Genomic DNA, 56,243 nt, shown 5'->3' with positions numbered 1-56,243 from the left:
GACACCGCCCTCGGGAAAGCTCATCGCTGCGGCCGGATGGCCGCGGCCGCGGCTGCGGCCGGTCAGGGATGTCGGCCGGCCAGCAGTTCCGTCGAGTGCCGGCCACCGGTCCCACCGAGGTCAGGCCGACCAAGGTCAGGCACACCGGGGCCAGGCCCACCAAGGTCAGGCACACCGGGGCCAGGCCCGCCGACGAAGGCCGCGCCGGTGTAGGTGGTGCCCGGACGGACCGCCAGGTCGACTCCGGCGGCCACTGGACGGGTCTCCGGACGGGCTGGTTCCGGCAGCACCGACGCGATCGCGGCCCCGGTCTCCCGGCGCCGCCGGGTCCACGCCCCGCGGTCACCGTCGAAGTACCCCTGCCGGTAGCCGAACCGGTAGCCGATCCGGTAGCTGAGCTGGCCGTGCAGCCGGCCGGCGGCGTAACTGGCCGAGGCCAGCAGCAACACCAGGAAGACCGCGAAGAACGGGCTCATCCGGTCGCCCCGATCTCTGGGATCATGTCTCCTCCGACTCGAACGACGTCGGGCCGTCGGTGAGCAGCCGATCGATGTCGTCGGTCCTCACCTCTTCGACCAGTTCGACGCTGATCCGGCAACCGCCCAGCACCACCTCGGCCACCGAGGCCCGCCGGATCTCCCCTCCGGCGTCGTAGACCCGCACACTCAACTCCGGACAGCCGAGGTGTGCCCGCCACGCGTTCCACTCGGACCGGTCCCCCACGTTGAGCGACAGGTGACGACACCCCCGGGCCAGGTACAGCCGCCACGGCGCGGTCAAGCCGCTGGCGACGGCGTCCGCGACCAGGCCGAAGGCCTGGGCCCGGGTCGCGAGTTCGGTCACCGCATCGTCTCCGTCACGCGTAAGCGACAACTCCACTCAGCAAGCGTCTCAAGCACGTGACGTAGAGTAAAGCGTCACGCGCAAGTGACAGCATCGTCTTTTCGGGTGATTAGCACCACCCCACTTGGTCCTTAGACTGCACCCGTGGCACCCCTCGTGACAAGGGAAGATTTCCCGACAGAGATTCACAAAGCTCTGTCACAAACGCAGTACAGAAGGCTCCCTGCCCCCAGGAAAAGCGGCGATTCGCCGTACCGTCGGCCGGTGCCGGACAGCTCCGCCGCGCGGAAGATCGCCTTCGCCGCCTTCGTACGCAAGGCGCTCGCCGACGCGCGCGCGACCCGCGCCTGGACCGGCTCGGAGGTCTCCCGGCGCACCGGCGTGTCCCGCCAGACCATCAACCGGTGGGTACGCGGCGAGTGGTCCAGTGATCCGGAGGCCGAGCGGGTGGTCTCGTTCTGCGAGGGACTGGGGATCAGCCCGACGATCGCGTTCGGCGTACTCGGCTGGGACCGCGCCACCAGCGCCCGACCCGCACCCTCGGCGCCGCCGATGGACCCGGACGTGGAGGCACTGCTCCGCCGGCTGGTCGACCCAAACGTTTCAGATGCGGAGAAATTTCACATCAGGGAGACGATTCGCTATCTCGCCTACCGACCCCCACTGCCCGTCGAACCTCGCAAAGGACCCAAGCGGGCAGGGTAGTTCTCAGATGGCGAAAGAAAGCCGATCAAGCGGCCCGATTCTGCCCCGCTTGCACGCTGAGTCACGATAGCGTTCCTCTCCGTACTGCTTGGGCTCGTCATCCACGGGGGACGGGACAAGGCCGGACACAGCCCGGACACAGCCCTGCGGGACAGGAGGGAGGGTCGATACCCGATGACCCTCAAATGGTCGGCAGTCGTGATCGCGGCCGTCGCGATCACGCTTTACGGCACCACGAATATCGTGGTCGCCGTCCTGAGTAGCGGCGAGGTGCCAGCGGTGGTGAACCTGTTCGTCATCGCCTGCGCGTCCGTCGCCACGCTGGTGGCGGTCATCGCGCACCTCAACGACCGACAGCAGGGACGGCTGACCGCGCTCACCGAATTTCTCGTCGCCCGGCTCAATGAAGTCGACTCACACGTCGCAGACCGCAACTCCGGCTTCGTCGAGGGCTATTTACTCCGGCAGGGACAGCAACACGACGCGGCAGTCGTGCAATTTCCACCGCGGATGCACGGTCGGCGGCTGATGAGCGGCGGTGACGACTGACCCGCCGGGTGGTTCGCGGACCGTAGTCGCCAGCGCCGACGTCCCCGAACGTTCATCCGCCGGGAGGTCTGGCACCTGCGGCGGCAGCAGGTACGCTGACGCCCGTGCGGCCGTTCGAGGTAGGAAACCAGCGCTTGGCCCGTCCGCTGACCGCGGAGCAGGCATGGCGAGCAACCATCGATCGCGCCGACCGGTGCGTGCTGTTCTTCGACTTCGACGGCACCCTCGCTCCGGTCGGTGACGATCCCACGTCGGTGCAGCCCGCACCCAAGGTGCTGGCGGCGATCGAGTCACTCGCCGGGGTGGTGCAGCGGATAGCGATCGTGTCGGCCCGACCGGTCGACTTCCTCCGGGCCCAGTTCGCCACGATCAGCGAGGTCGACCTGTACGGGCTGTACGGGCTGGAGCACAGCCACGGATCCGGACCGACGGTCACCGAGCCGGCCGCACTGCCCTGGGTCCCGGCGATGCAAGAGCTGGCCGACCGGGCCCGCGCCGAGCTACCCGCCGGCGCACTGGTCGAGTACAAACGGCTGTCCGTCGCGCTGCACTACCGGACCGCGCCCGAGCTCGCCGGGACCGTCGAATCGTGGGGGCAGGCCCAGGCCGAACAGCTCGGCCTGCGGGTGCAGAGCGGGCGGATGGTCATCGAGATCAAGCCGCCGGTCGACCGGGACAAAGGCATGGTCATCGGCGACGCGGTCGGCACCGCCGGCTGCGCCTGGTACTTCGGTGACGACGTCTCCGACATCAAGGCGTTCGCCGCGCTCCGGGCACACGCCAGCGCCAACCCTGACTTCTTCGGCGTCTGCGTGGCGGTGGCCAACGCCGAAACCGGGCACGATGTGTCAGCGGCCGCCGACCTCACCATCGACTCGCCGGAAGCGCTCGGCGACTTCCTGACCTCCGCCGTGCACGCCCTGGACTGACGCCACCCGGTAGGGACGGCCCCGGGGGGCGGCCGTCAGGCGCCGTACCGGCGTTGCCGGTTCGCGTACGACCGCAACGCCCGCAGGAAGTCCACCCGACGGAAGTCGGGCCAGTTGACGTCGCAGAAGTAGAACTCCGAGTGCGCCGACTGCCACAGCAGGAAGCCGGAGAGCCGCTGCTCGCCGCTGGTCCGGATGACCAGGTCCGGGTCCGGCTGACCGCGGGTGTAGAGGTGCTCGGCGATGTGGTCGACGTCGAGCACCTCGGCCAGCTCCTCCAGGGTGCCGCCGGACTTGGCGTGCTCCTGCAGCAGCGAGCGGACCGCGTCGGCGATCTCCCGGCGACCACCGTAGCCCACCGCGATGTTCACCTGCGCGCCCTCGGACCGGGTCTGGGTACGCTCCTGCGCAGCCTTCAACGCGGTAGCGGTGGAACCCGGCAGCAGGTCCAGCGCACCAACGATGCGCAGCCGCCAGGGGTTGCCCTCCTCGGCCAGCTCGGTGACCAGATCCTCGATGATGCTCAGCAGCGGATCCAGCTCGCGGGCCGGCCGACGCAGGTTGTCGGTGGCCAGCAGGTACAGCGTGACGTGACCGATACCGGCCTGGTCACACCAGTTCAACAGATGTTTGATCTTTGCTGCGCCGACCCGGTGCCCGTCGTTGGGATCCACGAACCCCATCTCCCGGGCCCACCGGCGGTTACCGTCGCACATCACGCCCACGTGGCCGGGCACCGGCTTGCCCGCCAGTCTCGCCATGAGCCGTCGCTCATAGACCGAGTAGAGCAGCTCCCGCAGAGTCATCACAAGCAGACTAGCGACCGGTGCGCCGCCGCGCGGTATCGGCCGCCCGGCGGATCGTCAGTTGTGCGGCGAGCCGGCGCACCGTGACCGCGTCCAGCCGGCCGTCGCCGAGACCGAGTTCGACGATGGTGTCGAAGACGCGCCGGTCCCGCGCCGCCGCCGCGACGGCGGCGTCCACCGTCGTCGGCCGCCGGGCCAGCCAGGCGCCGACGGCGCTGTGCCGCAGGTGCCCGCCGAGGCGTCGGCGCAGCGCCTGCCGGTAGCGGCGGGCGGCGAGCGTCGGCGTACCGGCCGCCGCCGCACCGGCCAGCGCACCGGACAGCACCGCGTAGAAGATGCCCTCGCCGGTGAACGGGTTGATCAGCGACAGCGCGTCGCCAGCCAGCACCAGCCGACCCGCACCCACCGGCGGCCGCCGGGTGGACAGCGGTAGATGATGCGCCCGCAGATCGGTGACCTGCGTCAGGTCGGTGCCGGGCAGCAGCGCGCACAGCCGGTCCAGTAGTCGGGCCCGGGTCAACGGTCGGCCGCCCAGCACCTCCCCGTACCCGATGTTCGCCCGCCCGTCACCGATCGGGAAAGCCCAGGCGTACGCCGGCCAACCGGCCGCTGTGGTGACGATCCGCTGTTCGCCGGGTCTGGTGACGGCCCCGACCGACGCGTAGCCGCGAATCGCCAGGGCCAGATGTCCGTCCGGGTTGGCGCCGTGGCCCAACGCCCGGCGTACCACCGATCCCGCGCCGTCCGCGCCGACCACCGCCCGCGCCGCGATCTCGCCGTCGAGCAGCACCAGGTCGTCGCGGACCGTGACCCGCCGTACGGTGTGCCGCCGCAGCCGCGCGCCAACGGCGACCGCGGCGGCGACCAGCCGGGCGTCGAAGACGGCCCGGGGCACCGTGTACGCCGGACGGACCAGCTCGGCGGCGACCTGCCCGCCGTGCGGGGCGACCAGCCGGAGCCGGCCGACCGGGGTGAACCCGTCGGCCGGGTCGGGCACGTCCAGCCCGGCCAGCACGTCGAGGGCGTGCGGTGCAATGCCGTCGCCGCACGGCTTGTCGCGGGGAAAGTCGGCCCGGTCCAGCAGCAGGACCCGGGCACCGGCCCGGCGGGCGGCGATCGCGGCGGCGGCACCGGCCGGCCCGGCACCGACCACCGCGACGTCGACGACCGACGTACCGTCCACCTGGACCTCCCGTCAGGCCGGTTCAGTGCCGGCCGCTGTCCGGCCACGCTCGGCACCGACGGTCCCCCGGGCCGGGCTCAGCACTGCCCGCCTCCCGGCCGCACTCGACGCGACCGGCCCGCCACACACCGTAGAAGACCAGCGCCACCGCCACCACCAGCGGCGCGCCGTCGCGGACCAGCCGGGCCGGGTGTCGGGTCAGCGGCGCACCGACCGTCGGGGACCGGTACAGCAGCCACACCACGGCCAGGCAGAGCCCGGCGAGCAGGGCGAACCCGACCACCCCGGGCAGCGGCGGTACGCCGGAGCGGACCGCCACACCGACGTCGGCAGGCGGGGCACGGCCGGACGGACCGGTCCGGCGCGGCCCGCACCGGGATCGACTGCCGCCACCGGCGCAGGCTATCCAACGGTCAGTCGGCGTCCAACCGGGCCCGCAGCGCGTCCAGCTCCGCCCAGAGCACCCCGGGCAGTTTGTCGCCGAACCGCTCGAACCATTCGGTGATCTGCGGCAGCTCCGCGCGCCACTGCGCCGGGTCGACGGCGAGCGCGGCGGCCACGTCGGCCGGGTCGACGTCCAGGCCGGACAGGTCGAGCGCGTCGACGGTCGGTACGTTGCCGATCGGGGTCTCCACCGCCGTGCCGGTGCCGTCCAGCCGCTCGACGATCCATTTGAGCACCCGGGAGTTCTCCCCGAAGCCGGGCCAGAGGAACCGGCCGTCGTCGTCGCGGCGGAACCAGTTGACGTAGAAGATCCGGGGCAGCTTGGCGGCGTCGCCGTCAGTGCCCTTGCCCATCTCGATCCAGTGCCGGAAGTAGTCCCCGGCGTGGTAGCCGATGAACGGCAGCATCGCCATCGGATCCCGCCGGACCACCCCGACCTTGCCGGCCGCCGCAGCGGTCGTCTCCGAGGAGAGGGTGGCGCCCAGGTAGACGCCGTGCACCCAGTCGCGTGCCTCGGTGACCAGCGGCACCGTGGTACGGCGTCGGCCGCCGAACAGGATCGCGTCGATCGGTACGCCGCGCGGGTCGTGGTACTCGTCGGCCAGGATCGGGCACTGGGTGATCGGGGTGCAGAACCGGCTGTTCGGGTGGGCGGCGTCGGTGCCCCGGTCGGGGTTCCAGTCCTCGCCCCGCCAGTCGGTCAGGTGCGCCGGTGGCTCGCCCATCCCCTCCCACCACACGTCGCGGTCGTCGGTCAGCGCGACGTTGGTGAAGATGGAGTTGCCCCGGTCTAGGGTCCGCATCGCGTTGGCGTTGGTCCGCCAGTCGGTGCCGGGAGCGACGCCGAAGAGCCCGTACTCGGGGTTGACCGCGTACAGCCGGCCGTCGTCGCCGAACCGCATCCAGGCGATGTCGTCGCCGATGGTCTCGACCTTCCAACCGGGGATGGTCGGCTCCAGCATGGCCAAATTGGTCTTGCCGCAGGCGGACGGGAACGCGCCGGCGACGTAGCGGACCCGCCCGTCCGGCGCGGTCAGCTTGAGGATCAGCATGTGCTCGGCCAGCCAGCCCTCGTCGCGGGCCATCACGCTGGCGATCCGCAGCGCGTAGCACTTCTTGCCGAGCAGCGAGTTGCCGCCGTAGCCGGATCCGTACGACCAGATTTCCCGGGTCTGCGGGAAGTGCGAGATGTACTTGGTCTCGTTGGCCGGCCACGGCACGTCTGCCTGCCCCGGCTCCAGCGGTGCGCCGACCGAGTGCAGGGCCGGCACGAACGCGGCGTCGTCGCCCATCGCGGCGAGCACCTCGGCGCCCATCCGGGTCATGATCCGCATCGAGGCGACGACGTACGCGCTGTCGGTGATCTCCACCCCGAACATCGGCTCCGGGGCGTCCAACGGGCCCATGCAGAACGGGACCACGTACATGGTCCGGCCACGCATGCACCCCCGGTACAGCTCGGTCATCACCCGCTTCATCTCGGCGGGATCCACCCAGTTGTTGGTCGGGCCGGCGTCGGCTTCCTCCGGGGAGCAGATGAAGGTACGTTCCTCGACCCGGGCCACGTCGGTCGGGTCGGTGCGGGCCCAGAACGAGTTGGGACGGCGTTCGGCGTCCAGCCGGACCAGGGTGCCGGAGTCGACGAGTTCGTCGGTGAGCCGGTGCCATTCGGCGAGCGAACCGTCGGCCCAGACGACCCGGTCCGGTGTGGTGAGGTTGGCGATCTGCCGGACCCAGTCGAGCAGGCGGGCGTGGCTGGTCGGGGCGGGGCCGGGGACGTTCGACGGTACGGACGCGGTGGCCGTTGCAGTCATGGCGATCTCCTCGTGGTCGGCGCTGACCTCGTTCCTGGAGTGCACGGCACCGGCGGATGGTCGGGCCCACCCGCCGGGATACAGGTCCGGGAGTTGGACTCAGGGTAAACCGATTGATCGTTCAGGGCAGCCGAGGAGCTTGTGAAGAAGTGCACAAGTTGTCGCCCCATGCAATCTGACGAGCTGTTTCTCGCTCTCACGCGCAGTTGTACGCAAGATCTTCCGGCACTCGACCAACCCCAACCTCAGTTACTAATCGTGTTCGCGTCTCGAGTGGCGAACACGTGGCGCGGCCGGAAACTCGGGCGGTGCCGACACCTCGGCGGGCGGGAACCCGCTACGCTCGACCACGTGCCCGTCCACGCCGCCGGCGAGCCGACCGCGCCCGCCTCCAGTCCGGGGTTGATTCGCCGGCTCCGGGACCGGTTCGGTCTGCTGGTCCGCGAGATCGGCAAGTTCGGAGTGGTCGGCGGGATCGCCTTCATCGTCGACATCACCCTGTTCAACATCGCTTCAGGCGTGCTCGGGATGGGCCCGCTCAGCGCGAAGACGCTGTCGACGGTGATCGCTGCCTCGGTGGCCTTCGTGGGCAACCGCTTCTGGACCTGGCGGCACTCGGTCAGGTCCGGGCTGGCCCGCGAGTACGGCCTCTACTTCTTCTTCAACGCCGTGGGACTGGGCATCGGCCTGGCCTGCCTGGGGATCAGTCACTACGGGCTGGGCAGCATCTGGCCGGGGGTGTTCCGGACACTGCTCGCCGACAACATCGCGGCCAACATCGTCGGCGTGGCGGTCGGCACCCTGTTCCGGTTCTGGGCCTACCGCAGGTTCGTGTTCACCGTCGCGGCACCCGCCGTGGTGGCGGCCGCCGCCAGCGACCGTGACTAGCCCCACCCGGTGCCGCCTACCCGCCAGTCAACCCGAACGGCCCGTCGACCTGCCGTATGGTGATCTGATGCGAATATTTCGCCTTCTGCCCGAGCGCTGGCAGAGGTTCATCCGCGAGGCGCTGAAGTTCGGCACCGTCGGTGGCATCAACACCGCGGTCAACTTCGCGGTGTTCAACGCTCTGGCACTGACCGTGCTCGCCGACGGTCAGCTGAAGGCGACTGTCGTCGCCGCGCTGGTGGCAACCACCAGCTCGTACTTCATGAACCGCCACTGGACCTACCGGGACCGGCCGAAGTCGGCCATCCGGCGGGAGTACGTGCTCTTCTTCCTGTTCAACCTCACCGGCCTGGCGATCGAGGTCGGGGTGCTGGGGCTGGCCAAGTACGGCTTCGGCATCAGCGGGCTGCTGGCCCTGAACATCGTCAAGATCATCGGACTGGTGCTCGGCACCATCTTCCGCTTCTGGGCGTACCGCACGTTCGTCTTCCGCCCGGCACCCGCCGCCCACCCGACCACCGAGACCGGCCCGACCACCGAGACCGGCCCGACCACCGAGACCGTGGCCGAAACCGAACCGGCGGCGGGCGACCGGGTCCCGCAGCAGATTCAACGGAACGGACAACCGCCGGCCGGCCAGTCGATGCAGGCCCCGGACAGCCCGGCACCCCTGGCCGACCCGCTCGACGCCGAACTCGCCGCCGAGATCGACGCGAAGATCACCGCCGAACTGGACGCGAAGATCGCCGCGGCGACCCGCCCGGCCAGGCGTTGACCGACGACCGTGCGCTCCGGCACCGGTGCTGACGCCGACCTGTTCTTCGAGGACCTCGCCCCGGGCGGTTCCTTCGACCTCGGCATCACCACCGTGGACGGCGTCGAAATGGTCAGCTTCGCCGAACGCTTCGACCCGCAGTGGTACCATGTCGAGCCGGACCTCGCCCAGGCCAGCCCGTACGGCACCGTGATCGCCAGCGGATTCTTCACCGTCAGCCTGTTCATGCGGGCGTACGTGGACGCGGTGCTGTCCCGGGCCGCCGCCGACACCTCCCCCGGCCTGGAGGAGCTGCGCTGGCTGGCTCCGGTGTACGCCGGTGACCGGCTCGCCGGGAGGCTGGACGTGCTCACCAGGAAGCTGTCCGACGCCCGGCCCGGCCTGGGCACGGTCACCCTGCTGGGGTCGTTGACCCGGCTCGACACCTACGACCGGCCGGAGCGCGAGGTGCTGCGAACCCGGTTCCGTGGCTGGTTCGCGCTACGCGGCGCCGGGCCGACGACCTGACCCGGCTGGCCAGCGGGCCAGGCCGGCTCGGTAGTGCTGGCCAGCCGTCGCCCGGTCAGCGGCCGGGCGAGGCGTTGTCCGGTCGCGTCGGGGCTGCCTGGTCCGGCCCGGTGCGTGCCTCGTCGAGAATTTCCCGCAGCTCGCCGTCGCCCAGGCTGTGCAGATCGTGGTGCGCCTCGACCAGCTCGTAGAGCTGCGTCTGCACCTGACTGACCCCCGGCAGGTCGGGCAGCACGGTCTGCCCGCGTTCACCGGCCGACTCGATGGTCAACGTCCCGCAGCCGAGCAGCCGCTCGCTGAACCGCTGCGTCATGGAGTGGTCGTTGACCCGGTTCAACGGGATGTCCCGGCGCTCCCGGGAGAACACCCCGTGCTGCAGCACCACCCGCTCGTTGGTGAACACGTAGTGCGTACTGCGCCAGACCGCGAACGGCCGGACGGCGAACCAGAGCACCGCGACCAGCGCAAGCGCGAGAATCACGTACCACACGACGGTGGCTGCGGTGCTCTCCGGCAGCAGCAGGAACCCGGCCACCACGGCGGCGACCGCCAGCACCGTCACCGCCACCGGCCGGACCAGCGCCTTCCAGTGCGGGTGCAGGTGCAACACGACATGCTCGTCCGCGGTGAGCATGTCTTCGGGAAATGCCACGGCAACCTCCTAGCCCGGGCCGGGCAGGGGACCCGGCCGGCGGTCCGTACACCGGCCGCCGGGGTGACCGTAGCGGTTGACCGCCACCCGTACGGTCAACCGGGCGTACCGTTTCCCGGCGCGTCGCCGGACCGCACATGCGTCACGTCCCCGGCTGCGACCGGCAGATCGCCGCCGGCCGTACGGACCACCAGGCGACCGCCCTCGTCGACCGTGTCGACCAGCCCGGTGTGCGCCGCTCCGGACGGCAACGAGACCCGCACCTGCCGGCCCACCGTCACGCAGTGCCGCAGGTACGCCGCCCGCAGACCGGACTCGACCGGATCGCCGCCGGCGGCCCGCCACCGCCCGTACCAGCCGGCCACCCCGCGCAGCACCGCCCGCAGCAACGGGTCCCGGTCCGTCGCCGCCGCTCCGGCCAGCTGCAACGAAGTGGCCCGCAGACCGCTGCCGGGCGGCGGTAGCTCGTCAGCGCGCAACGTCACGTTGAGCCCGATGCCCAGCACCACGGCCGGGCCGGCCGCCCCGTCCGGGGCCGCCTCGGCAAGGATCCCGGCGCACTTCGCCTCGTCGATCAACAGATCGTTGGGCCACTTCAGCGTGGCTGGCAACTCGGCCAGCCGGGTGATCGCCTCCGCCAGCGCGACGCCGGCCAGCAGCGGCAACCAGCCGTACCGGGACCCCGGCACCGCCGGCCACGACCGGGCCGGCCGAGCAGCCGCCGGCTGCAGCAGCACGCTGACGGCGAGGCCGGCCCGCGGCGGCGAGGTCCAGCCGCGGCCGAGCCGCCCGCGCCCGGCGTACTGCTGCTCCGCCGTGATCACCAGCCCCTCGGCGGCACCGGCTCGCGCGGCGGCGAGCACGTCCGCGTTGGTGGAGCCGGTCTGCGCCCGGACCTGCACGTCGGTCCACAGGCCGTCGGGGACGACCAGCGCGCGACGCAGCCCACGCTCGTCCAACGGCGGACGGTCCAGATCGGTGTACGGTGAGCCGGCCATCCGCCCACCCTACGGCGGCACCTGGCAGCGCACCGCGTCTGCCACAGAACCAGGCATGCTCCGGGAAGGAGCATCGCGCCGCTGATACAAGGAGTCCAGCCGCCGCCTGGGGTCGTGGCGGAGACCAACGGGATCTCCCTAATTTGTGACGGTCGATTCTTGCGTCACCGATCATTGATCGTTACCTTTTCAGCACGGGGCGTGGCTCTGAAACGTTTTAGGTCTCGATGGTCACCAGAGTCACTTGGCACCTGCTCGGCTGTCATGCCCCTTCGTCGACCGGATGGATCGGATGGAGAGGCGCAATGAGGAAACTGCTCGCCATGCTGGCGGTCGCCGCCACAGCCGGGGCCGCTCTGCTGGTTCCGGCAACTGCGTAGGCCGATGCCGGATCGGCGCTGGCCCTGTGCACCTCTGGCCGGTTCTGCAACTGGACCGGCACAAACTTCTCCGGCACGCTGTTCCAGGGCATCCCGCTGCCGGGCACGTCCGTCTGGTGCATCAACATGCCGGTCGGAACGCGCTCGATGAGCAACGGCACCAGCCTGACCCTGAGCGCCAACCAGAACCGCTGCGAGAACTCCGGCGGGTCGGCATCGGTGGTCGGCCCGGGGCAGGACAGGGCATCCTTCTCCTTCGTGGTCAACTCGGTGTCGTACTGCAGCGTCTGCCGCCAGCCGCGGGGAAGCATGCCGGGCGAGTAGACCATCCAGACCGAGGATCATGGTCGCCTGCCGGCGTGGATCGCCGGCAGGCGATCCACAGCAGACAAGCGGCAGAAGATGGTCGTCCCGTGCTCGACAGGTCCCCGTCGCGGGTACGACAGCGGGCCACTGCTTGCGATCCGATGGACGCAGCTTGAAGGCACCCGTACCCTATGGGGCATGGAGAGCCGCCCGCTTGACCTACTGCTGTCGATGGCAGGAGTGGCTGGGTGAGCACCTCGGCGATCGCCGGAACCAGCTCGGCTCCACGCCGCGGGCGCCTCCGTCGGTGGCTTTCGCTTCCTGACCGTCGTCCCGTCACGGTAGCGGCAGCGGTCGTGGTCACGGCGGTGCTCGGGGCGTTCGGCGCGGCGACCGGATCCATGCTCGGGGCAGCCACCCTGACCGATCTTCCCAGCGACACCGCGATGGTCGACCTGACCAGACGTGCCAGCGGCGTCGAGGCTCCTTCTGTCGTGCTGCGGCAGACCTCGGCACGAACAGCGGACCGGGTATTCACTGCGGGGACTTTGGACGGCAGGTGGGACGCGTCGCAGGCCCGGCAGCGCTACGCCGCCGCCGGCTGGTCGGTCTCAGAGATCGAGGTCGTACACGACCAGGCAGGCGTGGCGGACCCCGCTGCCTGGACCAGCGACTACATCCCCTCCCGTTACGACCGGTTCACCGCCGAGCATCACGGACTGGTCGTCGCGATCGCCGGCATGTCCGTCGGCGGCAAGACCACGGTCGGGGTGGACGCCTGGGCCGCAGGCTCACCAGTGCTGCGCATCCTGCTGGTCGCAGGCGTGGCGCTCGGGCTGTCCGCCGGATGGCTGCTCGCGGCGGTGGTAGCGCGGCGGATCCACTCGACACACCCCGCGCACCGGATCACCGTGGCTGCGCTGTCCGCCACCACCGTCCTCGTCCTCGCGGCACCCGTCGTCGCCCTGTATGTCAGCCTCGCGCACGCGATACGTCCGCACGCTCATATCGGCGGCCCGCTCCCCAGTGTGCACCACGCGCTGTCGCCCGTCCCGTACTGGACAGCGGCACCGCCGTGGCTTCTTCCCGCCTCCAGCGCCGTCGGCGGGCTGCTCGTCATCGTCACCGTCGTGTTCGCCGCCCGGCCGCAGCCGGCCCGACTCGCCGCAGTCGGCATCCCGACTGGCGGCGTTCGCATCGACGACGACTTCGAGGTGGCGGCGAACATGGTCAAGGACTCGATCGCCGAAGCCCGAACCGATCGCCGCGCCGCCCAGCGGTTGTTGTTCCTGTCCGCCTATCCAGACTGGACACCTGATACGCTCGACCGGATGCGCGGTCGTCTCATCGACTCGGGCGTGCCCGCCGCCTTCCTCACCACCCCCCAGCCATCCGGGCCGCCGCAACCCTGACCCAGGCCCTCTCGCTGAAACGCGGGTCCGGAATCGTGGCTGCTCCGCCGCCTCCCTCCGCAGCGGAGCAGTCTTTCAGGTTGGGCCGGTGTCGCTCCGTCGCGCTACCAGTGGTCGCGCCACTGCGGCACCGGTGCCACGCCGCGGAACGGATGCCCGGTGACGGTCGTACCGACCACCGGCACCGCTACCGGCGGGTCCGACGCGAGGACGGCCGGATCCGACACGGGAACGGCCGGGTCCGAAGGAGGGACGGCCCGGTCCGACGCTCGTACGGGTTGTGCGTACGCGTCCGTAGGCCGGTCGAACCAGTCAAAATCCTCGTCAGCAGCAGCAGCCGGCGGCGCGGCAACCGGCGGCACAGCAGCAACCGGCGGCACAACGACGGGCGGCACGGCGGCCACCGACGGCTCTGGCAGCATGACGGCGGGTCGACCGCCCCGACGTTGACGCGGCACGGTCACGCCGACCGTGTGACGTCCACTGGGCGTCGCCCGGCGACGGAACAGCCCGGTGCGGGTGGCCCGACGTCGCCCCCGCCCGCGCCGGCGCCGATGCGGCGCGGCGTCCAGACTTCCGGCCCTGCGGCTGCCGACGGTGGCCGCCCGCGCCGGCCAGAGCGTCCGCCGCATCACCAGCAGCACCGTCAGACCGGACGCGATCAGCGCGACTCCCAACACTGTCACGTGGTGGTAACGAATCGGGCAACAGGCAGGAAACGTCGTCCCGGGGTCGATCGACCCAGGCTGGGGCCGGCCCGACGGCGGCGTGCTGAGGGAAACCGCACACCGTCGGCCCCTGACCGGCGGTCGCGACGTCGATAGCATCCGCGGTGTGGGCGTGACGAGTGAGCAGTCCGGGACCGAGACCGACCTCCACAGCACCGCCGGCAAGCTGGCGGACCTGGAACGCCGGGTCGACGAGGCGGTGCATGCCGGCTCGGCCCGCGCGGTCGAGAAACAGCATGCCCGGGGTAAGAAGACCGCCCGGGAACGGATCGCGATGCTGCTCGACGAGGGTTCCTTCGTCGAGCTGGACGAGCTGGCCCGGCACCGGTCGACCAACTTCGGGTTGGAGCGCACCCGCCCGTACGGCGACGGGGTGGTGACCGGCTACGGCACCGTCGACGGCCGGCAGGTGTGCGTCTTCGCGCAGGACTTCACCGTCTTCGGCGGCTCGCTCGGCGAGGTCTTCGGCGAAAAGATCGTCAAGGTGATGGACCTGGCGATGAAGATCGGCTGCCCGGTGATCGGGATCAACGACTCCGGCGGCGCGCGCATTCAGGAGGGCGTGGTCAGCCTCGGGCTGTACGGGGACATCTTCTTCCGCAACGTCCGCGCCTCCGGCGTCATCCCGCAGATCTCTCTGGTGATGGGGCCGTGCGCGGGCGGCGCGGTGTACTCCCCGGCGGTCACTGACTTCACCGTGATGGTCGACCAGACGTCGCACATGTTCATCACGGGCCCGGACGTGATCAAGACGGTCACCGGCGAGGACGTCGGCATGGAGGAGCTCGGTGGCGCCCGCACCCACAACGCCACCAGCGGAAACGCCCACTACCTGGCGACCGACGAAGAGGACGCCGTCGACTACGTCAAGGCGCTGCTGGCGTACCTGCCGAGCAACAACCTGGACGAACCGCCGAAGCTGCCGGCCGACGTGGCACCGGCCGTCACCGAGACCGACCGTGAGCTGGACACCATCGTCCCCGACTCGGCCAACCACCCGTACGACATGCACCGGGTGGTCGAACACGTCCTGGACGACGGCGAGTTCCTGGAGGTCCAGCCGCTGTACGCGCAGAACATCGTGGTCGGCTTCGGCCGCATCGAGGGCCAACCGGTCGGGGTGGTCGCCAACCAGCCGATGCACTTCGCCGGCTGCCTGGACATCAAGGCCTCGGAGAAGGCCGCCCGGTTCGTCCGCACCTGCGACGCGTTCAACATCCCGGTGCTCACCTTCGTCGACGTGCCCGGTTTCCTGCCCGGCACGGACCAGGAGTGGGACGGCATCATCCGGCGCGGCGCGAAGCTGATCTACGCGTACGCCGAGGCGACCGTCCCCAAGGTCACCGTCATCACCCGCAAGGCGTACGGCGGCGCGTACGACGTGATGGGGTCGAAGCATCTCGGCGCGGACCTGAACTTCGCCTGGCCGACCGCGCAGATCGCGGTGATGGGCGCGCAGGGCGCGGTGAACATCCTCTACCGCGCCGAGTTGGCCGCTGCCGACGACCCGGCGGCGGTGCGGGCGCAGCGGATCGCCGAGTACGAGGAGCGGCTGGCGAACCCGTACGTGGCCGCCGAGCGCGGGTACGTCGACTCGGTCATCGCGCCGTCGCAGACCCGGGTGCAGGTGGCGCGCGGGCTGCGGATGCTGCGTGGCAAGCGGGAGACCCTGCCGCCGAAGAAGCACGGCAACATTCCGCTCTGACCGGTAGCCGTCCCAGCGGTACCGGTCACCCGCCCGGTGGCGTCGGCAGGTCCAGGTCGGCCAGCCACGGGCTGGCGAGCAGCAGTGCTCCGATGAACAGCGCCGCGAGGTTGATCAGGCCGAAGAATCCCACCCAGACCAGGCCGGGCACCCGGGTCAGCCAGGCGAGCTGGTCGGCGTCCGATTCCGGCGAGCGGCCCTGGGCACGCAGCCGCTGCAGCTCACCGACCGGCCGCACCCCGCCGATCAGCAGGAACCACACCCCGGTGTACGCGAACGCGGCTTGCACGTCCGGGCCGGCGAACCACGAGACGGCGAAGACCACACCGCCGGTGACCAGGATGGACACGATCCCGAAGAGGTTGCGGATCATCACCAACATGGCGAGCAGCAGCGCCACGGCGATCCAGAGCAGCAGGGTGATCCGGTTGCCGCCGAGCAGCAGGGCACCGGCCAGCCCGACCAACGACGGCGCGACGTAGCCCGCCAGCAGGGTGAGGATCATGCCCAGCCCGGTCGGCCGGCCAGCGGACAGGGTCAGCCCGGAGGTGTCCGAGTGCAGCCGGATCCCCTTGAGCTTGCGGCCGGTGAGCAGGGCGATCAACGCGTGCCCGCCTTCGTGGGCGATGGTGATCGCGTTGCGGCCGATCCGCCAGGGCAGCCGGGTGAGCACCGCGGCCAGCGCGACGGCGGCGGTGATGAGCACGAGCAGTGGCGGCGGGTCGGTCTGGGCCGCGAAGAGGCGGTCCCAGATTTCTGTCAGCCCGGTGATCGACACAGCCAGCGAGCCTACTCACCGCTCGTTGCGCCCACCAGACCACCGTCCGCCGGCAGGCAGGACCCTAGCTTCGGCGCTGGCTCGCTCACTGACGGTCACGCGGTACGCGGCCACAGCGGCGATCGTCACGGCTGTGCCGCCGGACAGCACCAGCAGTACGGGTATCAGACCGACGCTGGCGACCAGCAGGGCCACGTCGGCCAGGGCCACCAGCATCCACAGTGCAACGCTCGGCTTGGCGATCCGTCGACGGTTGACCATGTCGCACCCCTCCTTCCGTCGCGCTCCGGTTGTACCCGGAAGATCGGAAGTTCATGCGGGTGAGTCGTGGCTCAGCTTCCGGCGGGCTGGAACCTGCTCGCCATCAGCTCGAAGTAGACCAGGTCCTGCTGCCAGCGTTCGGCCGTGGTCGACCAGTAGATGGAGTACGCCTTGTCCGGTGCGGTGACGAACCCCCGGTTGCGCACCTGCAGTCGGTTGCCCTGGTTGCTGGTGTAGCGGAACTCCCAGTCGGCGGCGTCGAGGAAATAGTCGACGGCCTCGATCCGTACCCGCTCGTAGTTGTTGTAGGTGCCCCGCCGCGCCTGCTCCTGGTTCTGCCAGTCGGCAACCGGATCCGGCTTCGGGTTGTCGGTCTGGTCGATGATGATCAGCCGGCCGAGCTGACCGTTCTCCCGAAACTCCACCCGGGTTCGTTCGCGGCTGACCGACCAGCCTTCCGGCACCGGCACCGAGAACCCGGTCTGGTCCTCGTGCAACCGCCAGCCGTCGGGCAACGGCGACTGTGGGTCCGACGGCTGGGGCGACTCATCGCTCTGCGGCGGCACCGCCGGCACCTCGGGCGACGTGTCGGCCGCCGGCGAGCTCGGCTCGACACTCGGTTCGGCACTCGGCGCGCCGGAGGTAGGGGCCGGGGCCGACGGCGTGGCCGAGGCGGCTGGACCGGCGGCAAGCCGTCCGTCGGGCTCGTCCTCGTCGCCGGCGGCCAGCAGCACGACGGTCACCAGCAACGCCAGTACGACGACACCGGCCGCACCGCTGATCAGCCAGGTACGCGGCAGCTCGGTCACGGACCGGACAGCCCGCGCGGCGCGGTCGAACAGCAGGGCCGGCGCGGACCAGTTTCGCGGGTCCGACGCGCTGGCGGCCGGCACCGGCTCGGGTTGTTCCTGGACCGGTGGCCGCTCGGCGGGCTCGGCGACCGTCGGCTGCTTCGTCACCGCCGGCTGCTCTGCTGCCTTGGCCGGCTCGGCGGCCGGCGACCGCCCGGCCGTCTTACCGTCCGGCGCAGTCTCCTTGCGGCCCGGCACCACCTGGGTGCGTTCTGCCTGGGGCAGCACGGTGGCTTCCGACGGCGGCTCACCGGATTTGGTCGGCAACACACTCGTCTCGGCTGCGCCCGCAGCTGCGGGCGTCGCGCCGGCGGGTTGGCCGGTCGGCGGCACCGCCCTGGTCGGGTCCGCCGAGTTGGTCGGGCGGGTGACCGGCGAGCCGTACTTGGCCGGGCCGGGTACCACCGGCAACGCGGTCGGCAACGGGGCAACCGGCGGCGACACCGGCGGCGACGGGACCGGGGTGCGTGGCGCCCCGCCGCGCGGACCGGGCACGATCCCCGACCGGGACTCGCCGGGGCGGACCTCCCGGCTGCCGTACGGGCTGGGTCGGCGTACCCCGTCGAGCAGTGAGCGACCGCGACGCGGACCGCGACCTGCGGCGCGGGTCAGCAGCCGCTCCGCCTCGTCGGCCTTCATCCGGGTGTACGGGTCCTTGCGCAGCAGCCCGGCCAGCACCGGCTTGAGTGGACCGGCCCGGCGGGCGGGCGGCGGCGGCTCGGTGGCCAGCGCGGACAGCGTCGCGATGGCGGTCTGCCGGGCGTACGGCGACTGCCCCTCGACGGCCGCGTACAGCGTCGCACCGAGCGACCACAGGTCGCCTTCCGGCCCGGCGCTGCCGGTACGGGCCCGCTCCGGGGCGATGTACGCCGGTGAGCCCAGCACCAGCCCGGTACGGGTGACGTTGGGGTCGCCCGGCACGGTGGCCAGGCCGAAGTCGGTGAGCACCACCCGGCCGTCGTGGCCGAGCAGTACGTTGCCGGGCTTGACATCCCGGTGCATCACCCCGGACAGGTGGGCGGACCGGAGCGCGCCGAGCACGCCGAGACCGATCTCCGCAGCCCGGGTCGCCGGGACCGGGCCGTTCTGGGCGAGCACGTCCTGCAGCGACCGGGACGGCACGTACTCCATCACGATCCACGGGTCGCCGTCGGTGCGCAGCACGTCGAAGACGCGTACCACGTTGATGTGGTTGAGTCGGGCAATCGCCCGCGCCTCGCGCAGCGAGCGCTCCCGCATCTCGCGGCGTTCCTGGTCGGTGAGGCCCGGTGGCGGCACCAGCTCCTTGATCGCCACATCCCGGTGCAGCACCTCGTCGCGGGCCTTCCAGACCCGGCCCATGCCGCCCTGACCGAGCGGCTCGACCAGCCGGTAACGGTCTGCAACTAGTTGCGGGGGCACAGCGGACATCCAAATGACCGTACCCGGAAGGTTTGGGTGCCACACGATCGGCACGCGGCCGGTGTGAGCCGCGCGTCATATGGTACCGGGATGGCAACCTGACGCCGACGGTAGCGCGCCAGTAATGATCACCACTCGCCGGCCGAGCGTACGTGCCGGCCTGGCCGGCACGTACGCTCGGCCGATGAGTGAGGCGGAGCCGGCCTGGCGGGTCGTCCGGGGCACCCCGACCCCCGAGGAGTTGGCGGCGCTGGTGGGCGTGATCGTCTCCCGTACCCGTCCGGTTTCCGACAGTGGCGCCGATCGGCCGGCGCCGTCGCAGTGGGCCCGCAGCGCCCGACCCAAGCCGGGTTTCCCCGGCCGGCTCGGTCCGGACGCCTGGCGGGCCAGCGCCCTGCCCCACTGATCATCGGTACCGGGTGCTGCGGCCGGTAGCCTGACCACCCGTGGCTACCTCCCTGCGTCCGCGTCTGGTGCTCGCCTCGGCGAGCCCGGCCCGGCACAAACTGCTGCAGGCCGCCGGAATCACCCCGCAGGTGCTGGTGAGCGGCGTCGACGAGGAGTCGGTGACGCTGGACCGGGCCGACGAGTTGTGTCTGGAGCTGGCCCGGCGCAAAATGGCCGCCGTCGCCGATCGGCTCCGGCCGGACCTCGCCGACGACGGCACCGACCTGCTGGTCCTCGGCTGCGACTCGGTGCTCGACTTCGACGGGGAGATCCTCGGCAAGCCGGCCGACGCCGCCGACGCGACCGCGCGGTGGCGGCGGATGCGCGGGCGGTCCGGGGTGTTGTACACCGGCCACGCGCTGACCAGCCTGGCCACCGGCGGGTGGGCCGGCGCCGCCGCCGCGACCGTGGTGCACTTCGCCGAGGTCACCGACGACGAGGTCGCCGCTTACGTGGCTACCGGCGAGCCGCTGCAGGTGGCCGGATCGTTCACCATCGACGGGTTGGGCGGGCCGTTCCTGGAGCGGATCGAAGGGGACCACGGCACGGTGGTGGGGGTGTCACTGCCGGTGCTGCGCCGGCTGGTCACCGAGGTCGGCTATCGGATCACGGATCTGTGGGGCGAGCCCGACACCGGCCGGTAGTCGGACTACCGTCTGCCCATGACCACCAAGACCTTGCCGATGACCGACGCCCTGCAGGCGTACGTCATCGCCCACGGCACCCCGCCGGACGAGATCGTCAGTGACCTCATCGCCGAGACCGCCAGCGCGCTGCCGGAGAACGCGCAGATGCAGGTCGCGCCGGAGCAGGCGGCGCTGATGACCCTGCTGACCCGGCTGGTGAACGCTCGCCGGGCGGTGGAGGTCGGCACCTTCACCGGGCTGTCCGCGCTGGCCATCGCCCGTGGTCTACCGGCGGACGGGCAGTTGATCTGCCTGGACGTATCGGAGGAGTTCACCGCTGTGGCCCGGCGCTACTGGCAGCGGGCCGGGGTCGACGGCCGGATCGACCTGCGGATCGGTCCGGCGGCCGACTCGCTGCGGGCGTTGCCGGGCGAGCCCCACCTCGACCTGGCATTCATCGACGCCGACAAGATCAGCTACCCGGTCTACTGGGGTGAGCTGGTGCCCCGGATGCGGCCCGGCGGGCTGATCGTGATCGACAACGTGCTGCGGCACGGTCGGGTGCTGGCCCCGCAGAGCGAAGAGGACGAGGCGATGGTCGCCTTCAACAAGCAGGTCACCGCCGACGACCGGGTGGACGTGGTGATGCTGGCGATCGCCGACGGGCTGACCCTGGCCCGGCGCAGGTGACAGCGGGCCGGCCGGTCCGACGATAGCCTGGAGCGGCTGCCCTCTGTGCCGTTGCCGTGTGCAGAGGGCAGCCCCGTGCCCGGCTACCGAAGATCGGGGACTACCGGACGCTGCGGGCGAAGGCGCGGGCCGCCCAGGTGACCGCGAGGCTGGCCAACGCCGAGGTGATCAGCAGACCCTGCCAGACCGCGTCGTCGCCGAGATTGCCGGCGAACAGCGCCCGGGTGCCGTCGACCGCCCAGGAGAACGGGTTCCACTGCGCCACCCGCTGCAGCCACAGCGGCGCGAAGGCCAGCGGCAGCAGGATGCCGGAGAGCAGCAGCACCGGCTGGGCCACCGTGTTCATCAGCGGGGCGAGCGCGTCCTCGCTGCGGACCAGCAACGCCACGCCGTACGACACCGCCGAGGTCATCAGCGCGATCAGGGCGAGCAGCAGGTACGCCAGCAGCAGGTTACCCAGCTGCACGGTGAGCCCGAACGGGATCGCCAGCACCGTGATGATCACCGCCTGCATCAGCAGCGAGATCACGTCCCGCAGGCTGCGGCCGAGCAGCAGGGCGAGCCGGCTGACCGGGGTGACCCGGGACCGCTCGATCACCCCGGCGCGCAGCTCGGCGATCAGGCCGAAGCCCTGGAACAGACCGCCGAAGATGGCCAGCAGCACCAGCAGGCCGGGTACGAAGATTCGGTAGATCTCCGCGTCGCTACTCGCCCCCATCGGGGCCAGCGCCGGCTTGAGCAGCGGGGCGAACAGCACCAGATACATGATCGGCTGAAACACCCCGACGAAGATCCAGACGGGGTTGCGGATCAGCAGCAACGCCTGCCGCTGGAAGATCAGCCAGGTGTCGCGGGCGAATTTCATCGTACGGTCTCCGTCATCGAGGCGGCCGGCTCAGGACTCGCGCAGCGAGCGGCCGGTCTTGGTGAGGAACACGTCGTCCAGGCTGGGCCGGTGCAGCTCGATCGAGCCCAGCTCCAGGCCGGCGCCGTCCAGGGTGCGCAGGATCTGCGGGATGGCGGTGGCGCCGTCGTCGACGAAGAGCCGTACGCCGCCGTCGTCGGGGGTCTCCAGCTTGCTGACGTACGGCTGGCTGTCGAGCAGTTGCGCGGCGGCGGCCGACTCGTCCGGGCGCATCCCGACGGTCACCACTTCGCCGGCGACCTCGCGCTTGAGCGCGGCCGGGGTGCCCTCGGTGACGATCTCGCCGTGGTCCATGATCGCTATCCGGTCGCAGAGCGCGTCCGCCTCGTCGAGGTAGTGGGTGGTGATGAAGACGGTCATGCCTTCGGCACGCAACCGGCGGATCTCGTCCCACATGTGTGCCCGGCTCTGCGGGTCCAGCCCGGTGGTCGGCTCGTCGAGGAAGACCACCTTCGGTTCGTGGATGATGCCCAGCGCGATCTCGACCCGCCGTCGCTGACCACCGGAGTAGGTCTTGCACTTGCGGTCGGCGTACTCGGTCAGCTGAAAGGCGGCGAGCGCCCGGGTGGCCCGACGTTGCGCCTCGGACTTGCCGATGCCGTACATCCGGGCGTGCATCACCAACTCCTCGCGGCCGGTGACCTCGTCCCAGGTACTGCCGCCCTGGGCGACGTAGCCGATCCGTCGGCGCACCTCGCCTGGGTCGCGCAGCAGGTCGGCGCCGGCGATGACGGCCTCCCCGCCGTCGGGCTCGATCAGCGTGGCGAGCATCCGCAGCGTGGTCGTCTTACCGGCACCGTTCGGTCCGAGGAAGCCAAAGATCTCCCCCTCCTCGACCAGCATGTCGACGCCACGGACCGCGTCAACGGTTTTGGCGCCGCGCCCCTGTCGGGAGCGGAACGACTTCCGCAGCCCCTTGGTCTCGATCATGAAGCTTTCTCCTGCTCGGCTCGCCGGGCCGGCCGGCCGCCGGCCGCTCTCCCCCGTGGGCATGCCGGGCCGCCCAGCTCCCCACGCTGCGTCTGGCACGCTAGACCCCGGCGATCGGGATAGTCAACGTTGATTATTGCTGGGTGATCTGGCCGACTCCCGGTCGGCGGCGTCCAGGTCAGCCTGCCACCCCGCCCAGGTGCCGTCAGCTGGCTCCTCCGCCGGGTGATACGACGCCCCGGACTCAATCAGCCCGGCGATCCGGTCACACCACGCGATCTCCCCGTCGACCCGGGCGACGGTCAGCTCCAGCATCCAGCCGACATACGACGGTTTCTGCCGCAACCATCCTGCGGCCAAGTCGTCACGGGCCACCGCGTTGCCGGCCCGCAGCATCGCGGCTCGACCCCGCAACGCCGCGACCGCCTCCGCGCGGGACAGCGCCGGCAGAAAGGCGAATGCGCTGAGGAACGGATCGGCCGACGGCCGACAGTCGCGCCAGTGCTGCCGCAGCAACGAGTCGAACTCGTCGACCCCGGTGGGGGTGATCTCGTAACTGGTCCGGGCCGGCCGGGCACCCACCTGGGCGGTGCCTACCTGGCGGAGCAGCCCTTCCTCGGCGAGCTTGCGCAACGCGTGATATATCGACCCCGGTGCGATGTTGGCCCAGCTGTCCGCCCGCCAACTGAGCAGCTCACGTCGCACGTCGTAGCCGTGCACCGGTTGCATCCATTTGACCAGACCGAGAATCATCATTCGGGTGGCAGACACATCCGGGAGCCTAATCGCCAGTGTGTCATCCCACACTGAGCGCCGGTTCAGTTGATCAAGCCGGCCGTTAGACTCCGGCTTGATCCGTGAGCAAAGGAGAACAGGGCGTGCGCAAAGTTCTCGTCGCAAACCGGGGCGAAATCGCGGTCCGGGTGATCCGCGCCTGCCGGGACGCCGGGCTGGACAGCGTCGCCGTGTACGCCGGCCCGGACCGCTCGGCGGTGCACGCCGGGCTGGCCGACGAGGCGTACGCCCTCGGCGGGGAGACCGCCGCCGACACGTACCTGCGGATCGACAAGCTGCTCGACGTCGCCACCCGGTCCGGCGCCGACGCCGTCCACCCCGGCTACGGGTTCCTCTCCGAGAACGCCGACTTCGCCGCCGCGGTCATCGGCGCCGGCCTGACCTGGATCGGGCCGAGCCCGCAGGCGATCCGCGACCTCGGCGACAAGGTCACCGCCCGGCACATCGCCCAGCGCGCCGGCGCGCCGCTGGTGCCCGGCACCGCCGACCCGGTCGCCAGCCCGGACGAGGTGACCGCCTTTGCCGAGCAGTACGGCCTGCCGGTCGCGATCAAGGCCGCGTTCGGCGGCGGCGGGCGCGGGCTGAAGGTTGCCCGCGAGATGGCCGAGATCGCCGACCTGTTCGAGTCGGCGACCCGTGAGGCGGTCGCCGCGTTCGGTCGCGGCGAGTGCTTCGTCGAGCGCTACCTGGACCGGCCCCGGCACGTCGAGGCGCAGGTGCTCGCCGACCAGCACGGCAACGTGATCGTGGTCGGCACCCGGGACTGCTCGCTGCAGCGCCGCCACCAGAAACTCGTCGAGGAGGCACCGGCGCCGTTCCTCACCGACGCCCAGCGCGCCGAGATCCACACCAGCGCAAAGGCGATCTGCCGGGAGGCCGGCTACCACGGTGCCGGCACCGTCGAGTACCTGGTCGGCGTCGACGGCACCATCTCCTTCCTGGAGGTCAACACCCGGCTGCAGGTCGAACACCCGGTCACCGAGGAGACCGCCGGCATCGACCTGGTCCGCGAACAGTTCCGGATCGCCGCCGGCGAGCGGCTGCGGTTCACCGACGACCCGACGCCGCGCGGGCACTCCATCGAGTTCCGGATCAACGGCGAGGACCCGGGCCGCAACTTCCTGCCCGCGCCCGGTGTCATCACCGCGTTGCGGCTGCCCACCGGCCCCGGCGTACGGGTGGACGCCGGCGTCACCGCCGGCGACGTGGTCAGCGGCAACTTCGACTCGCTGCTGGCCAAGCTGATCGTCACCGGCGAGACCCGCGCCGAGGCGCTGGACCGCGCCCGGCGGGCACTGGACGAGATGGTTGCCGACGGGATGGCCACCGCCCTGCCGTTCCACCGCCTGGTGGTCCGCGACCCGGCCTTCACCAGCGAACCGTTCACCGTGCACACCCGGTGGATCGAAACTGAGTTCGACAACACCGTGCCGGCCTTCACCGCACCGGCGGCGGCCCCCGACGCCCCCGAACCCCGCGAGACCGTCGTGGTCGAGGTCGGCGGCAAGCGGCTGGAGGTCAGCCTGCCCGCCGGCTTCGGCAGCGGTACGCCGACCGCGCCGGTCTTGGCCCGAAAGTCGGCCCGCCGCCGGGGCGGCGCCAGCACGGCGGCGGCCAGCGGTGACGCCCTGGTGTCGCCGATGCAGGGCACCATCATCAAGATCGCGATCACCGACGGCGATCAGGTCGCCGAGGGCGACCTGATCGTGGTGCTGGAGGCGATGAAGATGGAACAGCCGATCAACGCGCCCAAGGCCGGTACGGTCAGCGGCCTGTCCGCCGAGGTCGGTGCCGTGGTCAGCGCCGGTGCCACGATCTGCTCGATCAGCTGACAGACGCATGTCGGCCCGCCGGGCGGGCATGATGGCCGGGTGCGGTTCACTTCCGACGTGCCCGGCGCGCACGAGCTCACCTACAACGACGTCTTCCTGGTGCCCAACCGCTCCGACGTGGCGTCCCGCCTCGACGTCGACCTGGCCACCACCGACGGCACCGGCACCACCGTCCCGATCGTCGCCGCCAACATGACCGCGGTGGCCGGCCGGCGGATGGCCGAGACCGTCGCCCGGCGGGGCGGCCTGGCGGTGATCCCGCAGGACATCCCGATCGAGGTGATCGCCGAGGTGGTCGCCTGGGTCAAGCGACGGCACCTGGTGCACGACACGGCGCTGACCCTGGCTCCCACCGACACCGTCGGCGACGCCATCCACCTGCTGCCCAAGCGGTCCCACGGCGCGGTGATCGTCGTCGAGGCCGGGCGTCCGGTCGGCATCGTCACCGAGTCCGACTGCGCCGGCGTCGACCGCTTCGCCCAGCTGCGCGACGTGATGTCACGCGAGCCGCTGACCGTGCCGGAGACCACCGACCCGCGTACCGGATTCGACCTGATGGCGCAGGGTCGGCGGCGGGCCGCGCCGGTGGTCGACGACGCCGGCCGGCTGATCGGGGTGCTGACCCGGGCCGGCGCGCTGCGCGCCACCCTGTACCGGCCGGCGGTCGACGCCGGCGGCCGGCTGCGGGTGGCCGCCGCCGTCGGCATCAACGGCGACGTCACCGGCAAGGCCACCGCGCTGCTCGCCGCCGGAGTGGACACCATCGTGGTGGACACCGCGCACGGCCATCAGGAACGGATGCTGGCCGCGGTCCGCGCGGTGCGCAAACTGGACCCGACAGTGCCGGTGGTGGCCGGCAACGTGGTCACCGCCACCGGGGTCGACGACCTGATCGACGCCGGTGCCGACATCGTCAAGGTCGGTGTCGGGCCGGGCGCGATGTGCACCACCCGGATGATGACCGGGGTCGGCCGTCCGCAATTTTCCGCCGTGCTGGAATGCGCGTCGGCGGCCCGCCGACGCGGGCGGCACGTCTGGGCCGACGGCGGGGTGCGCCACCCCCGCGACGTGGCGCTCGCCCTAGCCGCCGGAGCGGCCAACGTGATGATCGGGTCCTGGTTCGCCGGCACCTACGAGTCGCCCGGCGACATCTACACCGACCCGGACGGCCGACGCTACAAGGAAAGCTTCGGCATGGCGTCCGCCCGGGCGGTCAGCGCCCGCACCGCCGACGACAGCCCGTTCGAGCGGGCCCGCAAGGCGGTCTTCGAAGAAGGGATCTCGTCGGCGCGGATGTTCCTCGACCCGGCCCGACCCGGCGTCGAGGACCTGATCGACGAGATCGTCGCCGGGGTACGCAGTGCCTGCACCTACGTCGGGGCCGCGACCCTGGCCGAGTTCCACGACCGGGCGGTCGTCGGGGTGCAGAGCACCGCCGGCTACACCGAAGGCTTGCCGGTGGCCGGCAGCTGGTGAGCGAAGCCCGGTCGGTGCGCGAAGTCCAGTCGGTCGGTGCGCAAGGTCGCGGTTCAGCGCAGCCGGGTGATCGCCACCTCGACGCCCTGGCCGGTGTTCGCCGGGCCGGCGTACACCCCTTTGAGTGGTGGCACGTCGCCGTACTCCCGGCCCCGGCCGACCGCCACGTGCCGTTCGCCGAACGGGATCCCGTTGGTCGGGTCGAACGCCGTCCACCGGCCGGCCCACCACTCCACCCAGGCGTGGCTCTGCCCGACGACCCGCTCGCCGGTCGCCGCGTCCGGGCTGGGGTGCAGTTGACGTCCTCCTCTTCCTGGAGGAAGTGGATTCCGGTCTGCTACACCCCCGAAGGGGTGAACTCCCGGTGGGTTACCGCTTCTCGGCGCGGTGCCGGCACGGGTGCCGGTCTTACCTGCGCTCCACGGTCGTTGAAGTCCGCCCGTCCGGCGGCCTTGATGTTGCGTGCGGCGTTGACGTCCCGGTCGTGAACGGCCCCGCAGGGACAGAACCACGACCTGACGTCGAGCGCCATCCTGTCGTTGACCCGGCCACACACCGAGCACATCCGGGTCGACGGAAACCACCGCTCCACCCGGCCGAACCTGCGCCCGTACCGCGCGGCCTCGTACTCCAACATGGTCGTGAACCGCGCCCAGCCGGCGTCGTGCACCGACCTGGCCAGCCTTGTACGACCCAACCCGGCAACAGCGAGGTCCTCGACGTACACCGCTTGGTTGTCACGGATCAACGTCGTGGACAGCTTGTGCTGCCAGTCCCGGCGGGTATCGGCCACCCGGGAGTGCGCCCGAGCAACCCTGACGACGGCCTTCCTGCGCCGGTTCGACCCCTTCTGCTTGCGAGACAGTGCCTGCTGCAGGCGCTTCAACTCGCGGGCGGCCCGCCGCAGAAAATCGTTGACGGACTCGATGTCGGCATCATCGCCAAGATCCAGGGGCAGTTGCTCGTCAAGCTGGTGCTGGACGCTGAGCTGACCGATGAGCATCTCGACAGTCTGCTCCTGGAGGGCCGAGCAGCTCGTTCATCAGTCTGACGGCTGACCCGGCTCGCCCGTCGCAAGCGCGGTCAGCCGAGCAGCCCGGTCAGGTCGCGCCAGAGCTTGTCGAACGACGGGGAGTGCTCACGGGCCATCGCAAGGTCGAAGACGGCGGCCAGCGCCGCCTGGTCGCTCGCCGGCTTGTAGGCGCGGCCGTCGACCCGGTTGGCGCTCAGCCAGCCCTTGCAGTCCCGAGGCACCTCCGGGTCGGCCGGCCGGTGCAGCGGATCCGCCAGCCCACGCTGGCCGGCCAGCGACGGCGCTGCAGCAAGGAACCACGCCTCGAACTCCCGGTTGGCGATCACGGCGGCGGTGTTCACGTCCGACCTGCTCCGGCGTGCCCGCTCGACGAGCGCCGGGCCGAGCTTCTCGGGGCAGTCATCGTCGGCGTCGACCACCATCAGGATGCCGGCGGATGTTCCGACCTGCTCGACCAGGGTGGCGGCCGCGGTCTCCACTCCCCCGGCGCGTAGGAGCGTGCCCCGAGGCACCCGATGCGAGCGCGGCGAGTCGACGTACAGCTGGGGGTCGATCTGTTGCGCCAACCGGCGCAGCAGCACCGGCATCGCAGCGACCTCACCCTGACCCTCGACCACGGTGGCGATGCGGACCAGGGTCATGCGCCTCGCTCCTTCGTCAATGTTCCGGCGCTGGATAGCCCACCTGAGCGGGCAACATTTGCCCGCTGCGGTGCAATTCGCTAAGGGTCATCAGCTCTTTGTCCACGATGGTGCGGCCAGCGGCGTCGATCTCTCCGACGTACGTTACGCCGTCCACGTTGGCGACCGCACGAACGTGTTCCAGCTTCACGTATTCGTTGTCCAGCAACTCAGAACTCTGGCTGGTGACGATCACCTGGGTGCGCTGCGCGGCATCGTCCAACGCCTCGTACATCGCCCCCACCCCGGCCGGGTGCAACGCGGTCTCCGGCTCCTCGATGCCGATCAACGGGATCCGTCCGGCGAACGCCGCCGGCTGGAACAACGCCGTCAGCACCCCGGCTGCGAGCAGCGTCCCCTCGGACAGCGACTCCCGCAGGAACACCTCCTCGCCGTCACCGGCCGTCCCGGCCCGGAAGCGAACCTGCACCGTCGAGTAGCGCCCCTCGACCCGCTCGTCGACCCCGAGCGCGTTCGGCACCAGCGCCCCGAGGTAGCTGTCCAGCCGTTCCTTACCGACTGGGTCCTCCCGACCCAGCTCACCCAGCACCGATCCGAGGAAGTGGCCGGTCGTGCCGAGCTGCCCACCGGGCAGCAGCTGTTTGCCCAACGCCCGCAACGCGGTCGAGTCCAGTTCGTAGAAGGCCATCGCCCGCAGCCTGATCTCCAGGATCGCCCTCGCGGATCACCGACGCCGGCAGCCGCAACCACATGGTGCGGGCCGTACCCGGGTCCAGCGGCAACCGCAGCTCGCCGTCCGCAAGCCTGATCGTCGCTGCCTCACCCCGCACGAGCAGAGGCAACTCACCCAACGGGTCCTACGCGACCTCGAAGCCGTACGTCGCCGGGATCGGCGCCTGCCCGGCCTGCCGGGGCGGCAACGCCAGGTCGAGCCGTACCTCGAACGACTCCATGGTGCCGCCCGGTCCCCGGTGCAGCAGCGCGCCGAGCCCGCCCCGGTCGGCCACCGCCTGCGGCACCCGAGCCGGTCAACGGATCCGCCACAAACCGCAGTACGTCGAGGAAGTTCGACTTTCCAGACGCGTTGAATCCCAGCAGTACGGTCAGCGGCCCGAGCGCCACGTCGCAGCCGGCGATCGACCGGAAGCCCCGCACCCGCACCCGACGGACGAACGGCACTGTCGGGTCAGGCCCGTTCATCAGCGGCCCCCTTCGTCACTCCGCCGCCAGCCCAACCGTAGGAGCGTGTCGTTTGGCAACGGGAGAGCAATCACCCAGGCGATCGCCTTTTGATCCCGTGAACAGACCCTGGCCACGCCCCGTCTTTGAAGGTTTTGAACTGTCTGGGCATTGGCGAACAACGACACCCGTGCTCTCATTTCAGCAGACGGGGCCCGAGCGCTCTGTCCGGCCATTGTCGTTCTGCAGAATCAGCTCCGCGCTGTTTCGGCCGGCGCTACTCCACGAGAGCCATCCTGTGGAGTAGTAGTCCTCGGTCGCAGGCAGGGGCTCCTCAGCTCAGCGTCGGATCAAGCTGTTCGCCATGTCGATGACGGCTTCCTCAGCCGGCCGGGGCTGCCAGCCCAACATCCGACGAGCCTTCTCGCTCGATGCCTCGCGTACCACACCGAGCTCAGGCAACACGAAGGCGATCCGCGGGCTGAACCTGGCGGCGAGACGCACCGCCCAGTCCGGCAGTACCCGCGTCGAGACCCGGTCAGCCCGTTCACCGAGCCGGGTACGCAGCAACACCGCGGTGTCCCGCATCGACATGGTGCCGGCGCTGGCCAGGAACCGCTCCCCGGCCGCCGCCGGATCGGTCATCGCCCGTACGTGCAGGTCCGCGACGTCCCGTACGTCGACCACACCGATGTGGATCCGGGCCAGGACGGGCTGGCGGCCGGTCAGCATCCGGTCGATCTGATCTGACCACAGGGACCGGTCCGGCCCGAGGGCCGGACCGAAGATTCCGACCGGGTTCACCACCGCCAGCTCCATGCCTTGGCCGTCCTTACGCACGAAGTCCCAGGCGGCGCGTTCGGCGAGCAGCTTCGACTTCGCGTACGCGGAGACCTGCCCCTGTTCCGGATCGGTCCAGTCCTGTTCGGTGAACAGCCACTTGTCTGCCGGGTGGCCGTACTTCACCGTCACGATCGACGACGTCAGCACCGTACGTTTGACCCCGGCCGTACGTGCCGCGCCCAGCACCCGCAGCACCCCGTCGCGTGCCGGCCCGATGAGTTCGTTCTCGTCGCGGGGCTCGGCCAGCGGCACCGGAGAGGCGACGTGGAGTACGTAGTCGCATCCGGCCACCGCCTCGGCCCAGCCGTCGTCGGTAGTGAGGTCGGCCACGGCGTAGCTGAGCGCGTCACCCGGTTCCGTTCCCCCCACCTGCAGCATCGTGCGTAGGTCGGCGGCACGACCCGCCGAACGCACCGTGGTACGGACCCGGTACCCCTGCAGCAGCAGCCGTACGACACAGTGCGCCCCGACGAAGCCGGAGCCTCCTGTCACCAGCACCTGCTCGCCACTCATTGCCGACTCCCGACACCACTCGCGCTGTGAACGGGCATGGCGCCCCGCCCCGGACTGCGCCGAAGGTACCGGTGACACCTATGTCTGCGACCGGGCTGGGCCGATGTTCTCGGGCTTGCGACAGCACCGGTGGTCGCGGGATCGACGGATCACCTATCCTGCTGAGCTGCTGGTGCCCGCAGCCGGCGGCCCACCCCGCTCTCGCCGACAACCCCGGCGGCGCCGTGGCCCGGCAGTCCCGAGAGGACGCACGACTGGTAAAGATCGACCCGTGCACCGTTTGGCAACGTGAGAGCAATCACGTAGGCAGTCGCTTTTTTCGGTCCTGTGAACACTCCCTGGCCACCCCGTCTTCTTAACATAGTTCATTCAGGTTTCAAGAATACTGGGCATTGGCGGACGCCTACTCCCGTGTTCTGATTGCAGCAGACGGGGCTCGAGCGCTCTGTCCGGCAACAGCATCCGGTGATCCCGGCAGCTGACGAGCCGGGCGGTCCGTCCAATCACCGGTAGTCCATGCGTCACCGCGCCCAGGAGGCCAGTTACTCTTATGTCCAGATCGCATCGATACCGTCGCGTGGCAATCGCGACAGCCGCGACGTCCGCACTTCTGGTAGTTTTCGGTGCCACTCCAGCGATGGCACAGCCGACGACTTCTCTTGCTCCCCTGCTACCGGCCGAGAATGGCACGTCGAATGGCGGCTACATTGTCGTTCTCAAGGACCAGCCGCTAACCGGCGGCGCGGCGAACGACCCGGTGGTGGTCGCCGAGCGAGCCGGTGGCCGGGAGGTCCACCCGTACGCGACGGTGCTGCACGGCTTCTCCGCGAAGCTTGACGCCGACGCCCTTGAGGCGGTGCGCGCCAACCCGAACGTCGAGTACGTCCAGGCCGACGCGGTGATTCAGGCCGTCGAGCCAACTGTGACCGGTGGTGGCGCGACCACCCAGCCCAACCCCCCGTCATGGGGTCTGGACCGCGTTGACCAGCGGAATCTTCCGCTCGATCAGGAGTTCAGCTACGACACCGACGGCACCGGGACCACCGTGTTCGTCCTGGACAGCGGGATCCGCACCACGCACGACGATTTCGGCACCCGGGCGCAGTGGGCCTACGACGCCGTCAACGACGGCAACAGCCCGGGCGACTGCCACGGCCACGGCACGCACGTCTCCGGCACCATCGGCGGCACGACGTACGGCGTCGCCAAGGACGTGCAGATCCGCGACGTGCGGGTGCTGAACTGCAGCAACGGCGGCACCAACGCGGACCTGATCGAGGGCATGGACTGGGTGGCGACGAACGCACCGCCGCGCTCGGTGGCGAATCTCAGCCTGCAGAACTACGGCGTCGTGGTGAACACGGCCGCCCAGAACATGATCGACGCCGGGGTGCTGGCGGTGTTCGCGGCGGGCAACAACAACAGCGATGCCTGCAACAACAACCCGCGGTCGCCGGACGGCATCGTGGTGGGCGCGACCACCATCACCGACAGCCGGTGGTCCAGCTCCAACCATGGCTCCTGCATCGACGTCTTCGCTCCGGGCAACAGCATCACCTCGGCCGGCAACAGCAGCGACAGCGCCGTCGCCTCCGGCTGGTCGGGCACCTCGATGGCCGCTCCGCACGTGACCGGCTGGGTGGCCCGCTACCTGGAGTCCAACCCGAGCGCGACGATGGCCCAGGCCAAGGCGGCGCTGCTGAGCGCCGCGACCAGCAACGTGCTGACCGGCATCGGCACGGGGTCGCCGAACCTGCTGCTGTACGCGGACCCGGGCGGCACGTCGACCGACACTGTCGCGCCCACGACCCCGGGCACCCCGGTGGCGTCGGGCGTGACCTCGACCTCGGCCACGCTCACCTGGACCGCGTCGACCGACAACGTCGGGGTGGTCGGCTACGAGATCGAGCGGGCCACCGGCGGTGGCCCGTTCGCGCCGGCCGGCACCTCGACGACGAACTCGTTCGCGGCGACCGGGCTGACCCCGGGGACCAGCTACCAGTTCCGGGTACGGGCTGAGGACGCCGCCGGCAACCTGTCGCAGTTCTCGTCGGCGGTAGCCGTCAACACACCGGCAGGGGCGGGCACCTGCCAGGTCTCCTACGCGATCAACAGCAGTGGCTCCACGTTCACCAGCAACATCGCCATCACGAACACCGGCACCAGCACGATCAACGGCTGGACCCTGGCCTTCACCCTGCCCAGTGGGCACTCGTTCGGCAGCGGATGGTCCGCCACCTACGGTACGAGCGGCCAGGACGTCACAGCGACCTCGTTGACGTGGAACTCGACGCTGCTGCCGCAGGGCACGGCGAGCATCGGGTTCAACGGCAACGGTTCCGGGACCGCGGAGCCGACCGCGTTCACCCTGAATGGAACGCCCTGCACCGTCGTCTGACGACGGGCCGGACCATCACCTGACAACTGAACGGTCGGGTTGATCAGCTGGTTCAGCGGGTCGGGCACCGGAGACACCGGTGTCCGGCCCGCTGGTGCTGCGCAGGATCCAGATGATCGACACCGCGATGGTGACGACGATGACCCCGAGAGCGAGCGGGATGGGCAGTTTGCCGACCTGGGTCTCGGAGCGGATGAGCTTGACGCCGGCGAACGCGAGCAGCACGGCCAGGCCGTAGTGCAGGTGGACGAAGCGGCGCAGCAGGTCGGCCAGGCGGAAGTAGAGACTCCGAAGTCCGAGAATGGCGAAGTCGTTCGCCGTCCAGACGATGAACGTGCTGGTGCTGATGGCCAGGATCGCCGCGATCGAGTCGATGGCGAAGATCAGGTCGGTGGCCTCGACCACGATGATGCCGCCGGCACATACCACCGTCCGGAGCAACTTCCTGACCCTGATCGGCCTGACCAGCGGACCCCGCCGAATGGCTACCTGGATATCGGTTCGGCGGCGGGCAGCCCGGTGGCACGATGGGCGGCATGGTGACGATCGGCATGCTCGGCGGCATGAGCTGGGAAAGCAGCGCACACTACTACCGGCTCGCCAATGAGCTGGTCCGCGACCGGCTGGGTGGCCACCACTCGGCACGGTGCGTGCTCTACTCGGTCGACTTCGCCGACGTCGAACGACGGCAGGCGGCCGGCCAATGGGACGAGGCCGCCGACCTGCTCGCCGACGCGGCCCGGCGGGTCGAGGCGGCCGGCGCCGACCTGCTGCTGCTGTGCACCAACACCATGCACAAGGTCGCCGACCTGGTCGCCGCCGCAGTCGACATCCCGTTGCTACACATCGCTGACGTCACCGCTGACGCGGTTCGCAGCCACGGGTTGCACACGGTCGGTCTGCTCGGCACCGCGTTCACCATGGAGCAGGACTTCCTACGGGACCGGTTGGCCGGACACGGGCTGACCGTCCTGGTGCCTGACGCCGCAGACCGCGAGATGGTCCACTCGGTCATCTACGACGAGCTGTGTCTCGGGGTGGTCAGCGAGTCGTCCCGGGCCAGGTATCTGAAGGTCATCGAGCGGCTGATCGCCGCCGGCGCGCAGGGCGTGGTGCTCGGCTGCACCGAGATCGAGCTGCTGGTCCGTCAGGAGGACACCCCGCTGCTGCTCTTCCCGACCAGCCGGCTGCACGTCGCCGCCGCCGTCGAGCAGGCGATCGCCGCCGAGGCGGCGGCGATCACCGTCTGAGCCGTCGCAGGTCCGTTCGGCGGGGCGTCCCCCGGCGGGCATCGACCCGCCGGGGGACCCCGACGTCCAGCGGTTCAGACGGTACGGGCCAGTCGGTCGGCGAGCAGCTTGGCGAACCGGGCCGGGTCGTCGAGTTCACCGCCCTCGGCGAGCAGCGCGGTGCCGTACAGCAGCTCGGCGGTCTCGGCCAGCGCCGGATCGTCGGAGCGGGCTCCATACGCCTCCCGCAGCCCGGTGACCAGTGGGTGGGTCGGGTTCAGCTCCAGGATTCGCTTGATCTTCGGCCCGTCCTGGCCCATCGCCCGGTACATCCGTTCCAGCGCCGGGGTCATGTCCGCGGCGTCACCGACCAGGCAGGCCGGCGAGGTGGTCAGCCGGGTGGACAGCCGTACTTCCTTGACCTGCTCGTCGAGCGTCTTGCCGAGCCAGGACAGCAGCGCGGCGTACGTCTCCTTCTGCTGTTCCCGATCCGGGTCGGACTTGGCGGTGTCGTCGTCTCCAGCCAGGTCGACCTGGCCCTTGGCGATCGACCGCAGCTTCTTGCCATCGTAGTCGGCGACCGACTCGACCCACATCTCGTCGACCGGGTCGGTGAGCAGCAGGACCTCGTACCCCTTGGCCTTGAACGCCTCCATGTGCGGGGAGTTCTCGATCATTGTGCGGGACTCGCCGGTCATGTAGTAGATGTCCTCCTGACCGTCCTTCATCCGCTCGATGTACCCGGCCAGAGTGGTCAGCTGCTCCGGATCGTGAGTCGAGGCGAACGACGAGATGTCCAGGATCGCCCGCTGGTTCTCGTAGTCGTTGAGCAGGCCTTCCTTCACCGCCCGGCCGAGCTGGGTCCAGAACGTGCGGTACCGGTCGGCGTCGTTGTCCATCAACTCCTTCAGCGAGGAGAGCACCTTCTTCACCAGCCGGCGCCGGATCAATTGGATCTGCCGGTCCTGCTGCAGGATCTCCCGGCTGATGTTCAACGAAAGGTCCTGCGCGTCGACGACACCCTTGATGAACCGCAGGTACTCCGGGATCAGCGCCTCGCAGTCGTCCATGATGAACACGCGCTTGACGTACAGCTGCACGCCGCGCCGGGCGTCCCGCATGAACAGGTCGAACGGCGCCTGCGCCGGCACGAACAGCAACGCCTCGTACTCGAAGGTGCCTTCGGCCTTCATGTGGATGATGTCGAGCGGATCGTTCCAGTCGTGACTGACGTGCTTGTAGAACTCCTTGTACTCGTCGTCGGTGACCTCGGAACGGGGCCGCGCCCACAGCGCCTTCATCGAGTTGAGGGTGACCACCTCGCTGGTGGTCTCACCGTCGGATTCACCGGGACGCTCGGTGGTGGAGCGGATCGGCCAGGCGATGAAGTCCGAGTACCGCTTGACGATCTCCCGGATCTTCCACTCTTCGGTGTAGTCATGCAGTTGGTCGTCCTTGTCCTCGGGCTTGAGGTGCAGGGTGACCGTGGTGCCCTGGGGCGCCTCGTCGAGCGTCTCGATGGTGTAGGTGCCCTCGCCGGACGACTCCCAGCGGGTCGCCTCGGTCTCCCCGGCCCGCCGGGTGGTCAGGACGACCCGGTCGGCGACCATGAAGGTGGCGTAGAAGCCGACGCCGAACTGCCCGATCAGCTCCTGGGCGGCGGCTTCCTTGGATTCCTTCATCTTGCGCAGCAGCTCGGCGGTGCCGGACTTGGCGATGGTGCCGATCAGGCTGACCACCTCGTCCCGCGACATGCCGATGCCGTTGTCCCGCACGGTGAGGGTGCGCTGTTCGCGGTCGGCCTCGACCTCGATGTGCAGGTCCGACGTGTCGACGTCGAGATCCTTGTCGACCAGCGCCTGCAAGCGCAGTTTGTCCAACGCGTCGGAGGCGTTCGAGATCAACTCGCGTAGGAAGATGTCCTTGTTCGAGTAGATCGAATGAACCATCAGCTGCAAGAGCTGGCGCGCCTCGGCCTGGAACTCACGCGTCTCGATCCCGGTGCTCACCTGGATTCCCTCCTGGAGACGAATTGCTGTCGGAAGCCTGGCTTCCACCGAGAATCGTACGGTCCGGGTCCGCCGGATATCCGGCCACCTCGGTCGCTTTGAGGGTCGCCCACACCCGCTCGCCGCGACGCAGGTCGAGGTGCGCGGCCGCCGCCGCGGTGATGTCCGCTCCGACTGGTAACGGCCCGGCCAGCTCGACCCGCAGCCGGTCGCCGTTGCGGGCGACACTGCTGACGGTGGCCGGCCACGAGTTGCGCGGGCTGCCGTCCGGACGCCGCCGGTAGAGCGCCACCGCCGACGGCGGGAACGCCACGAACACGTCGCCGCGCTGCGGCTCGGCGGCGACCAGCCGGAAGCCGCCGGGCAGCGTGACGCTGGTCCCGTCCCCGCTGCCCCGGTAGAGGTTGAGTCCGACCAGCCGGGCCACGTAGTCGCTACGCGGGCGGGCGGTCACGGTGGCCGCGTCCCCCGACTGCACCAGCCGGCCGTCCTCGACGATCACCAGCCGGTCGGCGAGCATCATCGCGTCCAACGGGTCGTGGCTGACCAGCACGGCGACGCCGGTGTGCGCGGCGAGGTGCTGCCGCAGGTGGGCGCGGGTCTCCGCCCGGGTCCGGGCGTCGAGCGCGGCGAGCGGCTCGTCGAGCAGCAGCAGTTGCGGGCGTACGGCGAGCGCCCGGGCCAACGCGACCCGCTGCGCCTGCCCGCCGGACAGCCCACGGGGCCGGCGTCGGGCATGTCCGGTCAGCCCGACCCGGTCCAGCCAACCAGCCGCCGCGTCCCGCGCGACGCGACGCGGCACGCCGTGGCTACGCGGCCCGAACGCCACGTTGTCCAGCGCGGTCAGGTGCGGGAACAGCAGATAGTCCTGGAAGACCACGCCGATCGGCCGATGCTCCGGTGCCACCAGCACCCCCTTGTCCGGCTGGTCCAGCGTCCGGTCACCGAGGCGCAGGTAACCGGCGTGCAGCGGCTGCAGCCCGGCGAGGGCCCGCAACGCGGTGGTCTTGCCGGCTCCGTTGGGCCCGAGCAACGCGACCACCTCCCCGGCGGCGACGGTCAGCCGCAGGTCGAGGGTGAACCCGGCGCGGCGGACCACCAGATGCGCGTCGAGCGCCGCCGCCGGCCCTGGGTCGGGGACGGGATCGGGGACGGCCCGTCGCTGCGTGGTCACCGCAGGCCACCGACCCAGCGGTCCCGCAGCCCGGCGAGAATCACCACGGAGACGGTCAGCAGCAGCAGGCTCAGCACGATCGCGGCGTCGAAATCCTGCTCCAGGGCAAGGTAGACGGCGAGCGGCATGGTCTGCGTACGGCCGGGGAAGTTGCCGGCGAAGGTGATGGTGGCGCCGAACTCGCCGAGCGCCCGCGCCCAGCACAGCACCGAACCGGCGGCGATCCCGGGGGCGACGATCGGCAGGGTGACCCGGCGAAACGTGGTCCACCTGCTGGCCCCGAGGGTGGTGGCGGCCTCCTCGTATCGGGGGTCGGCACCACGCAGCGCGCCCTCAACCGCGATGATCAGGAACGGCATGGCGACGAACGCTTCGGCGAGCACGACGGCGGCGGTGGTGAACGGCAGGGTCACCCCGAATGCGCTGTCCAGCCAGCCGCCGACCAGGCCACGCCGGCCGTAGACGAGCAGCAACGCGACGCCGCCGACCACCGGCGGCAGCACCAGAGGCACGGTGACCAGGGCGCGGATCAGGCCCCGGCCGGGAAACCGGGTGCGGGCCAGCAGCCAGGCCAGCGGTACGCCGAGCAGCAGGCACAGCACGGTGGCGGCAGTGGCGGTCAGCAGCGACAGCCGCAGCGCGTCGAATACGCCGGGCGCGGTGAGCCGGGCCGGCAGCTGCGCCCACGGGGTACGCAGCAGCAGGCCGGCCAGCGGTAGCGTCAGGAAGGCCAGTCCGGCCAGGGCGGGCAGGGCGAGGAAGACCGGCAGCCGCCGGTCGGTACGGCGACGTCGCCGGCTGACGGCGGGCGGCGCGGGCGTGGTCACGGACCATGGAAGCCGGCGTCGGTCAGGACGGCCTGGCCGGCGGCGGCGCGGACGTACCCGACGAATGCCTCCCCGGCCTGCGGGTTGGTGGCAGCCGCCAGGGTGACGATCGGGTAGTCGTTGATCGCCCGGGCGGCCTCGACGAACTCGACGGCGTCGACCTCGTCGGCGGCGGCGGCCGCGTCGGTGCGGTAGACGACGGCGGCGTCCACCTCGCCGAGGCGGACCTTGGACAGGGCGGCGCGGACGTCCCGTTCGAAGGTGACCGGGACGAGGTCGCTGCCGGCGGCGTCGAGCGCGGTACGGGCGGCCGCCCCGCATGGCACCTGCTCGGCGCAGAGGGCGACCTTGACGCCGGACCTGGTGAGGTCGGCCAGCACGGTGACGCCGGCCGGGTTGCCGTCCGGCACCGCGATGACCAGCTGGTTGCGGGCGAAGACAGCCGGTTCGCCAGCTGCCTCACCGGCGGAGACGACCGTTGCCATGGTGGCCGGGCTGGCGGCGGCGAACACGTCGGCGGGTGCCCCGGCGGTGATCTGCTGGGCGAGCTGGGAGCTGCCGGCGAAGCTGAAGGTGACGGACACATCGGGGTTGGCCGCCTCGAAGTCGGCCCCGATCCGGGTGAACGCGTCGGTGAGCGAGGCGGCGGCCAGCACGGTGAGTGTGCCGGTGACGCCGGGTACGGCGTCGCCCCGGGCACCGTCGGAATCCGATCCGGTGCCGGTGCCGGTGGCGCAGCTGGCGGCCAGCAACGCGGTGGCGGCCACCAGGGCGAGGGAGTTCGCGCGGCGGCGCATCAGTTGCCCCGTTCGACGACGACGTTGGTGGACTTGACGACGGCGGTGGCGGTGGTGCCGACGGTCAGGCCGAGTTCGTCGGCGGCTTCGCTGCTCATCAGCGAGACGATCCGGAACGGGCCGGCCTGGATGTCGACCTGGGCCATCACGGTGTCCCGGGTGACCGCGGTGACGATGCCGCGCATCCGGTTACGGGCCGACGACCGACCGACGCCCTCATCGGGGTCGTCGGCGAGGGCGCGGGCGAACGCCGCCAGATCGACGCCGGCGATCATCCGGTGACCGTTGCCGTCCCGGGCAGCGGCGAGTTTGCCGGCGTCCACCCAGCGCCGCACGGTGTCGACGCTCACGCCGAGCAGTTCGGCGGCGTCGCCGATCCGGTAGGTCGTCACAAGCCAGACGTTATCCTCTCGCACCTGCGATACAAAAGGTCATTTCCGCTCGCAGGTGCAAGCCACGGTCGGTACCTGAACGCAGGTCGGGCAGCGCCCCGCCACCAACCACCGGGGTCCAGCTGGCACGGCCCGTGGTCCACTTGATGGTGTGACCGTCGCGCAGACCGCCGAATCTCCCATCGCCGACCGCCGGTTGCCCCGGCTCCGCCTGCTCTGGTCGTTCGCCCGGCCGCACCGCCGCGCGCTGGGCCTCGGCCTGTTCCTCGCCCTGGTCGGCTCCGCCGCCGGCCTCACCACGCCGATGGTCACCAAATGGGTGCTGGACACCCTGACCGGGGCGGCGTCGCTGCGCGGCCCGGTGCTCGCGCTGCTCGGGCTGCTCGTCGTCGGTGTGGTGATCTGGCTGTGGCAGTGGATCCTGCTCGGCACCGTCGGCGAACGGGTGATCCTCGACGCCCGCCAGTCGATGGTGCGCCGGCTGTTCCGGGCCACCGTGCCGGCCGTCACCGCCCGGCCCACCGGCGAGTTCGTCACCCGGGTCACCTCGGACACGGTGCTGCTGCGCGAAGCCGCCTCGTCGAGCGTGATCGGCCTGATCAACGGCTCGGTACGGCTCGTCGGCACGCTGGTGCTGATGGCTGTGCTCGACCTGGTACTGCTCGGCGCCACCGTCGCCTCGGTCGCCGGGATGACCGTCCTGTTCAGCCTGTTGCTGCCGGGCATCGCCAAGGCGCGCGAACGCGCCCAGGAGCACGTCGGCAGGTTGGGCTCGGCGTTGGAGGGCACCCTGCGGGCGATCCGCACGGTCAAGGTGAGCCGGGCCGAGCAGCGCCAGTCGGAGCGGATCGTCGACGAGGCCCGCGAGTCGGCCCGGCAGAGCATCGCGGCCATCCGCCGCGAGGCCCTGGCCTGGACCGCCGCCTGGGCCGGCATCCAGTTGGCCATCATCACGATCCTCGGTCTCGGTGCCTGGCGGGTCGGCACCGGCGCGCTGCCGGTCTCCAGCCTGATCGCGTTCCTGCTGTACGCGTTCGGACTGATGGAGCCGGTCACCACGCTGAGCCGGCACCTCACCGCGCTGCAGTCCGGGATCGCGGCCGCCGGTCGGATCCGGCAGGTCGAGGCGATGCCGGCCGAGGGCGACCCGACCGCCACACCGGCGCCGGGGACAAGCCCGGAGCCGGCGGCCGGCCGGGCTGGTCGGGCAACCGCCGACACCGACCGACCGGTGCTGGAACTGCGGCAGGTCACCGCCGGCTACGGGCCCGACCTACCGGCCGCGGTACACGACATCGACCTCGCCGTGCCACGCCGTGGGCACCTGGCCATCGTCGGCCCGTCCGGCGCCGGCAAGACCACCCTCTTCTCGCTGATCCTGCGGTTCCTCGTACCGCAGCGGGGCGAGCTGCTGCTCGACGGTCGACCGTACCCGTCGCTGAGGCACGAGCAGGTCCGGAGCCGGCTGGCGTACGTCGAGCAGGACACCCCGGTGATCCCCGGCACCATCCGGGAGAACCTGCTGTTCACCCACCCGGACGCCACCGACGGGGAGATTCGCCGCGCGCTGCACGCGGTCCGGCTGACTGAGAAGATCGACTCGCTCGGCGACGGGCTGGACACCCTGCTCACTCCGTCGTCGATGTCCGGCGGACAGCGGCAGCGGATCGCACTGGCCCGGGCGATCCTGCGGCGGCCGGACGTCCTGCTGCTCGACGAGGCGACAGCCCAGGTCGATGGACTCACCGAGGCGGCCATCCACGACTGCATCCGGGAGCAGGCCGGCAACGGCGCGGTGGTCACCATCGCGCACCGGCTCTCCACCGTCATCGACGCCGACACCATCGTGGTGGTGGACAGCGGGCGGATCCGCGCGTACGGCGACCACCAGACGCTGTTGGCCACCGACGAGCTGTACCGCGATCTGGTGGAGGCGCTGCGGATCGCCCAGTCCGGCGGAGCGGCGGACGGTGACCGCGCCGGCGGGCCAGCGGACGGTGACCGCGCCGGCACCGGGGAGCTGGTGCCGAGCGACGTGGGCTGACCCGACGCCGAAACCGACCGACGACGCCGTAGGGGGGGCACGGCGTACTGCTCCCGTTTGGTCCGCGCGGCCGGGGGTACCTCGTCGGCCGGAAGCGGGGGTTGCCACGATGGCGGATCGGCAGGTACGCGCGGTCAATGCGCTGCTCGACCGGCAGGGCCGCACGTTCAGCGCCGAGGCGGGTATCGCCCTGGTGGGTGAACGCGACCTGCCCCGGTTCGCCGCTGCCCTGGTCCGGGTCTCGCTCGGCGGTGACGCCTGACGGGTCAGCGGGCCGGGCGAGGGCTGACCGGGCCGGACGCCGACTCACCCGGCCGACGCCGGTCGAGTGTGCGCCGGGCCGGCGCGTCACGGATCGGGGTGAGGATGTCGCCGATCAGCGCGGCCATCGCCGGGGACGGTTCCAGCTGCAGCTCCCGCAGGGCCAGATCGCGGTACGCGTAGAAGGCGTGCAGCGCCTCGTAGGCGTTGCCCTCGGCGAGATGGATCTGCACGATCAGCCGGTGCGGGGTTTCCCGCAACGGTTCGGCACCGACCGCTTCCAGTGCGGCCTGCAGCGCCTCGTCGTGCCGACCGGCGTCCAGATGGGAGCGGGCGATGTGCTCGAGCAGGTGCAGCCGCAACTGCCGCAGCCGTTCCCGTTCCAGCAGCACCCAGTCGTCGTACCAGCCGGGCAGCAGGTCGTGCCGGGCGGCGGTGAGCACCGCGTCGGCCAGCCGCGGGTCCCCACCGTCGCGCACCCGCGCGGCGGTCCGGACCAGGTCGTCGACGTCGACCTGGACCTGCTGGTCGAGCCGGACGGTGTCGCCGGCGGTCCGCAGCGGGCAGTTCGGCTCCTGACGCAGCCGCCACAGCGCGGTACGCAGCGAGGACAGTGCGCGGTCCTCGGCGGCTTCCGGCCAGAGCAGACCGGCCAGGTGGGCACGGGTGGCGCCGGGTCGCAGCCCGATCACCGCGACGATCCGCTGCAGTCCACGGGGGATCGACACGGTCTCGTGCTGGTGGATCAAACGGAAGCCGCCGAGGAGCAGTAGTCGGAATGATGCCCCCGCGTTGCCTGCCTCTGACGTCACGGCCGAACCCCCTGCACACGTCAGTCACCGGTCGCCGCCCTTGGATCACGTCATCGCGTCACGAAGATTATCAATCACAATTACTCTCAGTCAACATGCAGTCGGCTACCCGATTCACTCGACCCACCGATTCAATCCCGTCTGACCTGGGGTTTTGTCGAGACTCGACGACCGCCGATGATTCCGGTGCACATCGAGAACGATCACGCACTGTACTCATAGTCCGTCACGTCGACGTCACCGACGGGCGATGACCCGGGCGGTAGGGACAACGCGTCGGTGACGCCGACGGCGGCAAGGTTGGTCAGGACCGGGCCCGACGCCGCTGGGAGGAACCATGGATCGCTCGCTGATCATCGCCAAGGTCGTCCCCGACGCGGAGCAGCAGGTCGCGGAGATCTTCGCTGAATCGGACCTGACCGACCTGCCCCACCTGGCCGGGGTACGGCACCGGTCGCTCTACCGGCTGCACGACCTGTACGTGCATCTGATCGAGACCGACGAGACCGGACCGGACGCGGTGGCCGCCGCCCGGCGACACCCGGAGTTCGACGAGGTCAGCCGCCGACTCGCCAGCTACATCAGCCCGTACCTGGCGAGCTGGCGGTCACCTCGGGACGCGATGGCGCACCGGTTCTACCACTGGGACGCACCGACCGGGCGGCCCCGATGACCACCGTGGCGGCCCCGGGCCGCAACCGCTGGCTGCGCTGCCGCGCCTGTCACGCACTGGTCTACCGGCGACGGATGCGCCGCAACCTGGAGGTCTGCCCCGAGTGTGGACACCATCAGCGGTTGACCGCGGCGGATCGGATCGGACAGCTGGTCGACCCGGACAGCTTCACCAGGCTCGCCGACCGCGCCGCCGAGGTGGACCCGTTGAGGTTCGTCGACTCGATGCCGTACCGGCGACGGCTGGCCCAGGCGCGGGCGGCGACCGGCCTGGCGGAGGCGGTGGTGTGCGGCGCCGCCCGGATCGGCGGGCAGCGGGCCGTCCTGGCGGTGATGGACTTCCGGTTCCTCGGTGGCAGCCTCGGCTGCGCCACCGGCGAGTTGATCACCCGCGCCGCCGAGGAGGCGCTCGCCGCCCGGGATCCGCTGGTGCTGGTCACCGCCTCCGGCGGGGCGCGGATGCAGGAGGGCGTCCTGGCGCTGATGCAGATGGCGACGGTCAGCTGCGCGATCGCCGAACTGCGCGCCGCCGGACTGCTCACCGTCAGCGTCGTCACCGATCCGACGTACGGCGGCGTCGCAGCCTCGTTCGCCACCAACACCGACCTGGTGATCGCCGAACGCGGCGCCCGGATGGGGTTCGCCGGCCCCCGGGTGATCCGGGAGACGATCCGCCAGGCGTTGCCCCCCGGTTTCCAGACCGCGGAGTTCCTGCTCCGGCACGGCCAGGTCGACATGGTCGTCGAACGCCACGACCTACGCCCCCGGCTGCGCGCCCTGCTCGCGCTGGCCGCGGGTGGCCGGGCCGGAGCAGGTCCGCTGGCCGCGTCCGCCGGGCGGGCCGCCCGGCCCGACGACGGGCCGGTGCCGGTGGCCGGATCGACGACGGCGGGAACGGGGCCGATTCCGCGCCCCAGGCCGACGCATCGGACCGACGCGACGCCGACCGCCTGGCAGTCGGTGCGTACCGCCCGGGACCTGGCCCGGCCGACCACTCTGGACTACCTGCGAACGGCGTTCGACGGCTTCGTCGAGTTGCACGGCGACCGGCTCGGCGCGGACTGCCCGGCGATCGTCGCCGGGCTGGCCCGGCTCGGCGACCAGCCGGTCGCCGTCATCGGGCAGCAGAAGGGCCACGACGCCCGGGAGATGCTGGCCCGCAACTTCGGCATGGCCAGCCCGGCCGGCTACCGCAAGGCGTTGCGGGTGATGGGGCTCGCCGCCCGGCTCGGACTGCCGGTGGTCACCCTGATCGACACCCCGGGCGCACATCCGGGGGTCGACGCCGAGGAACAAGGCCAGGCCGCCGCGATCGCCACCTGCCTGCGCACCCTGGCCCGACTGCCCACCCCGGTGGTCGCCGTCGTCACCGGTGAGGGCGGCAGCGGCGGAGCGCTCGCGCTGGCCGTCGCCGACCGGGTGCTGATGCTGCAGAACGCCGTCTACTCGGTGATCAGTCCCGAGGGTTGCGCCGCCATCCTGTTCCACGACCGGGCCGCCGCGCCCCGGGCCGCCGCCGCGCTCCAGCTCACCGCGCCCGACCTGGCACGCCTCGGCGTCGCCGACGGCATCGTCGGCGAACCACCGGGCGGCGCGCAGCGCGATCCGGCCAGCGCCGCCGACCGGGTACGGGCGGCGCTGACCGCCGCGCTGTCCGACCTGCTCGCCGTACCCATCACCGACCTGCTGTGTCGACGATCCCGACGGTTCCGCCGGTACGGGGCGGGCACCGTCGACGCCGGCGTACCGCAGCCCGACAGCGACCCGACGATCCAGGTGAGTCCGCGATGACCAGTGCCGCCGCCAACGGAACCCCGGCCGGGTCGGAGCCGGGCGGTCAGCTACGTCGACTCGCCGAGCAGACCCGGGCGCTGGTCGGTGAACTCACCGGTCCACTGCGCCGGGTCCAGGTCCGGCACGGCGACACGGTGATCGACATCGAGTGGCATGACCGGACGACGCCGGTCCCGGCCCCACCGTCGTCCCCGGCCGACACGCCGGCGGCCGGACTGACCGCACCGCCGGCGGACCAGGCCACGCCAGCGTCCGGGCACCGGATCGGGTCACCGATCGTCGGCACGTTCTACCGGGCCGCAGAGCCCGGCGGAGCGCCATTCGTCGATGTAGGCGACTCGATCGAGCCGGGTCAGGTGATCGGGATCGTCGAGGCGATGAAGCTGATGAACGAGATCACCACCGACCGGCCAGGGGTCGTCGTGGAGATCCTGGCCGGCGACGGCGAACCGGTCGAATTCGACCAGCCGCTGATCGCCGTGGCACCGGGCTGAGGAGGCGGTGACCGTGTTCGAGAAGATTCTGATCGCCAACCGGGGAGAGATCGCGCTGCGGGTCGCCCGGGCCTGCCGGGAGCTCGGCGTACGGACCGTAGCGGTGCACTCCACCGCGGACCGCGACTCGGCGGTGGTCCGGTTCGCCGACGAGGCGGTGCAGATCGGCCCGCCGCCGAGCCGGGCCAGCTACCTCAACGCGGCGGCGATCGTCGAAGCGGCCCGGCGCACCGGTGCCCAGGCCGTCCACCCCGGATACGGCTTCCTCTCCGAGGACGTCGACTTCGCCGACATCTGCGCGGAGAACGGACTGGTCTTCATCGGCCCACCGCCGCAGGTCATGCTGGCCCTCGGGGACAAGGCCAAGGCCCGGGACGTGCTTGGGACGGCCGGCCTGCCGCTGCCGCCGGGTAGCCGGGAGCCGGTGCCCAGCAGCGCCCACGCCGCCACGGTCGCCGCCGAGATCGGCTATCCGGTGATCATCAAGGCGGCGGCAGGCGGCGGTGGGCGGGGAATGACGGTGGTCACCGACGAGGCGGATCTGACGCCGGCGTACCACCGGACCCGGCAGACCGCCCGGGCGGTCTTCGGCGACGACCGGGTCTACCTGGAACGGTTCCTCACCCAGGCCCGGCACGTCGAGGTGCAGGTGCTCTGCGACGGCCACGGCAACGGGGTGCACCTGGGCACCCGGGACTGCTCGGTGCAGCGCCGGCATCAGAAGCTCATTGAGGAGGGTCCGGCACCTACGCTGCCGGCGGCGATGCTCGACGAGATGGCCCAGGTGGCGCTGCGCGGCGCGCTCGCGGTCGGCTACGTCGGCGCCGGCACCTTCGAGTTCCTGGTCGACGAGCACGACCAGTTCCACTTCATCGAGATCAACTGCCGGATCCAGGTGGAACACCCGGTCACCGAGATGATCAGCGGGGTGGACCTGGTGCAGGAACAGATCCACATCGCCTGCGGTACGCCGCTGCGGCTGCGCCAGCCGGACATCCGGCCCCGGGGCGTCGCGGTCGAATGCCGGGTCAACGCCGAGGACCCGCAGCGCGGATTCACCCCGACACCTGGCCGGCTGGACCGCTTCGAGATACCCGGCGGCCCGTTCACCCGGGTCGACACCCACGGCCACACCGGGTACGTCGTCGGACCGCACTACGACCCGCTGCTGGCCAAGGTCGTCGTCTGGGCACCGGACCGGGAACTGGCGCTCAACCGAATGGAGCGCGCGCTGAGCGAGTTCGACGTACGCGGCCCCGGCGTCCACACCACCGTCCCGTTCCTGCGCCGCGTGCTGGACGACGCCATGTTCCGCAAGGGACGGCTCTCGACCGGCCTGGTCGGCCGGCTGCTCGACGAGCCGTCGCAGACCCGTACGGCCTGACCACACACCCGAGGAGGAGCGGATGAGCATCACCGATGATCAGCAGAAGGTCACCGCCGCGGACATCACCGCGATCCTGGTACGCAACTGCGGGCTCGACCCGGCCGGCGCCGCCGACGCGCCGGCGGCGTCCCTGGCCGAACTCGGCCTGGACTCGCTGGCGTTGCTGGAACTTCAGGCCGTGGTGGCCGACCGGTACCAGGTGCGGATCCCGCCGGAGAGCGCGGACCTGACCATCGTCGAGATCGCCGAACTGGTCGCCGACGAAATCACCGGCGAAGCCAACTCGGCTACCGACGCCGATGCGGCCGCCGGGGTCGGCGCGACCACCACCGGGCCGCCCCCCGGACACACCGAGAACAGCGTGGTGATCGCCGCCCCGGTGGATCTCGTCTGGGCGGTCACCAACGACGTCGACCGGTGGCCCGACCTGTTCACCGAGTACGCGTCGGTGCAGATCGTGCACCGGCAAGGGGACACCGTGCGGTTCCGGTTGACCATGCACCCGGACGAGAACGGAACGGTCTGGAGCTGGGTCAGCGAACGCACCGCCGACCGGAGCCGCCGCCGGGTGCTTGCGCACCGGGTGGAGACCGGACCGTTCGAGTACATGCGGATCCGCTGGGACTACGCCGAGGTCCCCGGCGGCACCCGGATGACCTGGGTGCAGGACTTCGCCATGCGACCGACCGCGCCGCTCGACAACGCCGGCATGACCGAACGGATCAACACCAACAGCCGGATCCAGCTGGACATCATCCGCGACCGGATCGAAACCCTCGCCCGCACCGCAGACCCCGCCGGAGGCACCCGATGAACGATCCACGGCTCGTCGCCGCCCGCGACCTCGCCGCCGACCGGCGACGCGGCGGCGAACTGCGCGTCCTGCTCGGTCCACGGACGGTCGGCAGCACCTCCGGCTTCCTCGGCCTGGCGGTGCTGCGCCCCGGCGAACGCATCGCCGAGCACTACCACCCGTACAGCGAGGAGTTCCTCTACGTCGCGCGCGGTGAGATTGTCGTCGACCTGGACGACCTGCCGGTGGCGGTGCACCGCGCCGAAGGGCTGTTCGTGCCGATGAACACCCGGCACCGGCTGCGCAACGTCAGCAGAGGGCCGGCCGAAGTGGTCTTCCACCTCAGCCCGCTGGCGCCGCGTCCCGAACTCGGCCACGTCGACACCGAGGGACCGGCGGTGCTCGGCCCCGGTCCGGACACCGCCGGGGCGGGTCGGGACTCCGCCAGGTCCGGCCCCCGTCCGAAGCCGCGCACCCGGACCACCACACCCAACGGGCACCGGCCGTGACCGCGGCCGGGTCGTCCCGGCGTACGGTCGTGACCGGTGTCGGGGTGGTCGCCCCGGGCGGCGCCACCCGGGAGGCGTTCTGGGCGACGATCACCGCCGGGCGTACCGCGACCCGCCGGATCACCGTCTTCGACCCGTCCCCGTTCCGGTCCCAGATCGCCGCCGAATGCGACTTCGACCCGACGGGCGCCGGGCTCGGCCCGCGCGAGCGGCGACGGGCCGACCGGTACGTCCAGTTCGCCCTCGCCTGCTCGATCGAGGCGGTCGCCGACGCCGGGCTGTGCCTCGACGACGCCGGCCGGCTGCGGGCCGGGGTGGCGCTCGGCTCGGCGGTCGGCGGCACCGTGGCTTTGGAGCAGGAGTACGTGGTGGCCAGCGACGCGGGCAGCCACTGGCTGGTCGACCCGGACTGCACCATGCCGTACCTCTATCAGGCGCTGGTGCCCAGCAGCCTGGCCGCCGACGTGGCCTGCCGGCACGGGCTGCACGGGCCGGCGCAGGTGATCTCCACCGGCTGCACCTCCGGCATCGACGCGATCGGCTACGCCCACCAGTTGATCGTCGACGGGGACGCGGACGTGATGCTCGCCGGCGCCGCCGACTCGCCGATCTCCCCGGTCACCGTCGCGTCGTTCGACGCGATCGGGGCGACCAGCCCGGACAACGACGACCCGGCGCACGCCAGCCGGCCGTTCGACAACGACCGGCACGGCTTCGTCCTCGCCGAGGGGGCCGCCGTGCTGGTGCTGGAGGAGCTGGGCCACGCGCGGCGACGCGGCGCGCGGATCTACTGCGAGATCGGCGGGTACGCCACCCGCAGCAACGGCTACCACATGACCGGGCTGCGCCCGGACGGCGCGGAGATGGCGCTGGCCATCGTGGACGCGATGGACCAGGCCCGGCTCAACCCGGACGACGTGTCGTACGTCAGCGCACACGGCTCCGGCACCCGGCAGAACGACCGGCACGAGACAGCCGCGTTCAAACGGGCGCTCGGGGACGCGGCGTACCGGGTGCCGGTCAGCTCGATCAAATCGATGATCGGGCATTCGCTCGGCGCGATCGGCTCGATCGAGATGGCGGCCTGCGCGCTCGCCATGGCGCACGGGATGGTCCCGCCAACCGCGAACTGGCGCACCCGCGACCCGGAATGCGACCTGGACTACGTCCCGAACACCGCTCGTGAGCTACCGGTCGACGTCGCGTTGTCGGTCGGCAGCGGATTCGGCGGATTCCAGTCGGCGATGGTCTTCGCCCGACCGGACAGGACAGTACGGTGAGCGCCGACGGCCCCCCGGCCGCGCTGCCCGGTCAGCGGGCCGCGGTGCCCGGCCGCCGGTCGGTGGTCACCGGGATCGGCGTGGTGGCGCCGACCGGACTCGGTGCCGACGCGCACTGGAAGGCGACCCTGGCCGGGCAGGTCCGCACCGGGCGGATCACCCTGTTCGACCCGGCGCCGTACCCGGTCACCCTGGCCGGCGAGGTGACCGACTTCGACGCGCTGCAGTGGACCGACAACCGGCGGGCGGTGCAGACCGACCGGTGGACCCATCTCGGTTTCGCCGGCACCCGGCTGGCGCTGGCCGACGCCGGGCTGCCGGACACCGCCGACGACCCCGACCGGTACGCGGTGGCACTGGCCAGCTCGTCCGGGGGCAACCTGTTCGGCCAGCGGGAGCTGCAGCGGCTGTGGAGCCGGCCCGGCCGTACCGTCGGGGCGTACCAGTCGATCGCCTGGTTCTACGCCGCCAGTGTCGGCCAGCTCTCCATCGCCCACCAGTTCAAGGGTGCCTGCGGGGTGCTGGTCGCCGAGGCGGCCGGCGGGCTGGACAGCCTGGCGCACGCCGCCCGGACCATCCGGCGGGGCGCCGACGTGGTGCTGGCCGGTGCCACCGAATGCGCGCTGAGCCCGTACGCGCTGGCCTGCCAGCTGCGGAGCGGGCTGCTCAGCACCGGCACCGACCCGGAGTCGGCGTACCTGCCGTTCGACGTCGACGCCGCCGGCTACCTGCCGGGTGAGGGCGGTGCGGTGCTGGTCGTCGAGGAGCTGGGGCACGCGCTGGCCCGGGGTGCGCCGGTGATCTACGGCGAGGTCGCCGGCTGGGGGGCCAGCCACGACGCCCGGCACACCGACCGGCACACCGGCGGGGACGCCGACCAGTACGCCCGGGCGATGCGCCGGGCGTTGGCGACCGCCGGGGTGGCTCCGGCCCAGGTGGACGTCTGTCTGCCGGACGCGCTCGGCGTACCGCGTTTCGACCGGGCCGAGGCGCGGGCGGTGCGGGCGGTCTTCGGCCCGACGCCGCCGCCGGTGACCACGCCGAAGCCGTTGACCGGGCGGGCACACCAGGGCAGTGCGGCGCTGGACGTGGCGACGGCGCTGCTGGCGCTGCGGCACCGGCTGCTGCCGCCGACCGCCGCACCGCGCCGCCCGGCCCCCGGCTGCGACCTGGACTTCGTCCGTACGGCACGGGAGTGCACGGGGCACGCCGCGCTGGTCGCCGCCCGTGGCTTCGACGGCTTCAACAGCGCCCTGCTGCTGCGCCGCGACCCGGCCTGGCGCTGACTCGGTTCGTGCTGCCGGCTGGCCGCAGACTGCCTCAACACGGCTGGGGGTGGTTGCGGTCGTTCGTGTAGTAGCAGGGATGGGGTGTGGGCGGTCGACGTAGCAGGTAGCGGGCGGTGTTGGCGCGGATGGGTGGGAGGTATCCGACGATGGGCCACCGCTGGTGGTCGTAGTCGGGCCGGTAGCCAGCTGCGCTGAGGGCGGTGGTAATGCCGGGAAGGTGTCGGGCTCCCCAGATCATTATGAGATCGTCGGTGGTGGCGGTGGCCGCTGTGACGGCGATCTGGGTACGGGTGTGGAGCAGGACGCGGGTGAACGGGTTGATGTGGGCAGTACGGGCGGCTTCCGGTGGTGGGACTCGGATGCTGCCCCGGTTACCGACCGCGAAGATGGCTTGGTGCCAGGCGAGTCGCCAGGTTTCGTGATCGGGCCAGGTGAGTGATCGTGTCCGGCGGATGATGTAGCGGCGCATTGCCTCGGTTCCGACTTGTCGCACGATCTCGAGGTCAGTGAGGTCGTGGCGTTGCCAGTTGGGGTGATGCAGCACGGTGAGTTGGTGAGTCCATCCGAGTGCCGACATCCGTAGTGCTTCCAGGTCGCGCATGGTGGCGAGATCGGCGAGAACGGTTTGTTCTTCGGTGGAGGGCTGGTCGTCGGGTCGCTGATGGTCGGCGTTCTCGTAGTGGACGGTGAAGCCCTGGTTCATTGACGCGGTGATGGCACCGAGCAGAGCCTGGTAGTAGCCACCCTCGCCGAAATGGGCCGTGGAGACGACGACGATCCACCGGCCGGTGTCGAGGTGGCAGAAGGGCGTGATCGGGGTTTGGACGACCGACCGGTGGTGACGGTCGGTGCGAGTGATCTGCAGGTAGGGAGCCATGGTTCCTGGTTCTAGGTGGTTGACGGGCTGGTTGTCGGTAGCGGAGCAGGCTGTCCCGCACCGGGTTGATGGAGAAAACGAGCTTGGTGGAGATCGGGGTCAGGGCAGGATGCCGATCTGGGCAATTTGGACGCCAATGGGAACTCGTCGAGAATCATCGATAGTCGGCCTGGTGGATGCGGTTGTTGGCGACCCAGTGGACGCCGTTAGGCCGCAGCTGCGGAGCAGGGACGCGGTGCGGTCTGGGTTGCGGTGGTAGTAGCGGATTCCGGCTTGGGTGAGGTGTTGCTGGGCGGCGTGGAGCCGGTCGTCGGCGGGGGTGGTGTGGGTGGTGACGATGAGCAGGCTGCCGGTGGGCAGGTGCCGGGCGAGTTGGGTGGCCAGGTTGTGGAGGTGGTGATCGTCGAGGTGGTGGGCGAGGTTTGTGGCCAGGACCGCGACCGGTGTGGTGCGGTCGAAATGGTCGGTGACGGCGGCGACCAGGTGCGCGGGTTGGGTGGGGTCGGCGGCGATGACGGTCACGGTTCCGGCGGGGTCGCTGGTGTGCAGGGCGCGGCAGTGGGCGAGGGCCAGCGGGTCCGTGTCGGTGTACACGATGTGACTGGTCGGAGCGATGTGTTGAGCGATGAGGTGCGTGTCGGTGTGGTCCGGGGCGGGCAGTCCGGGGTTGAGGTCGACGAACTGGCGGATACCGTTGGCGGTGAGGCGGGCGACGGCGCGGCCGGCCGCTTGTCGGGCGGCCCGACAGCTGTGGGGCATACCGGGGTGGATGCGGGTGGTCTGGTCTGCGAGGGTCCGGTCGACGGCGAAGTGGTCCTTGCCGCCGGCCCAGTAGTTGACGAGTCGGGCGAGCGCGGGCCGGCCGGTGTCGAGCCCGGCGGACGCCGGGCGACGCAACAGCCCGGCAGGGACGGTGTCCGCCGGTGCGGCGGGCGGACGCGCGGGGTGGATGCCGGTGGTCACGGCCGCCCCCGGCCAGGGGCGGTGCCACGGCTGCGCGTGTGGGGTTGGCGCCACATGGGCCACAGGGGTGGTCCGCCGTCGGGCAGGTGCACCGGGGCGGGGGTGGTGTCGTAGTAGCCGTGTCGTTGGTAGAGGCGTCGGGCGTCGGTGGTGGTGGCGACGAGGTGGACGGGGGTGCCGGCGGTGTCGCAGGTGGTGTGCCGGTGGGTGAGCAGGGCGGTGCCGAGGCCGTGGCGCTGCCGGTCGGGGGCGACGCCGAAGTAGGCGAGGTAGGTGTGCGGGCGGTGTGGGGCGTGGTCGTGCAGGAGCGCGGCGAGGTGGGTAAACCTGCCCGCGTGCGGGCCCGCGACCCTGTCCACGAGTGCGGTGTGGTGGGGGTCGGGGTTGCCGGCGGCGGTGTGGGGCAGCCAGACGGCGGCGCCGGCGTGGTCGTCGCTGGTGTACACGGTGCCCGAGGTCATGGCGTGGGTGAGGATCGCCGGGCAAAGTCGCTGGTAGACGTGTCGGCGTTCGCCGGGGTCGGGGATGAGCCAGACGGCGTCCGGAGTGTCGACGAACGCGTCGACCAGGGTCGCGGTGAGTGCGGGGATGTCGTGGCGGTCGGCGACACGGATCACGGTCGTGGTGGGGGTGGTGGTCACCGACGGATCTCCTTACGTGCGGCGGGGGTCGACTGGGTGGTGGAGCGGGTGGCGGCGTCGGCGCCCGCGCCGACCGTGGCGTAGACGTGGCGGCGTGTGCGGTGCAGGACGGTCGCCCAGACCAGACCGGCGGTGACGGCGGCGGCGTAGAGGCCGGGCAGCGCCCACCGGGCCGGCGAGCCGGGCGGGGTGTTGAGAAGGTCACCGAAACCGATGAGAGTGCCGCCGAGGATGAACACCAGCAGGTTGAGCGCGACGCCGGGAGCGACCGCGGTCGACCAGCGGGACTCACCCCGGCGGTCGTGGCGAAAGTATGCGAGGACGGCGAGGCTGGTCGCGGTCATCAGGATCAACACACCCAGCCCGCCGGTGACGGTCAGCCAGAAGAACAGATGAACGACCGGATCCAGGCCGGCCAGCGCGTAGCCGGCGATGGTCAGGCCGGCCACACCGGTCTGGGCCAGCGAGCCGAGTCTCGGCGCCCCGGTCCGCCCGTGGGTACGCCCCAGCGCGGCGGGAAGGACCTGTTCGCGGCCCAACGCGAACAGGTAGCGGGCGACCATGTTGTGGAAGGCCAGCAGGGCGGCGAACAGGCTGGTCACCAGCAGCAGCCGGCCCACGTCGACGAACAGGCGTGGGAGGTGGCCGTCGACCAGCACGAACATCAACTCCGGCCCATGGCGTGCGGCGGCGTCGATGATCTGGGTGGGGCCGGCGGCGGTCTGCATCGCCCACGCCGACCCCGCGTACAGGAACGCGGTGACGGCGATCGCGGTGTAGGTGGCGTGCGCGACCGTACGCCGGGGGTCACGGGTCTCCTCCGCGAGCACCGTGGTGGCCTCGACACCGACGTAGCCGGCGATCCCACCGACGAGGATCGCCGCCATCCCCGGCACCGCCAGATGCCCCGGCGCCAACCCGTGCACCGCTAGTCCCCCGGCGGCGGCGGGGTGGGTGGCCATGATCGTGTCGAAGACCACCACCACGGTGATCTCCGCGACCAGCAGCACACCCAGGACCCGGCCGTTGAGGTCGACCCGCGCCAACCCCAGCACCGCGACCAGCAGCCAGCCGGCGAGCGCCCACACCCACCACGGCAGGTTGACACCGGCCACCGCCGACACGGTCGCGGCGGTGACGACACCGAACGCCCCGTACAGGCCGACCTGCATCAGGTTGTAGGCCACCACCGCCACGAACGCCGCCGCCACCCCACAGGCGGGGCCGAGAGCGTGCGCGACGTACGAGTACATCGACCCGGCGTTGACGACATGCCGCGACATCGCGACGTAGCCGACCGCAAACACGACCATCACGGCGGCGGTCGCCGCGTACGCGACCGGCACCCCGGACAGGCCGGTCACCGCGTACGCGGTCGGCACCGCCGACGCGACCACCGTCATCGGCGCCGCAGCCGCCAGGACAAAGAACACCACCTGCGGCACACCCAGCCGCGACCGGGCCAACGCGGCGGCGACACCACCCCGACGCGGACGCGGCACACCATGAGAAACAGACACAACAATCCCCCAAGAAAAGACAAGAACCAGACGAGACGGAGGCAGGTCAGAGAAAAGAGCGGGCAGGGCGCCTGAGCAGACGCCTGAGCAGGGCAGACGGTGGTCAGGTCCGGCTACCCAGCACAGCCCGGCCGACCGCCGCCTCCAGCTCGACCAGCAGGGCGTCGACCTGCGCCGGCACCGGACTCAACAACCGGTCCAGACGCCGCCGAGCCCGCGGCTCACCGCCGAGGAACCGGCCCTCGACACCAGCGGCGACACACAACCGCGCCAGAACGCTGTCGAACTGGTCCAACCGGTCACCACGACCGATCCGGGTCGACAACCGCGCCCACGGCCACGCCGCCACATTCATGTCCGTCGGCTCCCACACCGTCCGGACCGTCACCAGCCGCCGCACCCGCACCGGACGCACCACCCCCGCGTCGGCCAACCGCTGACCGATCGCCGGCACCGACACATCGGCGAGAACGTCCAGCCACACCGGAACCGGCTGACCCGGCTCGGCCGCCACCCAGGCCACGATCTGCCGCTCCAACCCGCCCAGCCGCACCCCCGGTTCCGGACACGCCAGATGCCCCGACGCCGTCACCTCCAACACCCCCGCAACGACCAGGTCCGCCAACACCGCGGCCGTCGCCCCGAACCCGGCGATTCGCGCCGTCACCCGCAACTGACCCGACACGTCGTGATGCGCCATCAGGAAGAACTCATCCGCCAACAACCGACGATCCACCGGCAACGACAACACCCACCGCCGACCGGCACCGGAGCGGTAGACGGTCACTGGGCACCAGTTTGCAGGCGCACCGGCTCACCAGGGCAGGGCAGGGAGTTGCCCCAGCTGCGTAGCTGGGACGCAGGCCGACGCCCCGCGTCATCAAGATCGGTTTTTGATAGTGGCGGAATCACAGCCCAAACGTCCCATCCATCGAGGAGCTCGGCGGTCACGACTAACCGTGCCTCCACTCACTCGATTAGTCGACCACGAAGGATGGGATATCCGTTCGCGCGATACTCCCCGCGATGCGGGGAGCGAGACATGGTAGGACTTCCACAGAGGTCTACCACGCCGTATGTTCAGGTACTAAGGACAGACGACGGCAAGGAGCCGCTGGTGCCCAGGACCGCACGCAGCTACCAACAGGAGGCCGAGGAACTTCGCGCCCAGGGGTCACTGACCTAAACTTTGGTCGTTTTGTTGGCAATACTGCTGGTTTTGGGCTGGGTGCGGGT

Annotated in this window: 57 protein-coding genes and 3 pseudogenes; 25 read left to right on the top strand and 35 right to left on the bottom strand. The window is 71.0% G+C overall.

What is annotated here, in order from left to right; all coding sequences use genetic code 11:
- Positions 1-62: 62 nt before the first annotated feature.
- Together ACFHWU_RS20490 and ACFHWU_RS20485 are read right to left on the bottom strand one after the other, a co-directional pair.
- A complete protein-coding gene (locus ACFHWU_RS20490; RefSeq protein ID WP_416591315.1) occupies positions 63-476 on the bottom strand; it encodes a hypothetical protein in 414 nt (137 codons plus the stop codon).
- 22 nt (positions 477-498) lie between these two features.
- Positions 499-843 (bottom strand): hypothetical protein, encoded by a 345-nt coding sequence (locus ACFHWU_RS20485; RefSeq protein ID WP_416552179.1) that lies wholly within the window; start codon positions 841-843, stop codon positions 499-501.
- A gap of 264 nt (positions 844-1,107) precedes the next feature.
- On the opposite strand from ACFHWU_RS20485, the gene ACFHWU_RS20480 reads away from it, so the two are divergent.
- The 3 genes from ACFHWU_RS20480 to otsB all read left to right on the top strand — a co-directional run bounded on the left by ACFHWU_RS20480 (position 1,108) and on the right by otsB (position 3,026).
- The gene (locus ACFHWU_RS20480) at positions 1,108-1,548 is read left to right on the top strand and encodes an XRE family transcriptional regulator (protein WP_282233960.1); all 441 of its coding nucleotides are present in this window, start codon (positions 1,108-1,110) and stop codon (positions 1,546-1,548) included.
- A 174-nt stretch (positions 1,549-1,722) separates the two neighbouring features.
- A complete protein-coding gene (locus ACFHWU_RS20475; RefSeq protein ID WP_278167102.1) occupies positions 1,723-2,097 on the top strand; it encodes a hypothetical protein in 375 nt (124 codons plus the stop codon).
- Positions 2,098-2,201: 104 nt separating this feature from the next.
- Complete coding sequence (otsB, locus tag ACFHWU_RS20470; protein ID WP_416552178.1) at positions 2,202-3,026, top strand: trehalose-phosphatase; 825 nt, start codon at positions 2,202-2,204, stop codon at positions 3,024-3,026.
- Between the two features lie 35 nt (positions 3,027-3,061).
- On the opposite strand, the gene ACFHWU_RS20465 is transcribed toward otsB, so the two are convergent.
- From ACFHWU_RS20465 to ACFHWU_RS20450, 4 genes are all read right to left on the bottom strand, one after another.
- Positions 3,062-3,832 carry an isoprenyl transferase gene (locus ACFHWU_RS20465; protein WP_416552177.1) on the bottom strand — a complete coding sequence of 257 codons (771 nt, stop codon included), beginning with the start codon at positions 3,830-3,832 and terminating at the stop codon, positions 3,062-3,064.
- A 10-nt stretch (positions 3,833-3,842) separates the two neighbouring features.
- Positions 3,843-5,015: a geranylgeranyl reductase family protein gene (locus ACFHWU_RS20460; protein ID WP_416591314.1), complete on the bottom strand. Its 1,173-nt coding sequence runs from the start codon at positions 5,013-5,015 to the stop codon at positions 3,843-3,845.
- Between the two features lie 22 nt (positions 5,016-5,037).
- Positions 5,038-5,334, bottom strand: coding sequence for a hypothetical protein (locus tag ACFHWU_RS20455; RefSeq protein ID WP_416591313.1), 297 nt, complete (start codon positions 5,332-5,334; stop codon positions 5,038-5,040).
- 94 nt (positions 5,335-5,428) lie between these two features.
- On the bottom strand, positions 5,429-7,273 hold the full coding sequence (locus ACFHWU_RS20450; RefSeq protein WP_416591312.1) for a phosphoenolpyruvate carboxykinase (GTP): 1,845 nt from the start codon (positions 7,271-7,273) through the stop codon (positions 5,429-5,431).
- Between the two features lie 351 nt (positions 7,274-7,624).
- Between ACFHWU_RS20450 and ACFHWU_RS20445 the strand changes: the two genes are divergently transcribed.
- From ACFHWU_RS20445 to ACFHWU_RS20435, 3 genes are all read left to right on the top strand, one after another.
- Positions 7,625-8,161 (top strand): GtrA family protein, encoded by a 537-nt coding sequence (locus tag ACFHWU_RS20445; protein WP_416552173.1) that lies wholly within the window; start codon positions 7,625-7,627, stop codon positions 8,159-8,161.
- Between the two features lie 67 nt (positions 8,162-8,228).
- On the top strand, positions 8,229-8,936 hold the full coding sequence (locus tag ACFHWU_RS20440; protein ID WP_416591311.1) for a GtrA family protein: 708 nt from the start codon (positions 8,229-8,231) through the stop codon (positions 8,934-8,936).
- A gap of 9 nt (positions 8,937-8,945) precedes the next feature.
- Entirely contained in the window at positions 8,946-9,443 is a 498-nt protein-coding gene (locus tag ACFHWU_RS20435) for a MaoC/PaaZ C-terminal domain-containing protein (protein WP_278167091.1), read from the top strand.
- Positions 9,444-9,498: 55 nt separating this feature from the next.
- Here ACFHWU_RS20435 and ACFHWU_RS20430 read toward each other — a convergent pair whose 3' ends face one another.
- The 3 genes from ACFHWU_RS20430 to ACFHWU_RS20420 all read right to left on the bottom strand — a co-directional run bounded on the left by ACFHWU_RS20430 (position 9,499) and on the right by ACFHWU_RS20420 (position 11,802).
- Positions 9,499-10,095 (bottom strand): PH domain-containing protein, encoded by a 597-nt coding sequence (locus tag ACFHWU_RS20430; protein ID WP_282233953.1) that lies wholly within the window; start codon positions 10,093-10,095, stop codon positions 9,499-9,501.
- 95 nt (positions 10,096-10,190) lie between these two features.
- Complete coding sequence (locus tag ACFHWU_RS20425; protein ID WP_416591310.1) at positions 10,191-11,093, bottom strand: biotin--[acetyl-CoA-carboxylase] ligase; 903 nt, start codon at positions 11,091-11,093, stop codon at positions 10,191-10,193.
- Positions 11,094-11,355: 262 nt separating this feature from the next.
- Positions 11,356-11,802 (bottom strand): hypothetical protein, encoded by a 447-nt coding sequence (locus ACFHWU_RS20420; RefSeq protein WP_416591309.1) that lies wholly within the window; start codon positions 11,800-11,802, stop codon positions 11,356-11,358.
- Between the two features lie 333 nt (positions 11,803-12,135).
- On the opposite strand from ACFHWU_RS20420, the gene ACFHWU_RS20415 reads away from it, so the two are divergent.
- Positions 12,136-13,191, top strand: coding sequence for a hypothetical protein (locus ACFHWU_RS20415; protein ID WP_416591308.1), 1,056 nt, complete (start codon positions 12,136-12,138; stop codon positions 13,189-13,191).
- Between the two features lie 104 nt (positions 13,192-13,295).
- Here the strand turns inward: ACFHWU_RS20415 and ACFHWU_RS20410 are convergent, their stop codons facing one another.
- Positions 13,296-13,877, bottom strand: a complete 582-nt coding sequence (locus ACFHWU_RS20410; protein ID WP_416591307.1) for a hypothetical protein — start codon at positions 13,875-13,877, stop codon at positions 13,296-13,298.
- Positions 13,878-14,031: 154 nt separating this feature from the next.
- Between ACFHWU_RS20410 and ACFHWU_RS20405 the strand changes: the two genes are divergently transcribed.
- Positions 14,032-15,624, top strand: a complete 1,593-nt coding sequence (locus ACFHWU_RS20405) for an acyl-CoA carboxylase subunit beta (RefSeq protein WP_416591325.1) — start codon at positions 14,032-14,034, stop codon at positions 15,622-15,624.
- Between the two features lie 25 nt (positions 15,625-15,649).
- Here the strand turns inward: ACFHWU_RS20405 and ACFHWU_RS20400 are convergent, their stop codons facing one another.
- The 3 genes from ACFHWU_RS20400 to ACFHWU_RS20390 all read right to left on the bottom strand — a co-directional run bounded on the left by ACFHWU_RS20400 (position 15,650) and on the right by ACFHWU_RS20390 (position 18,924).
- A complete protein-coding gene (locus ACFHWU_RS20400; RefSeq protein WP_416591306.1) occupies positions 15,650-16,402 on the bottom strand; it encodes a M50 family metallopeptidase in 753 nt (250 codons plus the stop codon).
- 15 nt (positions 16,403-16,417) lie between these two features.
- The gene (locus ACFHWU_RS20395; protein WP_416552167.1) at positions 16,418-16,663 is read right to left on the bottom strand and encodes a hypothetical protein; all 246 of its coding nucleotides are present in this window, start codon (positions 16,661-16,663) and stop codon (positions 16,418-16,420) included.
- Between the two features lie 71 nt (positions 16,664-16,734).
- Positions 16,735-18,924: a protein kinase domain-containing protein gene (locus tag ACFHWU_RS20390; protein ID WP_416591305.1), complete on the bottom strand. Its 2,190-nt coding sequence runs from the start codon at positions 18,922-18,924 to the stop codon at positions 16,735-16,737.
- A gap of 175 nt (positions 18,925-19,099) precedes the next feature.
- Here ACFHWU_RS20390 and ACFHWU_RS20385 point away from each other — a divergent pair, with 175 nt between their 5' ends.
- Genes ACFHWU_RS20385 through ACFHWU_RS20375 form a run of 3 tightly spaced genes read left to right on the top strand, consistent with a single transcriptional unit; the run spans position 19,100 to position 20,678 of the window.
- Positions 19,100-19,321, top strand: a complete 222-nt coding sequence (locus tag ACFHWU_RS20385; RefSeq protein ID WP_416552165.1) for an acyl-CoA carboxylase subunit epsilon — start codon at positions 19,100-19,102, stop codon at positions 19,319-19,321.
- Between the two features lie 40 nt (positions 19,322-19,361).
- Entirely contained in the window at positions 19,362-20,006 is a 645-nt protein-coding gene (locus ACFHWU_RS20380; RefSeq protein WP_416591304.1) for a Maf family protein, read from the top strand.
- A gap of 18 nt (positions 20,007-20,024) precedes the next feature.
- Positions 20,025-20,678: an O-methyltransferase gene (locus ACFHWU_RS20375; RefSeq protein WP_416552163.1), complete on the top strand. Its 654-nt coding sequence runs from the start codon at positions 20,025-20,027 to the stop codon at positions 20,676-20,678.
- Between the two features lie 100 nt (positions 20,679-20,778).
- Here the strand turns inward: ACFHWU_RS20375 and ACFHWU_RS20370 are convergent, their stop codons facing one another.
- From ACFHWU_RS20370 to ACFHWU_RS20360, 3 genes are all read right to left on the bottom strand, one after another.
- A complete protein-coding gene (locus tag ACFHWU_RS20370; protein WP_416552162.1) occupies positions 20,779-21,543 on the bottom strand; it encodes an ABC transporter permease in 765 nt (254 codons plus the stop codon).
- Between the two features lie 30 nt (positions 21,544-21,573).
- Positions 21,574-22,533 carry an ATP-binding cassette domain-containing protein gene (locus tag ACFHWU_RS20365; protein ID WP_416591303.1) on the bottom strand — a complete coding sequence of 320 codons (960 nt, stop codon included), beginning with the start codon at positions 22,531-22,533 and terminating at the stop codon, positions 21,574-21,576.
- Positions 22,534-22,656: 123 nt separating this feature from the next.
- Positions 22,657-23,304 carry a PadR family transcriptional regulator gene (locus ACFHWU_RS20360; RefSeq protein WP_416552160.1) on the bottom strand — a complete coding sequence of 216 codons (648 nt, stop codon included), beginning with the start codon at positions 23,302-23,304 and terminating at the stop codon, positions 22,657-22,659.
- A gap of 107 nt (positions 23,305-23,411) precedes the next feature.
- On the opposite strand from ACFHWU_RS20360, the gene ACFHWU_RS20355 reads away from it, so the two are divergent.
- Together ACFHWU_RS20355 and ACFHWU_RS20350 are read left to right on the top strand one after the other, a co-directional pair.
- Positions 23,412-25,160, top strand: a complete 1,749-nt coding sequence (locus ACFHWU_RS20355; protein ID WP_416591302.1) for an acetyl/propionyl/methylcrotonyl-CoA carboxylase subunit alpha — start codon at positions 23,412-23,414, stop codon at positions 25,158-25,160.
- Positions 25,161-25,199: 39 nt separating this feature from the next.
- Positions 25,200-26,636 (top strand): GuaB1 family IMP dehydrogenase-related protein, encoded by a 1,437-nt coding sequence (locus ACFHWU_RS20350; RefSeq protein ID WP_416552158.1) that lies wholly within the window; start codon positions 25,200-25,202, stop codon positions 26,634-26,636.
- A gap of 53 nt (positions 26,637-26,689) precedes the next feature.
- Here ACFHWU_RS20350 and ACFHWU_RS20345 read toward each other — a convergent pair whose 3' ends face one another.
- The 7 genes and pseudogenes from ACFHWU_RS20345 to ACFHWU_RS20315 all read right to left on the bottom strand — a co-directional run bounded on the left by ACFHWU_RS20345 (position 26,690) and on the right by ACFHWU_RS20315 (position 30,845).
- Positions 26,690-26,872: a hypothetical protein gene (locus ACFHWU_RS20345; RefSeq protein WP_416552157.1), complete on the bottom strand. Its 183-nt coding sequence runs from the start codon at positions 26,870-26,872 to the stop codon at positions 26,690-26,692.
- A 101-nt stretch (positions 26,873-26,973) separates the two neighbouring features.
- Positions 26,974-27,639 carry an RNA-guided endonuclease InsQ/TnpB family protein gene (locus tag ACFHWU_RS20340; RefSeq protein ID WP_416568515.1) on the bottom strand — a complete coding sequence of 222 codons (666 nt, stop codon included), beginning with the start codon at positions 27,637-27,639 and terminating at the stop codon, positions 26,974-26,976.
- A gap of 80 nt (positions 27,640-27,719) precedes the next feature.
- Positions 27,720-28,310, bottom strand: a complete 591-nt coding sequence (locus ACFHWU_RS20335) for a DUF4276 family protein (RefSeq protein WP_416591301.1) — start codon at positions 28,308-28,310, stop codon at positions 27,720-27,722.
- A 16-nt stretch (positions 28,311-28,326) separates the two neighbouring features.
- Positions 28,327-28,998 carry an AAA family ATPase gene (locus ACFHWU_RS20330; RefSeq protein WP_416591300.1) on the bottom strand — a complete coding sequence of 224 codons (672 nt, stop codon included), beginning with the start codon at positions 28,996-28,998 and terminating at the stop codon, positions 28,327-28,329.
- A gap of 169 nt (positions 28,999-29,167) precedes the next feature.
- Positions 29,168-29,329: a hypothetical protein gene (locus ACFHWU_RS20325; protein ID WP_416552378.1), complete on the bottom strand. Its 162-nt coding sequence runs from the start codon at positions 29,327-29,329 to the stop codon at positions 29,168-29,170.
- 34 nt (positions 29,330-29,363) lie between these two features.
- Positions 29,364-29,510 (bottom strand): annotated as a pseudogene (locus tag ACFHWU_RS20320) (DUF2813 domain-containing protein); the annotation flags it as partial.
- A gap of 318 nt (positions 29,511-29,828) precedes the next feature.
- Positions 29,829-30,845, bottom strand: a complete 1,017-nt coding sequence (locus ACFHWU_RS20315; protein WP_416591299.1) for an SDR family oxidoreductase — start codon at positions 30,843-30,845, stop codon at positions 29,829-29,831.
- Between the two features lie 637 nt (positions 30,846-31,482).
- On the opposite strand from ACFHWU_RS20315, the gene ACFHWU_RS20310 reads away from it, so the two are divergent.
- Positions 31,483-33,243 (top strand): S8 family serine peptidase, encoded by a 1,761-nt coding sequence (locus ACFHWU_RS20310; RefSeq protein WP_416552152.1) that lies wholly within the window; start codon positions 31,483-31,485, stop codon positions 33,241-33,243.
- A 15-nt stretch (positions 33,244-33,258) separates the two neighbouring features.
- Here the strand turns inward: ACFHWU_RS20310 and ACFHWU_RS20305 are convergent.
- Positions 33,259-33,654: pseudogene (locus ACFHWU_RS20305) on the bottom strand (TerC family protein); the annotation flags it as partial.
- Between the two features lie 125 nt (positions 33,655-33,779).
- Between ACFHWU_RS20305 and ACFHWU_RS20300 the strand changes: the two are divergent.
- Positions 33,780-34,493 (top strand): aspartate/glutamate racemase family protein, encoded by a 714-nt coding sequence (locus ACFHWU_RS20300; protein WP_416552151.1) that lies wholly within the window; start codon positions 33,780-33,782, stop codon positions 34,491-34,493.
- Positions 34,494-34,567: 74 nt separating this feature from the next.
- On the opposite strand, the gene htpG is transcribed toward ACFHWU_RS20300, so the two are convergent.
- The 5 genes from htpG to ACFHWU_RS20275 are packed head-to-tail and all read right to left on the bottom strand — an operon-like array spanning position 34,568 to position 39,671.
- Positions 34,568-36,421, bottom strand: a complete 1,854-nt coding sequence (htpG, locus tag ACFHWU_RS20295) for a molecular chaperone HtpG (protein WP_416552364.1) — start codon at positions 36,419-36,421, stop codon at positions 34,568-34,570.
- Between the two features lie 34 nt (positions 36,422-36,455).
- The gene (locus tag ACFHWU_RS20290; protein WP_416591298.1) at positions 36,456-37,655 is read right to left on the bottom strand and encodes an ABC transporter ATP-binding protein; all 1,200 of its coding nucleotides are present in this window, start codon (positions 37,653-37,655) and stop codon (positions 36,456-36,458) included.
- On the bottom strand, positions 37,652-38,482 hold the full coding sequence (locus ACFHWU_RS20285; RefSeq protein WP_416552149.1) for an ABC transporter permease: 831 nt from the start codon (positions 38,480-38,482) through the stop codon (positions 37,652-37,654). Before ACFHWU_RS20285 ends, ACFHWU_RS20290 begins: the two co-directional genes overlap by 4 nt.
- Entirely contained in the window at positions 38,479-39,279 is an 801-nt protein-coding gene (modA, locus tag ACFHWU_RS20280) for a molybdate ABC transporter substrate-binding protein (RefSeq protein ID WP_416591297.1), read from the bottom strand. Before modA ends, ACFHWU_RS20285 begins: the two co-directional genes overlap by 4 nt.
- Positions 39,279-39,671 carry a TOBE domain-containing protein gene (locus ACFHWU_RS20275; protein ID WP_416552147.1) on the bottom strand — a complete coding sequence of 131 codons (393 nt, stop codon included), beginning with the start codon at positions 39,669-39,671 and terminating at the stop codon, positions 39,279-39,281. The genes modA and ACFHWU_RS20275 overlap by 1 nt, the downstream gene beginning before the upstream one ends.
- A gap of 151 nt (positions 39,672-39,822) precedes the next feature.
- Between ACFHWU_RS20275 and ACFHWU_RS20270 the strand changes: the two genes are divergently transcribed.
- Together ACFHWU_RS20270 and ACFHWU_RS20265 are read left to right on the top strand one after the other, a co-directional pair.
- Complete coding sequence (locus tag ACFHWU_RS20270; RefSeq protein WP_416591296.1) at positions 39,823-41,715, top strand: ABC transporter ATP-binding protein; 1,893 nt, start codon at positions 39,823-39,825, stop codon at positions 41,713-41,715.
- A 109-nt stretch (positions 41,716-41,824) separates the two neighbouring features.
- The gene (locus tag ACFHWU_RS20265) at positions 41,825-41,977 is read left to right on the top strand and encodes a hypothetical protein (RefSeq protein WP_416552145.1); all 153 of its coding nucleotides are present in this window, start codon (positions 41,825-41,827) and stop codon (positions 41,975-41,977) included.
- A 4-nt stretch (positions 41,978-41,981) separates the two neighbouring features.
- Here ACFHWU_RS20265 and ACFHWU_RS20260 read toward each other — a convergent pair whose 3' ends face one another.
- Complete coding sequence (locus ACFHWU_RS20260) at positions 41,982-42,788, bottom strand: AfsR/SARP family transcriptional regulator (protein ID WP_416591295.1); 807 nt, start codon at positions 42,786-42,788, stop codon at positions 41,982-41,984.
- Positions 42,789-43,125: 337 nt separating this feature from the next.
- Here ACFHWU_RS20260 and ACFHWU_RS20255 point away from each other — a divergent pair, with 337 nt between their 5' ends.
- From ACFHWU_RS20255 to ACFHWU_RS20220, 8 genes and pseudogenes are all read left to right on the top strand, one after another.
- Positions 43,126-43,461 (top strand): TcmI family type II polyketide cyclase, encoded by a 336-nt coding sequence (locus ACFHWU_RS20255; RefSeq protein ID WP_282233836.1) that lies wholly within the window; start codon positions 43,126-43,128, stop codon positions 43,459-43,461.
- Positions 43,458-45,251 (top strand): acetyl-CoA carboxylase carboxyltransferase subunit alpha, encoded by a 1,794-nt coding sequence (locus ACFHWU_RS20250; RefSeq protein ID WP_416591294.1) that lies wholly within the window; start codon positions 43,458-43,460, stop codon positions 45,249-45,251. Before ACFHWU_RS20255 ends, ACFHWU_RS20250 begins: the two co-directional genes overlap by 4 nt.
- Entirely contained in the window at positions 45,248-45,748 is a 501-nt protein-coding gene (gene accB / locus ACFHWU_RS20245) for an acetyl-CoA carboxylase biotin carboxyl carrier protein (RefSeq protein WP_416552142.1), read from the top strand. The genes ACFHWU_RS20250 and accB overlap by 4 nt, the downstream gene beginning before the upstream one ends.
- Before the next feature lie 13 nt (positions 45,749-45,761).
- Entirely contained in the window at positions 45,762-47,132 is a 1,371-nt protein-coding gene (locus ACFHWU_RS20240) for an acetyl-CoA carboxylase biotin carboxylase subunit (RefSeq protein WP_416591324.1), read from the top strand.
- A 22-nt stretch (positions 47,133-47,154) separates the two neighbouring features.
- On the top strand, positions 47,155-47,949 hold the full coding sequence (locus ACFHWU_RS20235) for an SRPBCC family protein (RefSeq protein WP_416591293.1): 795 nt from the start codon (positions 47,155-47,157) through the stop codon (positions 47,947-47,949).
- A pseudogene (locus ACFHWU_RS20230) lies at positions 47,946-48,317 on the top strand (cupin domain-containing protein); the annotation flags it as partial. The gene ACFHWU_RS20235 and the pseudogene ACFHWU_RS20230, both read left to right, overlap by 4 nt.
- Before the next feature lie 116 nt (positions 48,318-48,433).
- Entirely contained in the window at positions 48,434-49,717 is a 1,284-nt protein-coding gene (locus ACFHWU_RS20225) for a beta-ketoacyl-[acyl-carrier-protein] synthase family protein (RefSeq protein ID WP_416552140.1), read from the top strand.
- A gap of 44 nt (positions 49,718-49,761) precedes the next feature.
- The gene (locus tag ACFHWU_RS20220; protein WP_416591323.1) at positions 49,762-51,003 is read left to right on the top strand and encodes a beta-ketoacyl synthase N-terminal-like domain-containing protein; all 1,242 of its coding nucleotides are present in this window, start codon (positions 49,762-49,764) and stop codon (positions 51,001-51,003) included.
- Between the two features lie 34 nt (positions 51,004-51,037).
- Here the strand turns inward: ACFHWU_RS20220 and ACFHWU_RS20215 are convergent, their stop codons facing one another.
- From ACFHWU_RS20215 to ACFHWU_RS20195, 5 genes are all read right to left on the bottom strand, one after another.
- Positions 51,038-51,883 carry a hypothetical protein gene (locus ACFHWU_RS20215; protein ID WP_416591292.1) on the bottom strand — a complete coding sequence of 282 codons (846 nt, stop codon included), beginning with the start codon at positions 51,881-51,883 and terminating at the stop codon, positions 51,038-51,040.
- Between the two features lie 99 nt (positions 51,884-51,982).
- Complete coding sequence (locus ACFHWU_RS20210; protein WP_416591291.1) at positions 51,983-52,846, bottom strand: SAM-dependent methyltransferase; 864 nt, start codon at positions 52,844-52,846, stop codon at positions 51,983-51,985.
- Positions 52,843-53,487 (bottom strand): GNAT family N-acetyltransferase, encoded by a 645-nt coding sequence (locus ACFHWU_RS20205; RefSeq protein WP_416591290.1) that lies wholly within the window; start codon positions 53,485-53,487, stop codon positions 52,843-52,845. Before ACFHWU_RS20205 ends, ACFHWU_RS20210 begins: the two co-directional genes overlap by 4 nt.
- A complete protein-coding gene (locus ACFHWU_RS20200) occupies positions 53,484-54,989 on the bottom strand; it encodes an APC family permease (protein WP_416591289.1) in 1,506 nt (501 codons plus the stop codon). Before ACFHWU_RS20200 ends, ACFHWU_RS20205 begins: the two co-directional genes overlap by 4 nt.
- 121 nt (positions 54,990-55,110) lie before the next feature.
- Complete coding sequence (locus tag ACFHWU_RS20195) at positions 55,111-55,794, bottom strand: GPP34 family phosphoprotein (protein ID WP_416591288.1); 684 nt, start codon at positions 55,792-55,794, stop codon at positions 55,111-55,113.
- Positions 55,795-56,243: the final 449 nt, after the last annotated feature.

This window comes from Micromonospora sp. LOL_015 (assembly GCF_048060275.1).
Lineage (GTDB): Bacteria > Actinomycetota > Actinomycetes > Mycobacteriales > Micromonosporaceae > Micromonospora_E.
Note: the sequence above shows the minus strand (reverse complement) of the source record. Positions and strands in the feature narration are given on the sequence as shown.

Excerpts from the sequence above, each read along its gene's own strand:
- ACFHWU_RS20490 (WP_416591315.1), bottom strand. The coding sequence starts at position 476 with ATGAGCCCGTTCTTCGCGGTCTTCCTGGTGTTGCTGCTGGCCTCGGCC.
- ACFHWU_RS20475 (WP_278167102.1), top strand. The coding sequence starts at position 1,723 with ATGACCCTCAAATGGTCGGCAGTCGTGATCGCGGCCGTCGCGATCACG.
- ACFHWU_RS20465 (WP_416552177.1), bottom strand. The coding sequence starts at position 3,832 with ATGACTCTGCGGGAGCTGCTCTACTCGGTCTATGAGCGACGGCTCATG.
- ACFHWU_RS20450 (WP_416591312.1), bottom strand. The coding sequence starts at position 7,273 with ATGACTGCAACGGCCACCGCGTCCGTACCGTCGAACGTCCCCGGCCCC.
- ACFHWU_RS20440 (WP_416591311.1), top strand. The coding sequence starts at position 8,229 with ATGCGAATATTTCGCCTTCTGCCCGAGCGCTGGCAGAGGTTCATCCGC.
- ACFHWU_RS20425 (WP_416591310.1), bottom strand. The coding sequence starts at position 11,093 with ATGGCCGGCTCACCGTACACCGATCTGGACCGTCCGCCGTTGGACGAG.
- ACFHWU_RS20420 (WP_416591309.1), bottom strand. The coding sequence starts at position 11,802 with ATGGTCTACTCGCCCGGCATGCTTCCCCGCGGCTGGCGGCAGACGCTG.
- ACFHWU_RS20395 (WP_416552167.1), bottom strand. The coding sequence starts at position 16,663 with ATGGTCAACCGTCGACGGATCGCCAAGCCGAGCGTTGCACTGTGGATG.
- ACFHWU_RS20390 (WP_416591305.1), bottom strand. The coding sequence starts at position 18,924 with ATGTCCGCTGTGCCCCCGCAACTAGTTGCAGACCGTTACCGGCTGGTC.
- ACFHWU_RS20385 (WP_416552165.1), top strand. The coding sequence starts at position 19,100 with ATGAGTGAGGCGGAGCCGGCCTGGCGGGTCGTCCGGGGCACCCCGACC.
- ACFHWU_RS20375 (WP_416552163.1), top strand. The coding sequence starts at position 20,025 with ATGACCACCAAGACCTTGCCGATGACCGACGCCCTGCAGGCGTACGTC.
- ACFHWU_RS20370 (WP_416552162.1), bottom strand. The coding sequence starts at position 21,543 with ATGAAATTCGCCCGCGACACCTGGCTGATCTTCCAGCGGCAGGCGTTG.
- ACFHWU_RS20365 (WP_416591303.1), bottom strand. The coding sequence starts at position 22,533 with ATGATCGAGACCAAGGGGCTGCGGAAGTCGTTCCGCTCCCGACAGGGG.
- ACFHWU_RS20340 (WP_416568515.1), bottom strand. The coding sequence starts at position 27,639 with ATGCTCATCGGTCAGCTCAGCGTCCAGCACCAGCTTGACGAGCAACTG.
- ACFHWU_RS20335 (WP_416591301.1), bottom strand. The coding sequence starts at position 28,310 with ATGACCCTGGTCCGCATCGCCACCGTGGTCGAGGGTCAGGGTGAGGTC.
- ACFHWU_RS20330 (WP_416591300.1), bottom strand. The coding sequence starts at position 28,998 with ATGGCCTTCTACGAACTGGACTCGACCGCGTTGCGGGCGTTGGGCAAA.
- ACFHWU_RS20315 (WP_416591299.1), bottom strand. The coding sequence starts at position 30,845 with ATGAGTGGCGAGCAGGTGCTGGTGACAGGAGGCTCCGGCTTCGTCGGG.
- ACFHWU_RS20310 (WP_416552152.1), top strand. The coding sequence starts at position 31,483 with ATGGCACAGCCGACGACTTCTCTTGCTCCCCTGCTACCGGCCGAGAAT.
- ACFHWU_RS20300 (WP_416552151.1), top strand. The coding sequence starts at position 33,780 with ATGGTGACGATCGGCATGCTCGGCGGCATGAGCTGGGAAAGCAGCGCA.
- htpG (WP_416552364.1), bottom strand. The coding sequence starts at position 36,421 with ATGGTTCATTCGATCTACTCGAACAAGGACATCTTCCTACGCGAGTTG.
- modA (WP_416591297.1), bottom strand. The coding sequence starts at position 39,279 with ATGCGCCGCCGCGCGAACTCCCTCGCCCTGGTGGCCGCCACCGCGTTG.
- ACFHWU_RS20265 (WP_416552145.1), top strand. The coding sequence starts at position 41,825 with ATGGCGGATCGGCAGGTACGCGCGGTCAATGCGCTGCTCGACCGGCAG.
- ACFHWU_RS20255 (WP_282233836.1), top strand. The coding sequence starts at position 43,126 with ATGGATCGCTCGCTGATCATCGCCAAGGTCGTCCCCGACGCGGAGCAG.
- ACFHWU_RS20250 (WP_416591294.1), top strand. The coding sequence starts at position 43,458 with ATGACCACCGTGGCGGCCCCGGGCCGCAACCGCTGGCTGCGCTGCCGC.
- accB (WP_416552142.1), top strand. The coding sequence starts at position 45,248 with ATGACCAGTGCCGCCGCCAACGGAACCCCGGCCGGGTCGGAGCCGGGC.
- ACFHWU_RS20235 (WP_416591293.1), top strand. The coding sequence starts at position 47,155 with ATGAGCATCACCGATGATCAGCAGAAGGTCACCGCCGCGGACATCACC.
- ACFHWU_RS20215 (WP_416591292.1), bottom strand. The coding sequence starts at position 51,883 with ATGGCTCCCTACCTGCAGATCACTCGCACCGACCGTCACCACCGGTCG.